We start from the raw sequence: 57,671 nt of genomic DNA, 5'->3' as shown, positions 1-57,671 counted from the left end.
TTACCCAGGAAACCACAAACACGGTGTGCCCCTGTTCCACCCAATAACGAATGAAGGATTTTTTCTCGCCAAGATCGAGGATGTAGTACTTGTTGATCCAGGGCGGTATCACCAGCAAAGGCCGGCGATGAACGGTCTCAGTGGTCGGCCGGTATTGGATGAGTTGCATCAGATCGTTCTGGAACACCACGTCGCCGGGTGTGTTGGCCAGATTATCGCCCACCTCAAAGGCGTCCGGGTCGGACATGCGGAAAGGCATCGGGCCTTTCCCCTCGTCCAGATCACGCAGCAGGTTCGCCAGGCCTCGCAGCAGGTTCTTGCCCCGTGTCTTGACGGTTGTGCGCAACACTTCCGGATTGCTCAGAATGAAGTTGCTCGGGGCGAGGGCGTCGGTCATCTGGCTGGTAAAAAAACGGACTTTGCGCTTATTTTGATCGTCCAGATCTCTGACATCGTCAATGGTGTCCATCACCCAGCGAGTTGACAGTAAATAGGCCTGCTTGACGGCGTTGAAGGCTATGACGTCGTTCCATGCCTGGTCCCGGAAGCGGCCATCACCAGGTTCCGGTTCGGCTACGGCCAGTGGTTTCTTGCCGATAGTGCTGGTCAACAGGCCAGACCAGAACCGCGTGGTGTCTCTGACCAGACGCATCTGCGCGAAAACAAGGGTGTCCGGCTGGGTGGCCAACTTGCTGGTCATCGTGACAAACGGTTTTGTCATGCTTGCAATGCTGGCGGGGTTTGGCGGGCCACCGCGTAAACGCCGCATGATAGAGCGCTTGAGCAGGTGCCCGCCATGCACGCTCGCTCGTACCAGTGAGCGGCTTACCACGTCGGGTTCGAAGTCAGGCGTTGATTGCTTTTTTATTGGTTTATCAGCCATTTTTCGCCTCTGCCTTTCGCGTGTTACATGTAAACGCCACCATTCACGTTGATCTGCTGGCCGGTGATGTAATCCCCTTCAGCTGCCAGGAAAACAACGGCGCGGGCAATTTCCTCCGGTTTGCCAAACCGGCCCATCGGCACCCGGGCAATGATCTGTTCGCGGATGTTCTCGGGGACCTGAGCCAGCATTTCGGTTTCGGTGAAGCCCGGGGCGATGGCATTGACTGTAATGTTGTGCTTGGCCATTTCCAGTGCCAGGGTCTTGGTAAACGCAATAATGCCGCCCTTGCTGGCCGCATAGTTGGCTTGCCCGAAGTTACCGGCCTGCCCGACGAAAGACGTAATGTTGATGATGCGGCCGTACTTCTGGTCCATCATGATCTTCAACACTTCCGAGCAGGTGGCGTAGACGCTGCCGAGGTTGGTATCCAGGACGTCGTTCCAATCGTCGTCGGTAAGCTTCTTCATGGACTTGTCTTTGGTGATGCCCGCGTTATTCACCAGGATATCTACGCGGCCCCACTTTTCTTGAACCTGACGGACCAGGCTCCGTGCTTCCGGCATCTTTGAGAGGTCTGCTTTGAAGGCAAGGGCCCGGACGCCGGTCGCCTCGATTTCCCTGGCAACTTCGTCGCCTTCAGGCTGACGGGAGCGGTAATTGATCGCGACATCGGCGCCGCGCTGGGCAAGTTGAAGTGCGATATGACGACCGATGCCCCGTGAGGCGCCGGTTACGAGGGCGACCTTGCCCTTGAGGTCTTGCATGACATGCTCCCTGGAGCGGTAGCTCGCTCTGAGTGTTATTCCTTATTATTGATAACCTCATTCAAGCTAGCAGAGCTCCTGAGATGCGACAAGAAAATGTGATGCCTGTCACGCTTCGCGGATGAATGTTTTTAGCCGGGGCGCAATGGATTCGCGCCATTGACTGCCGTTGAAGACACCGTAATGGCCAACACCCTTTTGCAGATGGTGCAGACGCCTCGCGTCCGGAATATTCACGCACAGGTCATGGGCGGCCCGGGTTTGCCCGGGGCTGGAGATATCGTCTTTCTCGCCCTCAATCGTCATCAGTGCGGTTGTCTCGATAGCGGCCGGATTCACTTTTCGGCCGCGATGCATGAAGCAACCCCGGGCAAGATGAAATTCCTGGAAGACACGCTGGATAGTGTCCAGGTAATAAGTGGCCGGCAGATCCATGACGGCAAGGTACTCGTCGTAGAACTCACGATGACGCCTGATCTTCTCGACTTCCTTGTCACGCATGGACTTGAAGAGCCCCCGGTAGGCGTCAACGTGTCGGTCGAAGTTCATGTTCACGAAGCCGGTCAGTTGCAGAAATCCGGGATACACTTTCCGCATGGCTCCCGGGTAAGGCGCCGGGACCGGGTGAACCAGGTTGCGCCGGAACCAGGCCAGATTGTGTTTGGTGGCCAGTTCACACGGCGCTGTGGGATCAATACGCCCGTCGATGGGGCCGCTCATGAGAGCCAGTGAGCGCGGCGTTGCCGGATTCTTATCCTCGGCCATGATGGCAGTAGCTGCCAGCACCGGCACGACGGGCTGGCACACTGCCAATACGTGGGTGTCTGGCCCGAGCTGTTCGATAAAATCGATAACGTAGTCGATGTAGTCGTCGAGCCCAAAATCGCCAGCGGACAGAGGGACCCGGCAGGCATCGCGCCAGTCGGTGATGTAGACATCATGGTCTGGCAACATTTCCTTTACGGTACCCCGCAGCAGCGAGGCAAAGTGCCCCGATAAGGGCGCAACGATCAGGAGCTTCGGGTCATCGGGCCGCGATACACTGCGCTGGAAATGCTTGAGCTGGGCAAAGGGTTTTCGCTGGATGATGACTTCACTAACGTCGACCTGCTCGCCATCGCACACTGTCGAGTGAAGATTGAAGGCGGGTTTCGGGTAGCGCCGGGTCAAGTCGCCAAATACGCCATAGGCGGACGCTATACTCCGGGCGCCCGGCAAGCGGGAGAGAGGGCTTAGGGGGTGCCGGAGCAGTTTACTCTGTGCGTCTGTCATCATGCGCAAGGGCATCAGCGCAGCGCGGCTCATTTCATGGGCAAAATACATCATGGCACTGTCCTGCTTGGGTTGTGGAGTCCGGAAGTCAACGCAAAGCTCAGTAGCCATCGATTTCCGCGCTCGATCTTTGATACCCGATGCTGATAGAGATCCGGGCGAAACAGGTACACTCTCCCGAAAAGGTTGAAAATGTTCTTCTCGCAGATGAACTCACCGCCTGCCTTGGGCTTGGCCAGAACACAATTGAGTTTGTAAAGCCGGCCCTCGGACACCATGTCCACGTGCGGCCCTACCTTATGGCCCTCTGGATACCGGACCAGGTATATATTCAGGCGTCTGGAGTGAAACAGGATCCGGGTTTTTACGTTTGCAGGCATCGTAGAAGTGCTCGCTCTCGCAGAGTCTCTGAATCCAGTGTGCGCGGTCTGCAGCGCACGGTCAATTGTGCTCGGTGCGCTTCGATGTGCAAAGATAGTAGTGAAGAGTCGACGCATCGTAATGGTATTGTCCAGCACCGTGGCCACTGAAACGTTTCCAAAGGATTTTAATCATGTCTCTTTTCCCCGACGACAACGGCGAGAACGATCTGTTCATGTCACGAACCGACCCGGAAAACCCGCTAGGCACCCATGCCCCCTACAGTTTTGAGCTGGAAGGCAAAGTCTGGCCAACCGTGGAACACTATTTCCAGGGCATGAAGTTCACCGACGACAACCGCCAGGAAAAGGTGCGTAACGCCGATACGCCCGGCAAGGCAGGAAAGCTTGGGCGCAAGCGCCACAAGAGCCTGCGGAGGGACTGGAAGCAGGTGCGCGAAACCGTTATGACACGGGGGATCTACGTGCGCTGCCGCACCCATCCCGAGCTGGCAGAGGCTCTGCTGGATACCGGCGATACGAAAATCGTTGAAAACAGCAATTTCGATTATTTCTGGGGCTGTGGTCGGGACCGGCGGGGCGAAAACCGTTATGGGAAAGTGTTGATGAACGTGCGGGCCAAGTTGCGGGAGGAGCAGGCAGCGCGGGATTGAACTTCAACCTGCGCGCCACCTGCCACACCCGTAGTGCAGGTTAATCGCTCTGCTTCAGGCCCATTTCCCAGAAATCGATTTCAAGCCGGGTGGCGTCGCTGAAAATCCGGGTTAGTTCCTTGAAGCGGGCAGGGGAGACATCGGCCAGTCGCTCGTTGAGCCAGCCAATCTCGGCTCGCATCGCCTCCTGGAACTCGTCGCTCTCGTACATGGCGATCCAGGCATCGTAGGGGTTGTTCTCACCCCGAATCGTTTCCGCCCGGCCGTTGAGCCAGTTGGCGATTTCCCCGTAGCCCACCATGCAAGGCGACAGGGCGACGTGCAGATCCAGCAGATCGCCCCGGTTGCCGGTGTCGAGAACGTAGCGGGTATAGGCGAGCGTGGCGCGGGCTTCCGGCAGGTTGGCCAGCTCCTGTTCGGAAATGCCCCATTCCTTGCAGTAGCTGATGTGCAGATCCAGCTCTACATCCACGATGGCCTGCAAACCTTCCTTGGCCTGGCGAAGGTCCGACAGCGTCGGGCTTTTGTAGGCGGCGAGGGCGAAGGCTCGGGCGAACTGGATCAGGAACAGGTAGTCCTGTTTGAGGTAGTGCTGAAACGCCTCGGGCGCCAATGACGCATTACCCAGTTGCTGTACAAAGCTGTGCTCGATGTAGGCCTGCCATTCCGTCTGGCAGCTCTTTTTCAGGTCTTCGAACTGATAAGGCATGCTTTCTCCTGGAGGGCGGTCGACTCAGTAACAGGAATTCGGTGACGAGTCCGGGTTGATTTCGCCGGAGACTTCCTCCGGATCGATACCGTGACTGATCAGTACTTCCCGCACAAAATTCACCTGAGCCAGAATTCTGTCAGCATCATCTCCGTATTCAAACCGGTTGATCTCGACCGGCTGGGGCATGAAGGTAAAGGCGGTTTTCAGGGCGGTGAGTGTATCTTCGTCGGCCATTGGGGTGGTCCTCTACGGCTGTTAAAGGTTGGTTCTGAGGAGTATACGTGAACGTTCGTGTTAGGCTAATTCATCTTCCTCAACCCGACGGGATTATCCATGCCACGAATCCATATCGACATCGTTTCAGATATTGCCTGCCCCTGGTGCGCGATTGGTTATGCCCGGCTGGAGCAGGCCATGGAACAACTGACACCTGAGTATGACTTTGGTCTCCAATGGCATGCCTTTGAACTGAACCCCGATCACGCTGGTGAGGGTGAGCCCATACTTCCCGCTCTGGCCCGAAAATACGGCCGCAGTGAGCAGGAAATGCGTGCCAGCCAGAACCAGATGATGGCCATCGCCAAAGATCTTGGCCTCAACTTCGAGAAAATGCAGGAACGCTTCACCTGCAATACCTTCGATGCTCACCGTCTGGTGAAGTGGGCCGGTGAGCAGGGCAAACAGACGGAGATGAAGCAGGCGCTCTTCGAGGCCTATTTCGGGAGGGCGGAGGATGTGTCTGACCACCAAGTGCTGCTGAGCTGTGTTGAACGGCTGGGGCTGGACCCTGAAAAGGCTCGAGACATTCTGGAATCCGATCAGTACGCCAGGGTGGTCCGGCAGGATGAAGCAACCTATCAACGGGCAGGCGTTTCTGCCGTCCCGGCGTTTATCATCAACGGGAAGTACCTTATCTCCGGCGCCCAGGAGCCCGATACGCTGGTGCAGGCGTTCGAGGAAATCGGCGCAAAGCCCGAGTGAAATCTCGAACTGGAGCGGACATGGCGAAACCTTCCGAGGCCCGACAGCGGGCCATTCTGGCGCGGCTGGACAAGTTCAGCCGCTTTACCGACAGCAGTATTGAGCTTCCGTTTACCAAGATCCGGATCGGAGCAGATGCGGTTATCGGCTTGTTGCCCGTGGTGGGGGACGCGGCTGGCCTGGTGCTATCCGGCTATGTGCTGATTGAGGCACAGCGGGCCGGCGCCAGTAAGGCCGTAAAGCTCCGTATGCTCCGCAATATGGGTGTCGACTTCCTGGGTGGCCTGTTGCCCGTTGTGGGTGATGCCTTTGATGCCGTCTACAAAGCCAACACCCGCAACACCCGCCTGCTCAGAAACTATCTGGAAAAAGAGTTGGCGATTGAGCCACCCCCACCACCGTTTCCCTGGATGACTGTTTTCTGGTTATCCGTGGTGCTCGCTGTTGTGACCGGTGGACTTACGCTTGTGTTCTGAATCGGCTAGACACTGGTGCTGGGTCGAGGAATCTGTTTAGATCTGGCTGGTACAGGGAATAAAGTGCGCCGTGAGCTCTACTTTTATGCCGACTCCTTCGGTTGAATCAAATACCGTATCCCCCCGCGACATGCTTATGCTGCGCCTCTCCATCGTGGTTGGCGGTATTCTGATCTCTCTGTTCATGATTGGTGACCTTCAGTTGATTCCGCCTGAACTGGCGGGTTCTTACATCACCAACAGAGCCCTCATTCAACTTCCGATTCTTGCTGGCTTGCTTGCTTTCACCTTCGTGTCGCAGTTTCTCCGCTTCGCACAAACGGCCTTCCTGGCGACCGTTCTCAGCATCACCTACGCCAATTACTACCTGATCCATGTGGCCTGGGAACAGGCGGCATTCAGTTTTCCCTATGAGGGGACGCTGCTGTATGCCTTCTTCGGTTTCTTTGTTTTCGGAATGAAGTTCTACTACGCGTTAACCGCGATGCTGATCAGTTCGCTCGGCTTTGTCGGTTTGATGGCGCTGGATTCGGTCTACGGTGAGCGAACATGGATGAATGCCGGGTTCGTGGTTGGCTCACTGTTTGTCGGTGTGATTGGCAGGCACAGGATTGATCGATTGCTGGGGAAGCTGGAGGATGCTAATGAGCAGTTGGTTGGCCTGAGCACCGTCGATGGACTGACGGATCTATTCAATCGCCGGGCTCTGATGAGTGAATCAGAGCGCCTGTTTGCCTTGCAGCGGCGTTCCAATCAGCCGCTCGCCGTATTCATGATGGATCTTGATAATTTCAAGCAGTTCAACGATCGCTATGGCCACCAGGAGGGCGATCGAGCTATTCGTTTGCAGGCGGACATCATGAGGCAGGTATTCAAGCGACAGACGGATATTCTCGGGCGCTACGGTGGCGAGGAATTCATGGCGGTGATTGAGAGCGAGCATGCTGACCGTTTAGAACGGCTTGCGGCAGAGATTCTTGAAGAATGGCAAGAGCGTGCTGTGCCAAACGAGGGTAGCCCCGACAGCAGGGTACTCAGTTGCTCGATCGGGATTTGCCAGGGACTTGCCAGCGAATTCGATTCAATCGACGACATGATCCGAAGGGCCGACGAAGCCCTGTACTGTGCGAAAAAACAGGGCAGGGCGCGCTACGTAATGGCTTAACCCTCAGGCATCTTCTTGAATAGGTGCCCAAGCCCGTCCCGAGGTTTCAGTTTCGCGCACAATCGCAGCGCCTCCCAGAAACTGGCCTGATTTGCGGTAAGCACTGGCTGCCCGATTGCCTTTTCCAGATCCTCGAGCCAAGCCGCAGAGTGGAGAGCTGTGTCTGGAATCAGCAGGGCATCGGCCTCTTTTCTGACGTTGGCCAGCGCGAATTCGATAACTGCGTCTTTTTCAAGCAAACCGACTTCCGCGGCTGTGATAATTCCGCGGCTGGCCAGATGCACGACTTCGATATCGAAATGATTGAGGAAAGCCCTGAAACGCTGCGCGACCTCCTCGGGGTAGGTGGCAGCAATGGCCACCCGCTTGGCATCGATGGCTTTTATCGCCCTGGCAAATGCCATTGCGGTTGTGGACGCTGGTACACCAAGCTCTTTCTCGAGCGTGTCGATCTGGTGGCGAATGCCGTCAAGGCCAAGAACAAAGCTCGCACTGGTGGATGTCCACATCACCGACTCAATCCCTGAATCAGCCAGTGCTTCGGCGCCTTTTGAAAGACGACCGATGCTGCCCATCTCACTGAGGGCTTCAACGGTGTGGGCGTCCTCCAGGAATTCGGTGTGGACGAGAGTTACCTGTGCCGGGGGCTCTATCATGGAACCCATCAGGGGGTAATCGTCTTCGGCTGCATGGCCCGGGTAGAGGAATCCGAGCCTTGCTGGAAGTGGGCTGTGGCTCATTGGTCGCTCCCTCACTGTCAGTGATTGACGTGCCTGTACAATAGCCCAAAACTGGCAACTCAGCAGTCTTTGGAGATTAGCGAGTCTTTGGAGAGTAGCGATGGACAGCCAATGGTTACTGATTTTTGCTGATGCGCTTCTGGTCCTGCATACGATGCTAGTGGTTTTTGTCATCGTTGGGCTGGTGGCGACCTTTGCGGGCTATTTCCTGCAGTGGCAGTGGGTTCGCAATTTCTGGTTCCGGCTGAGCCACCTGGCGGTTATTGCTATTGTCGTTCTGCAGTCCTGGCTGGGCGTGTTGTGCCCGCTTACGAGCTGGGAAATGGCGCTTCGGGCAAAGGCCGGAGAGGCGGGTTACGAAGGATCGTTCATCCAGCACTGGCTGCAGTCCATCCTGTACTACAGTGCGCCGGAGTGGGTGTTTATCGTGGCTTACACGGTTTTTGGAGCGCTGGTCCTGGCCAGCTGGATTCTGGTCAGGCCCCAGCGTTGAAAAAAGTGGTGAGGCTTATTTCTTGAAAAACAGAAGGAAGGCGCCCGCTGCCGCCGAGGCTGCCCCGCCAATCAGGTACCACATGGTCTGGTCTGTAAAACGCCCAGTGACGGTTTCGGTCAGCTGGTTCCCCAGAGACTGGGTTGATTGGCGCTGAAATACAGCTTGCCGTGGGTTCAGGGAAGCTTGCCATCCGCTTCTGGTTTTTCCAACAGTTCTTTCCTTTCGCGCTGATATTTATCAAAGGGTTTGTTCGTGCGTTCCAGGCATTCGAAGTAGGTCGATGGGGGTTCGTTGGCGCAGTCATTCCGTTGATTTATTTGAGCGTTCTCATAGACAGCTCTGTGGCTGCAGCCGGTGGTCAATGCGATGAGGGCGATTAGGGAAAGTGTTGTCTTCATTGGTCGACATTGCTCTTCTGATGATGACCTCAGTCCTATTCTGGTTTCCTGGCGATCAGGAAGTAAACGTCTTTTGAGGTTTCAGGCACCCAGCGATAATCAATCTGGAATCCGGCGCACTCCAGATGCCTCTCTAACTGACAACGGGACAAGAAATTTACATAAGGCGCGAGTCGCAGACCTCGGGCCAGGGAAGCGACTGGTTTCAAATAGGGGCAAGTATCTTGAAGGCAGGCGGTATTGCTGACGAACACACCGCAGGGTTTGAGCATGTTGAAAACCTGGTTTATGGCGCGCTCCGGGTCTCGGAGCAGGTGCAGGATGTTCAATCCCAGAATCGCGTCGAACGCTTGCTGCCGATGTTGCATGTCCTCAAGCGTGGCAACGACGAAACGAAGATTGTGGAGAGCATTTTCTGCCATCCTCTCCCGGGCAATGTCGATCATTCGGGAGGAGGCGTCGGTCGCAAGGTAGCTGCGGACTTTGGGGGCATGGATCAAAGCTGTGGACCCGGTGCCGCAGCCGAACTCCAGCACGTCCATTTCAGGGTGGAAGTACGTTTGGGTAAGGACGATCTTTCTCAGATAGGCGTTCTGGTCTGCAATAGGGCGCCGGGCGTAACGGGCAGCACTTCGGTTCCAGAAATTGACAGACGAGCTCATGAACTCTCCTTTCCAGCCTGGCGGCATAAATTCAGTGAACCTATTCTATCTGTGCAAATCTGTTGGTAGTATTGCCATAAATGTATTGCTGATATGCAATATTGAATGAATTGGCAATCTGTGAATTTCGATTGGAACCGGGCTCGAGCCTTTCTCGTGACTGCCGAGGAAGGATCTCTGTCTGCTGCCGCAAAAGCTCTGGGGGTATCTCAGCCAACCCTTGGCAGGCAGGTTGCTGCGTTGGAAGAAGAACTGTCCACCGCGCTTTTTGAGCGGGGTGGTCGGGGGTTGGAGCTAACGCAGGCGGGTCTCGATTTGCTGGCCTATGTTCGAGCAATGGGTGAGGCTGCCAGCAGCCTATCGCTCGCGGCAACCGGTCGGGCAACGTCCATTGAAGGCGAGATTGCGATTTCGGCATCGGAGATCACAGCGGCCTACATTCTGCCGCCGATTATCCACAGACTCCGACATCAGTATCCGGGCGTTCGCGTCAATCTTGTTGCCTCCAACGAGGCTAGCGATCTTCGACGCCGTGCAGCAGATATTGCCATACGTAATTTTCGACCTACCGAACCTGATCTGATTGCCCGCAAGGTAGGGGAATTCTCAGCGACTCTCTACGCCAGGCCGGAACTCCTTGCCACTGTGCCATCGCTTTGCAATGGAGACTTTTGTGAGGGGCCGTTCATAGGCTTTCTGTCGAACAACGCGGCTTACGTGGGCGCATTATCGACGCGTGGCATCAGGCTTCGGGAGGAGAACTTTGTCGCAAAGACGGACAGTCACCTGGTGCATTGGCAAATGACTCGGGCGGGTATCGGTATTGGCATGATGCCCGTTGAGTTGGGCGATGCAGAGCCTGATGTTGAGAGAGTCTTCGAGGATAAGGTGTTCGGCGGCGATGTCTGGCTCGTCTCGCATCGGGAACTCAGGATGAACCTTCGGGTTCGGACGGTCTTTGATTTTCTGGCTGCTGAACTTACCGAGTATTTTGAACCACAAAAATGATCGATTGGGGTGGTTGGCCCCCGGTGTAAGGTTCCCTGATCTCCCGCAACGTCAATCCCGTTTTCGTGAACAGGTTCAGCCAACCAGAGAGCGTTCGAAAGTACCAGGGAGCAGGCTCACCGAAATCGCCAGGAAGGCCAGCCCAGGTGCCAGGCTTCCACCCATCCGAGTATTCCCCCTCATGGAAAAAGGCGACAGGGTGCAGAGTCTGTATGACGCACACGCCACTCGGGTTGAGAAGCTCGGGCAGAGCTTTGAGAAACGCACAAGTTGAGGTGTTTCCCAGCAAGGCAAAGTTGTTCACGACAAGGTCAAACCTGCCCAATCCGGTTGTTTGGAGTTGTTCGTAGTCGAGGACCCTGAACGTTTCACTTCCCTGGCGCCGGGCATGGTCGATCAATTCTGGCACGGCATCTATTCCGGTACTCCGGTAGCCAAGGCGGGTCAGTTCCCTGACCAACCAGCCCTCGCCACACCCCGCGTCCAGAATGGAGCCGCCTGCAGGCGAATAATCTTCAATCACGCGTAAAACAGCGCTGGTGGTCAGAGTGCCCGGCGCACGAATGGCTGCTTGTTCCACGGCCCTGATCCAGGGACCGGCATTTGCATTCCATGCGGTAAGAATCTGTTTTTCGTGCTTTGATGTCATGGTTTGGCGAGCCCCGATCGCAGGCTGTTGACGCATTCTCTGATCTCGCGCTCATTGGCGCTGGCAAACCCCATAACCAGCCCGGTTCTGGCGGAATCTCCCAGGAAGTGCGCGCTCAGCGGTGTACTTCCAAATCCCCTGGTTTTCAGCCATTGGCTGACCGTCAGGTCGTCAAAATCTCCTTCAAGTACGAGGTGCATCCCGGCGCTTTCCGCCACTGGTTGAGCAAGACCGCCGAGCTTTTCCGTAACCTCACGCTGGAACAGTTGCCACTTGTCCCGGTATAGCTGGCGCATGCGCCGCAGATGGCGTGTGAACTGACCACTCTCAATGAATTCGGCGATGGTTGCCTGGGTAAGAAGGGGCGTTTCGCCGCCGCTGATCTGCTTCGCCCAGAGTAAGGGTTCGACCACTGGCTCTGGGACCACCAGATAGCCTACCCTTAATGCCGGCAGCAGCGTTTTGCTGAAACTGCCCATGTAGAGCACGGGCGCATGCTCGAACAGGCCCTGAATGGCAGCGAAGGGCTTGTTGTAGAAGTGGAATTCGCTGTCGTAGTCGTCCTCGATGATCCAGCACTCATTGCGGTGGGCCCATTGAACAAGCGCCATGCGCTGGGACAGGTCCAGAATGCCGCCCATGGGGTATTGGTGCGTGGGTGTGCAGAACAGGAGTCTGGCCCTGGCAGGCTCAAGGCCAGGCAACGCTTCCACATCCAGAACCTGGTTTCTAAGGGGTATTGGAATCAGTGGGTTGCCAAAACGGCCAAGTGCATTTCGGGCGCCACGGTATCCGGGGTTTTCACACAGGATGCTGTCATCCCGCTGCAAAAACACATCCGCAAGCAGCGAGAGTGCCTGTTGTGCGCCGTTGGTGATGATGACTTGATGCTCTTCGCAGCGAACACCGCGGGAGGTGCTCAGGTAGGCGGCGATGGCGCGTCTCAGGGGCTGATATCCCTGGATACTGTCATAACCCCGGAGTGACCGGCGGCTTTCCTGATGGTGCATGATCCGGTTCCAGGTCCGGATCGGAAACGCATCAAGGTCCGGCAGGCCCGGCTGGAACGGCAAACTTGCGTCCTCAGCAGGCTTCGACTTCCCCCGTGGAAGTGCAGGCAGTGGTGGCAGTTCCATGGAGACACCACCAGGTTTGCTAAGGCCCGGCCCTGATGGGTTCACGGCCGATTTGATATCTTCATGGACGAAAATACCCTTGCCAGCACGGCTTTGAAGAAAGCCCTCGGCCTTGAGCTGTTCGTAAACCGCGTTCACCGTGTTGCGGCTGATGCCCAGGTCCTGCGCCATCTGGCGGCTGGGCGGCAGTTGGCGCCCGGCTGGGTAACGCTGGTCGAGTATCCGTTCGGACAGTCGTTGATACAGTTGGTGTTGCAATGGATGCCTGCCATCCAGCCGGATATCGTCGATCACATCAACTGGTCCTATTAAAATTCATAATCTGGATCTTTTGATGGTATCAGAAGTGCCTTTCAATAGACGTACATTTTTGAGGCGCAGGACCAGAAAGGAGCTTCTGATGACGACGATTGAACAGGCGGGAACTATGGCATCACTTCTGACTTCCTGTCCTCGTAGCAGGGTTCAGAGGGCGGCAAAGCGGGCCAGCTATGACCGTGAAACGGCCTACAGGCTGATTGATCGGCTCAAAACGGCTCACGTGGGATTTGTTGAGGAAGGCGAGCCTCGAATCATTCCGATCACTGCCTGGCGACTTGGTGATGATCTTTATCTACACACCTTGAACGGGGGACGCTTGTCCCGGCGCCTGGGGTCTGGGGCATTGCTGTGTATTTCGTTTGCGGTGACGAATGAGTGGGTGATGACCAAATCCGCGTTCCATCACAGCGCTAACTACGAGTCACTGGTGCTGTTTGGGCGGGCTGAGCCGGTAAATGACGATGCCGCCTTTGACGCTGCGTTCCGTGCGATCATCAACCAGCTAGAGCCAGGGCGGTGGGAGCAGGTGAGGACACCGAATGACAAGGAGCGAAAGGCAACTGCGTTGTTCCGGATACCGATTGAAGAAGGGGCGTTCAAAAGCCGCACCGGCGGTCCGAATGACGATCCGGAGGATCTGGCACTGCCGGTCTGGCATGGGACTCTGCCTGCCGGGGGCTGATTCCGGATTATTCCCGGCTGAGCACCTCCGGCCAATCCGCTCTGGTGGTCGGTGGCGCTCAGCCTGGATATCACTTTGAGGTCAACGCTGTGTAGCTGTTCATCAGGTTCCGGTAATCCGGAATGTGGTTGGAGAACAGCTGGCCGAGGCCCTCAATGTCGTTTCTCCAGTCCCTGTGCAGTTCGCAGGCCACGCCAAACCAGGTAATCAGCTGGGCACCGGCTGCCGACATGCGATCCAACGCGGAATCCCGTGTCAGTTCATTGAATGTTCCGGAGGCGTCGGTTACAACAAACACATCGAAGTCTTCAGCAAGTGCCGACAGTGTCGGGAAGGCCACGCATACCTCGGTCACTACGCCTGCGATGATCAGTTGTTTCTTACCGGTTGCCTTGACGGCCTGCACGAAGTCTTCGTTATCCCAGGCGTTGATCTGGCCGGGACGGGCAATGTACGGGGCGTCCGGAAACGTCTCTTTCAGTTCTGGAACCAGTGGGCCGTTCGGGCCGTCTTCAAAGCTGGTAGTCAGGATTGTCGGCAATTGAAAGTACTTTGCCAGATCCGACAGAGCGAGAACGTTGTTCTTGAATTTGTCCGGGTCGATATCGCGCACCAGGGATAGCAGGCCGGTTTGGTGGTCTACGAGGAGCACCGCGGCATCGTTTTTGTCGAGGCGAACATAGGGCTTGCTCATGATTATCTCCTTTCAGATGTTGGGGCCAACCCGCTGGTAATAAGACCAACGGTGGTCACATTCAGGCTAAATCAGAGTTGAATTGGTGATAAGAGTGCTAAAATAGGCTTCAGTGTTCCATTTTTAGAACAGCGGTTAGGCCATGCAAGATCTGAACGATCTTTATTACTTCGTGAAAGTCGTCGAATCCGGTGGTTTTGCGCCGGCGGAGCGGGCCATTGGCATTCCAAAGTCAAAGCTCAGCCGACGCGTTGCTTCGCTTGAGGATCGGCTTGGCGTAAGACTCTTGCACCGATCGACCCGGCGGTTTTCAGTTACCGATATTGGGCAGCGGTATTACGAGCACTGCCAGGCGATGCTGGTCGAAGCGGAGGCGGCTGAAGAGGCGGTGGACCAGGTGCGGGGAGAGCCCTGTGGAACAATAAAAGTAACCTGCCCGGTGGGCCTGCTGCATTTTCATGTCGGCGAAATGGTGGGTGAATTCATGAGTCGCTACCCAAGGGTGTCGGTCGAGCTGGAAGCAACCAACCGCCGTGTTGATGTGCTTGCGGAGGGTGTGGACGTGGCACTTCGTGTTCGCCCTCTGCCACTGGAGGACAGTGATCTGATATTGCGTATTTTGTCGGACCGCGGGCAATGTCTTGTAGCCAGCCCGGCCCTTGTCGACCGAATGGGCGGGCTACCTGAGGATCCAGCAAGCCTTTCGCAGTGGCCGGCCCTGACTCGCTCCGGCTCGCTTGCAGAGCAGGTATGGACTCTGTATGACAAAACCGGCGAGCGAAAGGACGTCGCTTACACCCCTCGCTACGCAACCACGGATATGGAAGCTCTCAAGAAGGCGGCCCTTTCTGGAGCCGGCGTTGTCCAGCTCCCCTTGCTCATGCTTAACGAGGAACTGAGCAGCGGTGCACTTGTCTGGTTGCTGCGCGATTGGGAGCCGCGGCGGGAAGTCATCCATTTGGTGTTTCCCTCGCGCCGGGGGATGTTGCCAGCGGTGAGAGCCTTCATCGACTACCTGGCCGAGTGCTACTCTGAGATCAGTGAGAACTGAGCGTTTGTCTTTGCATAAGGATTCCGATGTCTGAAGATCCATTGAAAACCCTGTCCGACCTTGCCAGCGACGCCCATGCCCGCATCCAGGCAACCCACCAGCACATCAATCCGGTGGTGGAGGTTCGCCGTGGTATGCGCGACGCCGGTATACCGGCCGATGTGATGACCATTGACTGTCTGCGCACTCGCCGAAGGATTACGCTTATACTGCACGATGAACAGCCCGGCATTCTTCTTTACCAGTTCGTGACCATTGAGGACGAAGTGGGGAATGATTTCCAGCAGATGGCGCTTGGCGACATGACGGCGACCAAGCTGTTCGATTGGATTCAGGAGTATTTCGCCTGATCAATCCTTACACCCTGACGAGTACTCTATGAAATCTGTTGCACTTCTTGATGGCGGCCTGGGCCAGGAAATCTATCGCAGGGCTATGAATGTCACTTCACTGCTCTGGTCAGTGGCGGTAATGCGGGAGCAGCCGGACGTTGTTACCGATGTCCATGCCGATTTTATCAGGGCGGGCGCCCGGACCCTGACACTGAACACCTATGCCGCAACGCCCACGCGACTGGCCAGGGAAGGTCTTGGTGACGAGATTGGTGCAATCCATCAACGGGCCTTCGAGGTATTGGAGCGCGCCATCGCGCTAACGGGCGCCGACGTTGATATCGCCGGCTGCCTGCCGCCCCTGGTCGGAAGCTATCGGAGCCAGCCTGCCCGGACCTTTGAGGATTTGAAATCGGAGTTCGATATTCTCGTTAAACTTCAGGGTGGGGCGGACGTCTTTCTCATCGAAACCATGACGAACTCGCTGGAGGCAAGCGCCGCTTGTGCAGCCGCCAGTGAATCAGGCAAGCCCTTCGGGGTGGCATTCAGACTGGAAGCCAATGGCAAGCTTCGGTCCGGAGAAACCCTCGCAGAGGCTGTCGAAGCGGTTACGCCCTCAGCGCCAACGGCTATCCTGCTTAACTGTTGCGATCCGGAGGTGATTTCGCAGGCAATGCCTGAGCTGGCAGGCCTTTTCCCCTTGACGGGAGGCTACGCTAACGCGTTCAAAACCGTCGAGCCGATGGCCAGCGGAGCATTGGTGGATGAACTGGAAGCCAGGCCGGATATTTCCCCCGGTGCCTACGCGCTGCGGGTGAAACAGTGGCTGGACGATGGCGCGAGCGTGGTTGGCGGCTGCTGTGAGATTACGCCCGAGCACATCCGCCATCTGGCCGATGTGCTTGCAGGCGACGTTGATCTGGTGTCTTTCTCGCAGCTGGCTCGACATTAGCCAGCAAGCCGGGACTTCCTGTTGGCGGGGTTACAACCCGGTGAATCAAGCCCTTTTATCGTGTGTGATGGCTGCTTTTCAGAGTCTGAGCTGGAGGCTTTCGGGGATATCATCCGGGATTGTTCTATGCTGTTAGGCAGATGTATTGTCGGCGAAATGAGGGCGGTATGGCGTTCCGGAAAGCACTTGTCGTTTCTGGGCTGACGTTGGCCTGGCCGTGTTTCGGGGCGGAATTTTCCAGTGAGGAAGGTTGCGTTGCCAGCCAGATTCAGCCCGAATCCATTGACCTGGATAAGCCAAGGGATCAACTTGCCCGCCAGGATGATCTGGTGATTCCGGAGGGCGCGCGCATTGGCAGCATCCGTATTCTTCGCCGACCCATCTTTGATACCACCGATCCGGAGCAGGATAACGCGCTGTATCGAACTTTGAACGCACTCAATACGCCTACCTGGGAATCTGCCTTGCGTGCGCAGTTGGTATTCGAGGAAGGCGATGTCTACGAGGCCGAGCTTATTTCCGAGTCCGAGCGGGTGCTGCGCCAGCGGGAGTATTTGACGGCGGCATGGGTGGGCGTGACACGCGTTTGTGGGGACGAAATCGAGGTAAGTGTTCTGACGCGGGATACCTGGACACTTTTTCCCAGCGTTGGCGTGTCGCGATCAGGAGGTGAGAACACCACCAATTTCGGACTGTCTGATCCCAATTTTGCCGGGTCAGGCAAGAGCCTTGGTATAGGCTACGCGAAGGACCCGGACCGCACCGAAACCAGTCTGTATTTTGATGATCCGAACGTCTTGGGCTCCCACTGGCAGGCGGGCTTTTCCTTTGATGAGCGCAGTGACGGCCGGGGCCGAAGTGCCTATCTCGAACGGCCGTTCTTCAGCGAGACCACGTCGTGGCGGTTCGGCGTCAGCGGCCTGGACGATGTACGGGAAGAATCCCGATTTGTCGGGGCCGAGGCCATTGCGGATTACCGTCGCAGTCAGGAATTTTTCAGCATCGACGGCGGCTGGCGGCTGGCAGAGCGTGATGACAGGCAACTTCGCCTGCTGGCGGGTTACCGTTACGATGCCCTGGAGTTTGAGCGGGTGCCTGGCGAGCCCAACCTGGACGTCCTTCCCGATGACCGCACCCTCAGTTACCCATGGGTAGGATTTGATTATCGCCAGAACCGCTTCCGCGAGATGACCAATCTGACGCGTCTCCAACGGGTGGAGGATGTGCGGGATGGATTTGTCTGGCGAACCGAGTTTGGCTATTCCGGTAGCGGGCTGGGTGCCACCGAGGACCGTGTGGTGCTGAATATGGATTTCGAGGATGCCCTGCATGCATCGGAAACCAACTACGCCAGCTACGCCCTCAGCCAGAGTGGCACTTACCGGCTTGGTGACGACCGGGTGGAGAACCTGCAGGGGACAGTGAGCGTTCAGTATTTTCACGGCGGCTCCGAGCGCTGGAATAGCTGGTACACCAACCTGGCGTTCACGGCAGCGCACAATCTGACGGCCGACCAGCAACTGCTCATTGGCGGTGAGAACGGTTTGCGCGGCTACCCCAGTGAATACCAGCAGGGTAACCGTCGTGTGCTATGGACGCTCGAGCGCCGTTATTTCCCGGACTGGCATCCATTCAAGCTGTTTCGTGTGGGTGGTGTGCTGTTCACTGACGTAGGCCGAGCCTGGTTTACCGACGACCGGAACAGTGGGCCGGATGAAGGCGTGCTGAAAGATGTTGGCTTTGGTATGCGGCTGGCGTCCAGCCGTATCGAGGTGCAACGAATGCTGCACCTGGATTTTGCCTTCCCCCTGGATGGCGATGACAGTATTGATGATGTCCAGATTCTGCTGCGAGGGAGAAGTCAGTTCTGAGGTTGGCCATCACCAGGTATCGACAAACCGCCGCTCTCCGCCAGAGCCCGGATTTCCGGCGGATGTGGAATCGAGCCCCCTGACCAGCCACGCTCGTGTTTCCTTAGGGTCGATCACTGCATCAATCTCCAGATAGCTGGCCACGTTGATGGCCTTGCCCTGCTCGTAGGCCTTGGCGACAAACGCATCGAACATCTTCTTGCGGGATTCCTCGTCGGGCTGGGCGGCCAACTCTTTGGCAAACCCCAGCCGCACGGCGCCTTCCCAGCCCATGGGCCCGAACTCACCGCTGGGCCAGGCTGCGGTGAAAAAGGGTGTGACCATGCTTCCCGCTGCCATTGCCTGTGCGCCAAGACCATAAGCCTTGCGCAGAACCACGGTGAAGAAAGGCACGTTGAGCTTGGCTGCTGTCACGAACATGCGCGAGACATGGCGAATAGTGGCCTGCTTTTCGGCTTCAGGCCCGACCATGAAACCGGGTGTATCACAGAGGGACAGTATTGGCAGGTCGTGGGCATTGCACAGCTGCATAAAGCGGGCGGCTTTGTCACCTGCATTGGCGTCGACGGCACCACCCAGATGGGCGGGATTGTTGGCGATCAGGCCCATGGGACGGCCTTCAATACGCACCAGAGCGGTTATTAGCCCTGGCGCAAATTGCTGGCGAAGTTCCAGAACACTGTCCTGATCGGCCAAGGTTTCGATGACCTGGCGGATATCGTAAACCCGCATGCGATTTTCCGGGATCAGGTGGCGGAGCAGGCGTTGATCTTCACACTGCCAGCCCTCCAACGTGCCCTGAAAGTAAGACAGGTATTGCTTCGCCGCGCGGACTGCCTCGGCTTCGTTCTCAACCGGGATATCAATCACTCCGTTGGGGCCCATAACCGAGACTGGCCCGATGTCTTCCGGGCTGAACCGCCCAAGGCCGCCGCCCTCGATCATCGCGGGCCCTGCCATGCCCAGGTTGGCATCTTCGGTGGCGATGATGGTGTCGCAACAGCCCAACAGGGCTGCATTGCCGGCGTAGCATCGGCCGGAGACAATTCCGAGCGTGGGCACTACGCCGGAGAGTCGTGCCATGCTGACAAAGGTATGGCAGTCCAGAAAGGACACGCCGTTGGTGTCGGTGTCGGATGGGCGACCACCCCCGCCTTCCGCAAATAGAACCAGTGGAATTCGCCATTGCTCGGCCAGAGCCAGGATGCGGTCTGCCTTGCGGTGATTGGCCAGCCCCTGGGTGCCGGCGAACACGGTGTAGTCGTAGGCCATGGTGGCGCAACGGCCAGCCTCGGGGCCAAACTCCGGCGCGTTCACGGTGCCGATAGCGGTAATCAGGCCATCCGCCGGGCTCAATTCAACCAGCTTGTCCACGGAACGTCGGCGACGCTGTGCCGCCAGTGCCAGGGCCCCGTATTCGTTGAAACTGCCCGGATCGAGCAGGTCTTCAACGTTTTCACGAGCGGTTCGTTGTGCGGATTTACGGCGTTTTGCGACGGCTTCCGGGCGGCGGTCATCAGTCAGCCGGTTATGGCGCTCCAGAACCTCTGTTAAATCGGCCCGGATGTACTCCAGATCAACTGTCTCTTCGCTCTGAATACTACTGGCGTCCACGTCGGCTGGTTCCAGAAAGGCCAGCGCCTGCCCTTCGTTCACCGTTGTCCCTGGTTCTGCGGCAAGTGTATGGATGATGCCGGATCGCGTTGCCTTGACCACGAATTCCATTTTCATGGCTTCAAGCACCGCGATCGGGTCGCCGATGGCGACTGAATCTCCCGGTGTAACATCAATACTGACAACAGTGCCTGAACTGGGTGCTTCGATGCCTATGGTGCCGGCCGGTGCGGGTGTGGTGCCCGGGCTGTCGGTGTCCTCCGCGGCAAATGTGTTGCCAAAGTGCAGGTGCGGATGGCTTGTACTGGTCTCTTGCGGGATCAGGGCTTCCAGGTTGTCTTCGACAAAACGGGTAGTAACCGCCCAGGTTTCAACGCTCGAGTGGCGGACCAGGTTCTGGAGCAGGCCAATATTGCTGCTGACACCGGTCAGCCGGAACTCGCAAAGGGCCCGATACAGCCGTCGGAGTGTTGATGGATAATCGCTGCCATGAGCAACCAGCTTGGCGAGCAGGGAGTCAAACGACGGGCTGACGGTATAGCCGACGTAACCATAACCATCGACTCGTAAACCCGGGCCCGACGGTGGCTCGTAGGTGCTCAGTGTGCCGGTCGCGGCGGTGGCACGACCATCAGGGCGCAGCGTTTCGCTGTTGACCCGTGCCTGGATCGCGAATCCCCGAACCGTTGGTGCAGACTCAAGGGCCAGATCCGCGAGGCTGTGGCCCGCAAGTAACTGCAGCTGGGTTTGCACAAGATCAACACCCGTGATCTCCTCGGTGACGGTGTGCTCAACCTGAATGCGGGGATTGGCCTCCATGAAATAGAAGCGGCCGGGCTGGTCCTGGTCCACCAGAAACTCAAAGGTACCGAGGCCACGGTAGTTAACGGATCTGGCCAATTTCAGGGCGCAGTCGATCATGGCGTCCCGGATCGAGGCGTCCAGTGAAGGACTCGGCGCAATCTCGATCAGCTTCTGGTTGCGCCGCTGGAGGCTGCAGTCGCGCTCCCAAAGGTGGCTGACAGCCCCGGTACCGTCGCCAACTATCTGGATTTCAATATGTCTCGCTCTATCAATCAGCTGCTCAAGGTAAAGTGATCCACTGCCGAACGCTGCCTCAGCCTCGGACTGGCAGCGCTGGAAAGCCTGCTCGAGCTCTGTTTCGGAATAGACCGCCCGCATACCTCGGCCGCCACCACCGGCAATAGCCTTGAGCATAATAGGGCCATGCTCCCTCAGGAAAGTCCGGGCTTCGCCAAGGCTCACCGGTTTGTTGATTCCCTTGATCAGAGGAACGTCGCAGCGCTCTGCCAGAGCCCGGGCTGCCGACTTGTCGCCAAACCCCTCCAGCACGTCCGGCGACGGGCCAATAAAGACCAGTCCGGCCTGCTCGCATTCGCGGGCAAAACCGGCGTTCTCCGCCAGAAAGCCGTAGCCTGGATGGACCGCCTCGCAGCCATGGGCCTTTGCAGCGTTTATCAGTTGCGCCCCATCAAGGTACGCCTTAACGCCACGGCCCGTGAGAGCCACTGCCTCATCGGCCATACGGGTATGCAGACTGCCGGCATCGTCTTCAGAGAATACGGAGACTGCCCGCAAACCGAGTTCGTTGCAGGCTCGGGCAATACGGATCGCGATTTCGCCGCGATTGGCAATCAGTACGGAGCGGAAAGTCATGGTGCCTGGTTCCCCGGGGTGTGATTCTTATTATGGGTGACAGAAGTCACCATCCTAGGAATGGTACCCGGATGAGGCAAATGAATTTGTTTGAGTGCTGGTTATGAATCTGGTTGATGATTTCAGGTTGCGGTGGTTTGCGCGGTCTTCCTGTTGCTGATCCTGAGCCCAAGGATCACGAGGAAGGCTCCCAGCCAGATGGTTAACGAGTAGTTTTCCTTGAACCAGATAATCCCGATCAGCAACCCGAATACGGCCGCTACGGCACCGAGCTGACTGTAGAAAACCGGGTTGGAGCGACGCTGAAGTTCAAAGGCGCAAAGGTAGGTCAGCGCGGTTAGCAGGCCCTGAAGCATGACAATGCCCGGAAGATGAAATCCTGTGCTTTCCGGAAAAAGGGAGGTCCCTGTCAGACCTGCGAACAGGCTAAGCGTGAAAGCCGACGCCAGCAGTGTACCCGATGCAAGGATCATCGGTTTCACATCATCAGGCCAGGCGACTGAGCGATAGACGTTACCGATGGATAGCATGGCCGGGATAATCAGGCCCATGGCAAACCAGAGTATGTTCGGGCTGCTGATCTCAGAATGACGTTGCAGCACAATCCAGGCGCAGGCGACGACCGCCATGGATAGCCCGGTCAGTTTGATCCAGCTACGCTTTTCCAGGCCGATGCTGGTGGCGAGCAGGAACGTAAATATGGGTGGCAGGGCATACATGATCCCCGTGAAACCGGCTCCGAGTTTGGTGACCAGATAAAACCCGATGGCATTCGGGACCGCGATACCAGTCAAGCCGCTGATGAGAAAATAGCGGGTCAGGCGACGTTCCAACAAAGAACGGCGTTTTTGGGTGCACAGCACCAGAACGGCTCCTGCTATAAGTGTTTGCCAGAATGCGTACGTGATGGCCGGCATGCCCTGGGATGTTGCCGCTTTTGCCAGCGCCAGCATCAGCGCGATCAGAAATCCGTTGGCCAGCAGAAGTCCCCAGACTGCGGCCTGGGGCGGGAGAATTACACGCTGCATTGAGGCTATCATCACCAAGTGCTCCGGGTTGTGGAGGGATATCACCAGGAGCCAGTTTGCCGCAATTGATTCAGTTGATAACTGGGCGCATTCGAACAATACTCCTTCCAGATCAGAAATAATCGGGAGATTTCAGTGGCCACCGACAAGCTGGTAGCGATGACTATCTTCAGGCGCGTTGCGGAGCTGGGTAGCTTTACCCGGGCTGCCGATGACCTCGAGATCACCGCGGCAACGGTCAGCAAGCACATTGCCTTTCTGGAGCGGGATCTGGACACGAGACTGATCAACCGGACCACCCGTCGCATGAACCTGACCGATGCCGGGCTGGCCTTTCTGAAACGCACCCAATCCCTGTTGGATGAGCTCGAAGACGCAGAGCTGGAGGCGAGAGGGTTTCAGGCGGAGCCGCGAGGGACGATAAGGCTGAATGTGCCCATGTCGTTCGGTTTGACCCACATAACAGAGGCGATTGACAGTTTTCTCCGGGACTACCCTGAAATCGATATCGACCTTCAGCTCAGTGATCGAATGGTTGATCTGGTGGAGCAGGGCGTTGATATCGCTATTCGGGTTCGAAGCTCCCTGGCCGATTCGAGCCTGATGGCCAGGCCACTGAGGACGTCCAGAAATATTGTTTGCGCATCGCCGGGGTATCTGGAAGGTGCCCCGGAGATCCACGATCCGGAAGACCTGACACAGCACAACTGTCTGACGTTTTCACTGCATGACAGACCGAGAGTCTGGGAGCTGGGCGATCGGGAGGTACGGGTCAGCGGCAACTATCGAACGGACAGCAGTCTGGCGATCCGCCAGAGTTTGTTGAGAGGGACTGGCGTCGGCCTCGTACCACGCTTTCTGGTGCAGGGCGATATTGAGAAAGGCGCACTGATTCCCCTGCTGCCTGACTTCCCGCCCAAACCCTACACTGTATTTGCCCTGTTCCCGCCGGGGCGCAAGCAACCCACCAAGGTCCGCCTGCTGCTTGACCACCTGGACCAACATCTGGGCGAGAAACCCTATTGGGAATAGCTCTGGTCTCGTGGCTTTTCCTCTGTCTCTTTCCATTATGGAAACTATGTAGTTCTATTTTGCCCATTTTTTAGGGTCTCGTAATTCCATAGAGTTGCTACCTCAACGCGAAGGAGACAACTCTATGAACATACATGAAGCCCTGGACTGGCGTTACGCCGTCCGTGAATTTTCACCAGAGAAGCTCAGTGCCCACACGGTGGAAACGCTGGTCGATGCGGCCCGCAAGAGTGCCTCTTCTTACGGGCTCCAACCCTATAAGATTCTGGTTATCGAGAGCAAAGCGGTTCGGCAGGACCTGTTGGCTTACTCTTTTGGCCAACAGAAGGTGTTGGACTGCTCGCACCTGATTGTGTTTGCGGCACAGACAGACATTGGCGATCATACCGTCGACAGGTACGTCACACAGTTTGTGAAGACCCGAGGCGTGCCTGTTGAAGATATCTCTGGCTATGTTAGACACATGAAACAGGCCCTTGAGGCCAAGTCCCGGTTGGAAAAGCAGGCGTGGGCTCACCAGCAGGCCTACATTGCTCTGGGTACCCTCCTTACCGCAGCAGCCTCAATGAGAATCGATAGCTGCCCCATGACCGGTTTTGATCACAGGGCCTACGATGAGGTACTCGGATTGGCAGAGTTGGGTCTGGAGAGTTCGGCCATTGTTGCCCTGGGCTATCGCAGCGCCCGTGACAAAAGTTCCGGCTTACCGAAAGTGCGTTTTGATTATGATGATCTTGTGATCAGGATGTAGGTGTGATCTGGACCGATTGATTTATCCGGCTGGTGTTCCTCTGCTATAGGGTATAGGTTCGTGGGAGCGGCAATTCATTTTCAGGCACACTGCCGTTCAAAAGGAGCACCAGCTCTATGAAGGTTTTTTCCAACCCGGTTGGTCCCGGAAATCTATGGTTTGACAATTTAACCAATGCTGAGGGAACACCGGTCGCTTACGACCCACAGGCCAGGGCGTTCGTCCCCATGCCTCCCTTTTGTGTGAACCGGGATATTATCGGCTGCAACTGGATTGCGCCCGAGCAGGGGGCTTTCTGTCGGTCCTGCGCAATGACCGCTCTGGCGCCAGATCCCAATATTCCGAATGCCATGCCGAACTGGGCTGCGACCGAGGCTGCCAAGCGCTGGGTACTGGATAATCTCGGCCGATGGCACTGGTTCCGGCCGGAAGATCCAGGCACACGCCCGGTGTTCCATATGCTGGCCGAAGGGCTGACCCCGGTTGCCATGGGGCACGCTTACGGTGTGGTGACAATCAGTGTCGCCGAGGCTGACCCCGTGGTTCGTGCGACCCGGAGGCAGGCCCTGGACGAACCCTATCGAACCATGGTCGGCCATATGCGCCATGAGATCGCCCATATGCTCTGGTGGCGTCTGAGCTTGCGGGACGACTTTCTGGATGCGTTTCGGGAGATGTTTGGTGATGAACGCGCTGATTATGCGGCGGCGCTTCAGCATCACTACCATAACGGTCCGCCGAAAGACTGGCGACTGTTTTACCTGACCAGCTACGCCTCGGCACACCCTCACGAAGACTGGGCCGAGACCGCCGCGCATCTGTTGCACCTGACCGACATTACCGACAGTTTTGTGTCATCTGGCCTGACATCGCCGGAGGTGCCGCGACATGGCTGGGATCCATACTCAGAAGCGGATACGGCAATGCTTATCAACGTCGCCGCGTCGCTGGCTATTCGGGTTAACCACGTGAACCGCTCTATGGGTCTTTCCGACCTTTATCCTTTTGTCCTTTCGGAAACGGCGCAACGCAAGCTTGCGTTCGTGCATGACTGGTTGCGCCGGGGAGCCCAGGGCCTTTAATCCGTTCGAGCGCCGGGTTTTCAGGCAGGCGCCACGCCAAAGAGCCACTGGTGGGCCCAAACTACCATGACCACATACACCGCAAGGCCACCGATGACGGCAATTGCGTCATTGGCTTTGGTCGCTGGCAGGGTGGGAATGGCCCGCTGGGTTCGGCGCTTCATGGAGATCCGGTCGGCCACGGCCCAGGCCAGGAAGGCGCCGAACAGCAGAAGATCGTGGAGCATCCCGTTGGCCAGCAGGTGTGCCAGCGCCCAGAGTTTGACGGCCGCCAGCATGGGGTGTCCCACCTTCGCCTTGATCTTCCCCGGGAAGTAAGTGGCGAACAGCAGCGGGAATACAGGTACCAGAAGCAGGAAGGACACATGTTTGAGCCAGCCAGGTGGCGTGTAAATCACGGTTGGATCCATCCGCGCGGCGCCGTAGCCCCAGACGATCAGAATCAGGCCTGCCAGGGATACCACGGAGTAGAGTCCTTTGAAGGCTCCCTCGCCCATGGACGCGTTCAATCGGTTACGTAGTGGCTCGTTCACGATGGAGAGCGAATGCACGCCGAGAAACAGAATCAGACCAACAATCAGTATGGTCATTTGCAGAACTCCTTGAGGCTTTTGAGAATGGTGCGTAACTGGCAGGCCCGTTGTCCGTGGCGAGCCCTAATGTATTGAATCCCCGATAGTATAGGAAACCGGGACAGAAGATGCCTGAGCGTTTATCATCGGCGACCTTAGTCACCGGATTGAAAAGGCGCCCATGAAGTTTCCCAAGGTCACTGTTGCACTGGTATCTGCCGCCCTGCTGTTTGTTCTATGGGACCAGACCCGAGAACAATCCGAACCAGTTGATGCCAGCCGACTGAACAATCTGCGTGCCAATCCGGTAGAGCTGAGTGCTGCAGTTGACTGGATCTTTACCCAGATTCCGGCCTTCTGCTCAGACGTCACGGACGAGGCCATTGAAACCAAAGCCCATGCCGATTGCGTCGAAAAAGCCGAGGCACGAACCTCCACGTGCCGACGGATGCTTTACGATCGATTCCCGAGTGTCGTTGCCTCGGAGGTGGTATTCCGGGACGTTTCGCTCACGGCGATGGGGTGTCTTGTGCCAAGATCGGGCTTGATTGAATGACCGGTCGGTTCTCAATTATTTCTTGAAAAATCTCGGATTTCGTTCAATGAAAGCGTCAATCCAGCGCTCCAGAAAGGAGCGTTGATCAGGGTTCTTCAGATAGCGCCAGCCCAATATGGAAATGACCAGTGCCCCGGTCGCATCGACGATCAGGTCCCACATGGTATCCGTCAGCCCGGAAGGGTCGCCCAGCATGGGCTTTTGCATATTCATGCCGAAGACCGAGTCCATGGTGAACTCGAAAATTTCCCATAGCGCGCCCACGCCCAGAGCAAACATGAACGCGAAAAAGGCGACGAAGCCGGGTTTCATGTGCACGTGAATCTTTTCCGTTTCGTTCATTATGTGCACCAGCAGAAACCCGAGAATACCCAGCAGGAAACCCGACGTGGTGTGGAGCGCCATGTCCCACCACCAAAAGCGCGTGTAGTAATCGCGGATCTCTCCGAGAAACAGGGACGCAAAAACAAACCCTATGGCGGCCAGCTGCAGTTCCGGTGGAATGTGGATGCGGAAACGGCGTTCAAACAGCAGCGGGAAGAACGTGATGGCGATAATCATTGCTGTCAAAAAAGCGGTGAACCATCTTTGCCCGAGGACGGCAAGTACAGCCTCACCGAGCAGTATCAATTGCAGAACAAGAGTTATCCTTTGATGCGTTACGCGAATGCGCATAGGTCTCCGAAGTCAGTGGTTAAAGTGCGCTTCTGCACGGTAGGCCGATGGGGTAGTTCCGAATCTTGATTTGAACGCCCGGCTGAATTGACTGGAATCATTGAATCCACACATCAGTGCAATGGCAGTGATTTTGTCTCTGTCATTACGAAGTAGGTCTCGGGCCCGGATTAATCGCTGTTCCTGGACATATTGATACGGCGCGCAACCGAACGTGGCCCTGAAAAGCCTGGCAAAATGATAGGGGCTCAGGTTGACCCAGCTGGCCATGTTGGCGAGCGTCAATGATTGGTCCAGTTCTGCGTTGATGCGTTCCTGCAGAAGCCGGCGGCATCGAAGTGATAGCTGCCCTGTGACTTCCGGAAGGGGCTGACGAATGCCAGAGTGGCGGCTGACGACCTGGAGCAGAAGCCATTGTGCGAGGTGATCCATTGCCTTGGTCTGGCCAGGTGCTTGCCAGTCGCTGAGCGCAAGAAGCTTGCCGGCCTGGGCGAGAACCGGGTCCTCGGCGTGGTACAGCTCGGAAAGCTGGCGCTTGTCCGGATCCGCATCCCATGTCTGTTCGGCGCACCGGGCGACGTCCAGATCATTGAAATAGAGATGAAAAAACTCGAACTGTCCGCTGATTTGCCAACTTGAGCGGCTGCCTGCCGGGAACAGGCATACGGCACCCGGAAAGCCCTGACTGACAACCTTACCGTTCAATACCCTTCGGGCCTGCTCGCCCTTGTCTATGTAAATGCTCAATGCATGGTGACGGGGCCGTTCGTAACGCACTTCGCCCTGACGATTCTGCCATTGCGCCAGAGCCCGCCCCTGATCCAGTTCAAGCATTCTCTGGGGGGCGACGCCAGCGGTTCTCAGGGTATCGACAATGTCGCGGTTTGCCGGGCGCGATTGCGTTGGGCATTTGGGCATGGATTCAGAATCGGTCTGCATAGGGAGCCTCCGCAAGAATCATCCATGGTTCAGCAGGATCTGACAAGTTTTGGTGTTGTTTGAGTCATATGATGAGCCCTGCTCAACGATTGTTCCCGATAGCAACAGGAATCACTGCCATGCCTATCTCTGTTCACTATGGTTTGACGGTACTGATCTGGGGGCTCACCTGGACAGCGATTCGTTTGCAGGTTGAAGCGGCGCCGGTCGATATATCCGTTTTCTACCGATTCGTCATGGCTTCTGTTGTGACATTGGTGGTTCTTGCCCTGGTGCGCAGACTTGAGAAACTGACCCTGAAACAGCATGGCTGGCTAGTGCTGCAGGGGGCAACCCTGTATAGCCTTAACTTTTTGCTGATTTATCGTGCGGCAGAATCGATGACAAGCGGCCTGCTGGCGGTAGTATTTTCGCTGGCCGCCCTGTTCAACGCCCTCAATGGCTGGCTTTGGTTGCGGTTGAAGCCTACCGCTCGGCTTTATCCGGCAATTTCTCTGGGTATTACCGGTGTGGCCCTGTTGTTCTGGCACGATCTGCAACTGGGTAACGCCACAGCCACCAGCATTCTGTTTGCCATTGGCGGTACCTTCTGGTTTTCCATGGGTAACCTGGTCAGCATCAAGGTGCGGATGTCTCAGGTGCCGCTGTTACTGGCCAATGCCTGGGCCATGGTTTACGGTGCTGTGATTCTTGGCATCTGGTGCCTTTTGCAGGGTGTTGAGTGGGTAGTCCCCACCTCAGCGACTTTCTGGGGCGCAACTGTCTTTCTGGCCGTTCCCGGCTCAATCATCGCGTTCTATTGTTACATCACGGTGATTCAGACGCTCGGCGCCGACAAGGCCGGCTATGCGACGGTGCTTTTTCCCGTGGTTGCCCTCAGCGTTTCGACCTGGCTCGAGGGTTTTGAGTGGACAACAACGGCGGTACTGGGTGCCACGCTGGCGCTGCTGGGAAATTACGTTTTGTTCCGACCGGCCAAAGCATAGCGCTTGTGAAGTTCGCGCAGGGCATCTGAAAGCGCAGGGAAAGGACCCTCAGTGGGGATACCCGGAACGACCTGGTTGATCGGAAGCGTTGCCACGGGTGGTGGCGTCACGTGCAGCTCGTCCAGCCAGCTTGAAAGCTGTTCTGACGAGCTTGCATAAACGATGCGCCCAAGGCCGACCCAGCCATGGGCTGCCGCGCACATCGGGCAGTGTTCGCCTGAGGTATACACCGTTGAGGCGGCTCGCTCATCCGGGGTCATGTTGGCGGCAGCCCAACGGGCTATTTCGAACTCGGGGTGCCGGGTTTCATCGCCACCGGCAGTTTCATTATGCCCTTCGTATCTGACCGCGCCGGTTTCATCCACCAGCACAGAACCAAAAGGCGGATTTCCGCTATCAACCGCCATTGAAGCCAACTCAACACAGCGGGCAAGATGTTTCATCTCGGTTTCGTAGATCACAATTCCTCCTTCACTGACCTCGGGCGTCCAGATAATGCATCCAAAGCATGCGGGCTGCTACCGCTCGCCACGGCGCCCATTGTTTGGCAAAGCCCAGTTGCTCATCGTTTGTCGGTCGGGCATCCAGATTTTTGATGTCCTGTATTGCGGATGCCAGTGCCAGGTCTCCCTGAGGCCAGGCATCCGGCCGCCCTAGCGCCATCATGTAATAGACGTCGACGGTCCAGGGGCCCAAACCGGGTACTTCTAAAAGGTGACTGCGGCCCTGCGCATCGTCAAGTGCTTCGAGCTGGGAGAGATCCAGCGCACCGCTGGCTATCCGATTGGCCAGCTCAACACAATACCGGGATTTCTGCCGTGTGAGCCCGACACTCCTGAGTCCAGACTCGCCGGCTCTCTTTACTGAATCAGGAGCGACACACGAGTCTTATTTCCATAAGGATATGGTCATAGAGTCGCAAGGGATCCTGGTGTGGTCAGGATGCGAAGCTCCGGACGCGGAATTGCGTCGTATGAAAAAGATCGTTCAAGTGCCGTCGAGAGGTATTTTCGTGCGAACTGATCCTGGCTATCCCGACCGTGTCACCAGCGCGTTAAAAACGCAATTCATTGCCGATGCCCTGGCCATGCCGGTGCACTGGTATTACAACCCCATGGATATCGAAAAGGCTTTCCCGGGTGGGATCCAGGGATTCGAGGCTGCACCTGAATTTCACCCGTCGTCGATCATGTCCTTGCACTCGACCCGCAGTGGTGGTCGGCGCTCAGGTCATAATCGTGGAGACGAGCCGCAGATTGTCGGGGACGTCATCCTCAAGGGCAGGGCTCAGTTTTGGAATGTACCGAATGTTCACTACCATCATGGTATGAAGCCGGGCGAGAACACACTGAATGCGCTCTGTAGCCGCATTCTGATGCGTTGCCTGGCCGAGGATAACGGGCAATACGATTCTCAGGCGTTTCTTTCAGCCTACATCGGGTTTATGACCGCCGATCCCCCGGCGCATTCTGACACCTATGCTGAATCCTACCACCGCGGATTTTTCGCCAATTACGCGAAGGGATTGCCGGCGGAACGGTGTGCCATGACGACCCATGACACGCCCTCTATCGGTGGCTTGGCGACGATTGCCGCGCTGGTGTTTGCAGAGCGCCTCCGTGGCATGGACCTGCCTGACATCCAGGCGCATTGTCGGGATCATCTGGCGCTGACTCATCCGGATGAGAGTCTGATGAGGGTGTGCGACCGCTACGTGACACTTCTCTGCGGTCTGCTCGAAGGCCCGGATGAAGAGGGGATCAAGGTGCTACTTTCAGAGGCTGGCAAGGGAACCGGCGGGTTGGATGTTGCGGATCTGGTCAAGCGAAACCTGCCCGACCACCAGGTCGTGGGCCGGATGTATTCGCCGGCGTGTTATATCTCCGACTCCTGGCCTGTTGTTCTCTATCTGGCTTACAAGTATCGCAACGATCCATGGTTGGCGCTGCGTGTGAACACCAACCTGGGGGGCGATAATGTTCACCGGGGCATTGTGCTCGGAACCCTGTTGGGCCTGACGAGCAAGGAAGTGGCCACCAACTGGTTCGATCAGTTGGTGGACCATAAGGCGATCAGCCAAGAGATTGCCGCGCTGATCAGCGCGGCAACCGCTCCCAGATAGTCACTTCCGAGAGGGTATGTTGGAACTTGTGCTGGGTTTCGCGGATTACGAAAGGCACCTTTCTCGGCTCACTGACTAACCGGAAATGCTTTGAGAGGTGTTCTTTCAGGCCATCGAGGGTGGTGTGGTTCTCACCATCCTTTTTGAAACCGCCAATCCACTCTTCTTTCGGCGTGTGTTCCTCCAGCCAGGTGTAAGGAGAGGCAATCACCAATAAGCCGCCGTCGTTGATCCTTTCGTGAATGCTGTCCAGGAAACGCCTTGGGCGGTAGAGGCGGTCTATCAGGTTGGCCGCCAGAACAAGGTCGTAGCCCGAGTACTGCGGTTTCAGATTACAGGCATCGCCCTGATAGAAGCTTACTCTTTCTGAGCACTCCTCAAGTCCCAGCTCTTTGAGGGTCCGGGTGTGATAGCTGACCAGTTCGCCTTCCTCTGCAAGCGCATAGCGAATGGAGCCTTGCTCGGCCATTTCCACGCCCAGCCTGATAAAGTTGGCCGAGAAATCGACGCCTTCGACCTCGTCAAAGCGCCTTGCCAGCTCGAAACTGGATCGGCCACAGGCACAGCCAAGATCCAGTGCTTTGCCGGTGGGCTTGCCATTCATGGCATCCAGGGCCAGATCCGCCAGGGCCTTCGGAAAGTTTTCCACACCAAACCAGGTATCGCCGAAGTGGAACTCCGCGTATTCAGTCAGCAACCGGTCGCTTTCATAGTAGGCATTGGGTTGCACCGCTTCGCTTTCCGAGGCGATGTAGCGGAAGCCGGCATGCTGGAAGAAATGCCTCCGGAAAGCGTAACGAGCCGATAATCGGGCCTCGTTGCCGCAGGAAATCCACGAACCGCCTTTGATCAGGTTGTGCTGCCCATCGAAAGTGGGTGTTGTGAAATCGTCGTAAAGCGGGTGAACTTTAAAATTATCGAACGGGTAGGTGGGCGTTTCCATCCATTGCCAGACATTGCCCACCACATCGAACCATTGGCCATGCTTGAACCGGGTGACCGGACAGGAAGAGGCTCCATGGTCCAGGTGCAGGTTGGCGTTGGCGGGGTCGTTGTCCACCTCTTTGATTCCGGCTTCCGAACACAACCGATACCACTCGTCCTCCGTGGGCAGGCGGATGGGTTGGCCGGTTTCCTCCCGTTTCCACTCGCAAAAGGCTTTCGCTTCGTGGTAATTGACTTCCACCGGCCAGTCCCACGGCATCTCCACTTCTTCGGTCATCAGTCGCAGGTGCCACCCGTTCTGCCAGCGCCAGAACGTTGGATGCCTGGCCTTGGCGAATTGGCGCCAGGCGCGGCCTTCCTCGCTCCAGAACCGGTCTTCCTGGTAACCGCCGGCTTCAACAAACGCCAGGAATTCCTGATTGCTGACCAGATACTGACTGGCCCTGAACTCATCGACCTCCGCCTCATGCTCGCCGTATTCATTGTCCCAGCCGTAGTAGGCGTCATCGTAGGCTTTGCCGATTGAAACTGTGCCGGCAGGCACGGTAACCAGTTCGTTTTCCGGCGCTTCACCGGTTTCACGAATCGGGGCCCACTCCGGCTGCGGGCGGACCCTGGCCAGATCATGCTGGCGGATCAGCACAGACGAGGTCTCCAGATGGATACGCTCGTGCTCGACGCCCATGACGATGGGCCACCAGGGGCTCTCCCAATTGATTGGCAGGCTGAGCGGGAGTGTTTCGATCAACTCGAGAACGGTGGCCCGGACTTTGGCCCGGTAATCCATGACTTCGGCTACCGTGGGCCAGTCGTAATGGTCTTCGTCCAGATCGTCCCAACTCATCTCATCGACACCCACTGCAAAAATCGATTCCATGTGCGGATCGATGCGCTCGGGTAGCAGCTTGGCCAGTACCAGCTTGTTCACGAAGAATGTTGCGGTATGGCCAAGATAAAAAATGAGGGGATGTCTCAGGGGGATCGACTTCTGGAAGTATCCGGCGTCATCGGCGAGACAATTGAAGAGACGGGTGTAGGTGTCAAAGGTGTTGATGAAATAGGCAGCGATCTCGGCGCGTTTGTCCTCCGCGGACCCGACGCTCAAATCCGGCGTTCTCAGGAGGCCGGCTCTTTGTGTGATTGCTCGGGTGCGGGACTGCGCTTCCGGTATTGGCATCGTCATTTCTGGACACATCCTTTGTTGTGTTTGCTAACAGCAATACGTCTTCTGTGTGGGGGATGGTTCAATTTCCCCCGAAAATGGTTCAGACGATCCCTGTGCTGAAATTGTTACAAACCGGATTCTTTCGCCAAAGCCACCGCCCTGGGTGCGCCCAGGGCTAGAAGAACGGCACCCGATGAACAGGCAAGCATTGAGACGGCGATGGTCAGGAGAGTCTGGTCTCCATAGACAGAGGACAGGGTGCTGACAGCCCCGGCAATAGTGAACTGTGATGCGCCCAGCAGGGCCGCTGCAGTGCCGCTGAGATTCGGGAAGAACTCCATGGCGTTGGCCATGTTGTTGGGCACGATGCCGCCCTGGCAGCCGATGGCAACAATGATGCAGCCCGCCACCAGCCAGAGGGGCCCCTGGAACTGAACGCTGGCAACCAGAGCAACCAGAGCCAGGCATTGGGCGATGACCTGGGCGCGCACCAGCTGCACCGAGGAGAAGCGCCTCAGTAGCGGGCGGTTAATCAGGTTCAGGGCAGCCATGAACACAATGTTGGCGGCGAACAGCATGGCAAACGTGCTGTTGGAGAGGCCGTACCATTCCTGGTAGATGAACGAGGAATGGGTGATGAACAACAGCATGGTGCTGAAGCAGAGCACCTGTATCCCGATAAAGCGCATGGTGGTCTTATGTCTGAGCACCAGCAGGTAGTTGGTCACCAGGGACCGAATCGGTGTGGTGGTCGGTGCTCGAGGCCGAAGCCTCGGGAACAGCGCAAGCTGCAGCGTCAGGACAAGAAACGCGGCGTAGCCCGCCAGCATAAGAAATATCCACTGCCACTCACCAAACGCAAGCATCACTGACCCCAGGGAGGGTGCTGCAGCGGGCGCTATGAACATGATCAGACCAATGAGGCCGAACAGCCGGGCAGCGTCCTGACCACTGACTTCGTCCCGGACAATGGCGGGAACCGATACCGCACAGAATGCCCCGCCGATCCCTTGGGCAATTCGCCAGAACACCATGTCAGACAGAGTCTCTGCCAGCGACACCATGACGGCACCTGCCATGAAGATGACCAGCCCGCCAAAGAGCACCGGCTTGCGACCGTATCGATCGGACAGGGGGCCGCCGACCAGTTGTGCCAGTCCCAGCGTCGTGACATAGGCGCTGAGCGTTAACCCCACGTGCCCATGATTGACGCCAAGGCCGTCAGCAATGTCCGGGAAAGCCGGCAGATAGGCATCAAGCGCCAATGGCCCGAGTGCCACGGTCATGCCCAGCAGTATAGCCAGGTGCAGATGCGACAAGAGTGATCTCCTCGAAAGATAGAATCCTAACAATACGGTGGCATATTTCATCGGACCATGCGTATTTTCAGAAACCCTGATGCGTGACTGGTCCGCTTCTTTCCCGGTTCATTCCTTGGCCTGAATGGGGTGAAAGCCGCCAAACTGATGGCACTGGGGCAGCGGCTAGTCTAGGCTATTTTTGAAATAGGGCGGGCCACAACGGTGTTTCCGCGCTGGCGACTTTTTGAAAACTCTCGGAGGGCTGATGCTGGAATCGTTTGAAGCGGGTTTCACGGCGTGGTTGTGGCCGGGCTCCTCGGCGATTTTTGCGGTGGCGGCCACTTACGTCATTTATCGGCTGGCTCTCGCGATCTTCCGTCATTTTTCAGAATCAAGAACGGTTCTGAGACTGTTTCTGGACGCTTCTGCCCGCGCTCTTGGGGTGGTTTTCTGTCTACTAACCCTGGCAGCTGCGCTGGCGGCCGCCCCACCGGATCTGCCCTTGATGGCGGTGGTTCAGCAAATCACCACCCTGTTACTGGTTCTGGCGATCACATGGGCAGCCGTTCGACTGACCTCGGCCATAGGCGAGGTCATTGTCGCGCTCAATCCGGTGCTGGAAGGCCAGTGGAAGCGCGCGCGCAAGGTCGAAACCCAGACCCGTTTTCTGGTCCGCGCACTTAACATTCTCATCGTGATCATCGGTCTGGGCGCAGCATTGATGACCTTTGAGTCTGTCCAACATATGGGGGCCAGCCTGCTGGCCTCCGCAGGTGTTGGCGGCCTGATTCTCGGGTTCGCGGCCCGCCCCGTCCTGAGCAACCTTCTGGCGGGCATGCAGATTGCCCTGACTCAGCCCTTCCGTATAGACGATGTCCTGCACGTGCAGGGCGAGTGGTGCTGGGTGGAGGAAGTGACAGCGACCTACGTGGTCTTGCGGGTCTGGGATCTGCGCCGTCTGGTTGTTCCACTGCAATGGTTCATCGAGAACCCGTTCCAGAACTGGTCGAGAAATACCTCAGAATTGCTGGGAGCAGTTTTTATCTGGGTGGACTACACCATGCCGGTTGAACCGCTCAGGCAGGAGTTCACGCGTTTGCTGAATGAGTCAGGCTTGTGGGACGGTGAGTTTTCCTCGGTTCAGGTCACTGACTCCAGTGACCAGGCCATCCAGGTGCGTTTTTTGATGAGCGCTGCCGATTCCAGCAAGAACTGGGACCTGAGATGTGCCATTCGGGAGGGCGTGGTGACCTTCATCCAGGAATATTACCCGGCCCAGCTGCCGAGGCTCAGGGCTCGGGTAGTGGAGAACTGAGCCCTGGTGTGGCGCTTGAAGGCCATGCCGGATCAGAACTTGTAATTCAGTCCTACTGCGAACAGGTACGAGGATTCATCGTAAAAGGTCAGGTTGGATTGGGTGTCGCCAAAGCCGGCAAACGAAATAAACGACCAATCCTTCCAGCCCATGAATTGCGGGTACTCGTAGGCCGCAAACAGGCCGAGCTCATCATCCGAGCGCTTTTTGTTGAATAGTGTGCTGGCTCTGTCGTAGTCCCTCTGTGTGAAACCTGCGGTCAGTACCAGGTTGTGCCTGCCCAGAATATTGAACCAGCTGACTTCGGCGCCATAGGCATCGAAGCTGCTGGCACTGCCGTCGGCGTCATGTTGAATGTAAACGACAGAGGGTGAGACGAAGCTGGTCGGCGAGAGGGTGAAACGGTAACTGCCCTTGGCGTAGTAACTGTCGGCATCGCGAGCCAGATCGGTTCCTGCGGTCAGATCGTCCTCGACATCCGCCGTCGCAAAGGCAAGGTCCAGGCTAAAGTTCGAGCCGGAAATGCTGTTCAACTGCAGGCGGTAGGCGTTGCCCGAGACGTCTGTTTCTTTCCTCGGCGTGTTGAGCTGATAAGGGTTCTGCCAGGTTTCTCCGGAAATCACCGTGGGCAAAAAGGAAACATCTACCACCGTGCCTGAACTGAGTTTGTGTTTATACCCCAGCTGCACGGCCAGGGTGCCGACGGCAATATCTTCCCGTGTGGTACCAAAGTAAATCTGCTGTTTCAGCCCTTCGCCAAAGGTGTAGGCAACGTTGCCAAGTGGAGCGATCAGGCCCTCTGACTCACTGTCTGCCTTGCTCTCCAGGGAACTGATGGTTGCATCGCCATCGACGTTGAAGTTGGACGTTGAAGAGATGATCCCCGCATTTAGCGAGACTTCACCACTGAATCCCTTTTGAGGCCCCGGTTGCGCGAAGCCGGGCAATGCGATTAGCAGGGTTGGAAGCGCGAGGTACTTTTTCATTTGTAAACCCTGATAATGGAGAAGTGAACCTGTTCGCTATCCTACAGCGACACTTTAAGGTTTTATGTACGCGCAAGCACGGCCCTGCGGTTCAGTCAGGCTTGCCCGTTATACACGAGAGGACAGAATAGTTGGCTAGGCGACCGTTAATAGCGTTCCCCCTGGTTTACCTGGGGTGGGCGTATCTCTTCTGGATGCCGGTGCTGCTTTCAGAATCGTCGGTTTGGGCATTTCCAAACCTGATCTGGTTCTTGATCGGCGGGGCCAGCCCTGTCGTTGCCGGTCTTGGTCTGGCCGCTGTGAACGGTGGAAAAGAGCAGTTGGGAGACTTGTGGCGGCGCCTGACGGACTGGCGTCGAATTCCCGGGCGCTGGTGGTTGATCATCCTGTTTTTCTGGCTCGCTTACGATCTTGCCATGGCCGGCCTGGCCGTGCTTCTGGGCGTTGCTGGCGAGCCCCTTGATACCAACTGGCAGTTGTTTGTTAATCCCGGGCCCTTGCTGTTTTTGTTGGTTCTTTCCTTTGTGTTTCCGGCAGTAGAAGAGGTGGGGTTGCGCGGTTTTTACCTGGAGGCCCTGCAACAGCGTTTCAGTCCGGTCGTGGCTGGCTTGGTGAACGGTGCGGTCTGGGCGCTCTGGCACGCAGCTTTCGTCTTTTTCCCTGGGTATTACGCCAACACCACGTTTCACCCCGAGCTTTACTGGTGGATGCCGATGATCATCTGCCATACATTGTTGATTGTGCTCGTTTATAACCGCACCGGTCGAAGCATTCTGGCGGTGCTGATTTTCCACGCCATGATGAACTTCACCGGTGAGTGGTTGCGAATCTCCCCGGAAATGTATCCCTTCATGCTCTTCGGCAACCTGGCCCTTGCAGCGCTGCTGGTGATGTTTTGGAAAAGCGGCCGCCAGTCTCCGCCGAATACGTGTTAGTCTCGGTCGAATACCCAAAAGCAAGCGACTGGAGTGGCGTACCTGACATGAGCAGTGAAGACCTCAATCAAGTAATCGAAATGGATGGTGAAGAGCGGTACGACTACTTCCTGAGCCAGGTGGCCGAGGAACGGGAAATCTGGATTCTGGTTAACAGCGAGAGCCGGTTCCTCAAGATCGCCTCGGATGATGGCGACGTGGAGTACCTGCCTGTTTGGCCGGCTTCGGCGTTTGCCTCCGAATATGCCAACGGCGGCGATGAACTGACGCCCCGCAGCATTTCATTGCCAGATTTCTTCCGCAAGTGGGTGCCGGGTCTGACCAGAGACGGGCTAGATGTCGGCGTGTTTCCTGGCCTTGATCAAACTGTGTGGATAACCGAGCCGGAAGAGCTCAAACGGGATCTCCAGGACGTAATGTCCGATTTCTAGCGGCGGCTTTTATCGTCGGGTCGGTCTGGCGATAAGGGCGTGACAAGCGCCGCTTGATTTCTCTCCGTCCGCCCTGATCATTTCTACCAGTACTCACACTGAGGGAAATCAATCATGACTGACATCCGACACCTGGTCTGTCCCCACTGTCACAAGGTCAATCGCGTACCTGTTGATAAACTGTCATCCGGTGGAAATTGCGGCGCCTGCAAACAGCCGCTGTGGCCGGATCAGGTGCTGGAACTTACAGATCAGAGTTTCGCTGCCCATACCGGGCGCAGTGATCTGCCGGTGCTGGTGGACTTCTGGGCAAGCTGGTGTGGCCCCTGCAAAATGATGGCGCCCCAGTTTGAGCAGGCCGCGAAAGACTGGCAGGGCAAAGTGCGCTTTGCCAAGCTCAATACCGAACAGGCCCAGGGCCCGGCCAGCCAGTTTGGTATTCGCAGTATCCCTACCATGATCCTGTTCCAGAACGGCCGGGAAGTGGCCCGCCAGAGCGGCGCCATGAATCAGGCACAGATCAGTCAGTGGCTGCAGTCGAAGGGTATTCGCTAGCCTGACAAGGCTGTTTATTCGCTGGCCGGTCATTAAAACGCCACAATTGCTGAGGCCCTGCCATTGCAGGGCTGAAGGCACCTATCCGAGCTGTTCCCACAAAGTTATCCACAGTTTTTGTGGGTAAAGCTGACTTTGCAGCGACATCGACTTTCTCATGGTATGTAGCCAGAATTCGAGCCAAACTGTCTTTAACCAGCAAGGCAGAGTCGGGCAAGCGACGGCCTTGCCCGACTGATCATTTCAGCGAGGACCGAATGAGAATAGGCCTGTTTATCATCATGGCATTCTGGTTCCTTCCAGTTTCTTCCCAAACACTCAAGATTATGGGTTCGGACGAGAGCTTTCTCCCGTTTTATTACGGCAACAGCCTCAACGAGGGCATTTTGGTCGAGGTGATCAATGAGTTCACCATACAGACCGGTATCGCAGCTGATTTCCTCCCGATGGCGCGTAAACGCCAAGCCTGGGCGCTGAAACGAGGACTGGCCAACGCGGTTTTCGCCAACCCGCTATGGATGCCTTTGCCGGACCAAATGCATGCCGTAGGGCCGCTGTTAACCTGGCGTGACCGCGTGTTTGCACAACCTGGCCGACAACCGGACGCCTTCGATGACCTCAAGGGAGGCATCTGTCTTCGCAGATGGTTTGTCTACAGTGATCGACTCGAGCGGCGGATCGGGAGCGATCTGGTTCGCCATGACGCCTACAACGCCCAGCAGATGCTGCTCATGTTTCTGCGCAAAAGGTGCGATTACATCGTCATGAACGAAATGGAGTTCCGTTTTCTGGCACAGTTGGGGGATGTCGATCCGGAGCGTTACAGCACGGAACTGATCGACGGCGAGTGGCCGGTTTATCTTGGAATACTCAAAACCGAGGCGGCTCTGATTGAAGCGGCGGAAGCTTTTTTCGCTACCTACACGATTGACATGGAGGCCATGCTACCCAAGTTGCCGCGGCCGGATCGTTGAAGAGATTGACGGTCGGTTTGCCCATACGCCAGGCATGCAAGCGGTTTTCCAGGCGTCGGACCAGAATGTCCGCTTTGTGATCGAGCTGCATCCAGGGCAGTAACTAAAAAAAAGTGAACACTCGGATCTTTGGATTGTTCGGGCTAGTTTCTGACACCTTTGACCACTACAGCTTAGGATAAAGGCATTATCTAACCCCGCATTAAATGCCCAGATGATGCTTCAGGACATCCCGATAACGTCGCCCCACCGGCAACGGCTCGGGCAGGCCCTTCAGGTACAGCGTCCAGTGTCCGCCAGAGCGACTCAGGCGATCGATTTCACGCAGGTTCACCAGTACCCCGCGATGCACTCGGCAGAATAGCTCCCGAGGCAGACCGGACTCCCAGTACTTGAGGCTGCGGAGCTCCACGGCCTCATGGCCATCGCGGAACCTCAAATAAGAATAGTCTCCGGAGACACGGACGACGAGAAGATCCTCCAGCGCTCTCGCTTCATGAGCCAGGAACCTGCGCAAAACTGCCCGAGGCTCTGTGGGCACGCAAGGCGGGAAATCCATTGAGTCCTCAGCAGTCTGCCCCCGATTTCCATAAAGAGCAACGGTGAGAACCTGCGTGACAGCGCTCAGCAACTCGATATCCGCAGGTGCCCAAGCGCGCTGCTCATGTACGCAATCGAAACCGACCTGTAGCACCAGCCTGCCCTCCCATAGCCCCGGCGCGGCCAGAAGGCTCCGAATACCCTGTCGCTCCCACTCCTTGCGCAGCACACTGGCCGAACGAGGCATTTCCCGCAGATCGTTGATGACGCAGGTGCGCCCTTGCTGCAAATTCTGGTGGAGCCAGTGGCCTAGACTGACCGGTATGCCCTGCAGATCGTGGACAAACTGCGGCACGCCGGGGCGCACCCATTCTTGGACATTCCAGAAATGTGTGAAGGCGTCGTTATAGCGGATGATCCAGACCCGATCCACACAACAAGCTCGACCCAAACGCTCTAGGATCTGATCCACGGCCTGCCGGCGAGGCTTGCTCAGCAGCGCTTCAGTGACCGCGGCCCAGTCAGAATGATGAAAGGTAGAGGGCATGCGCATACCCAAATGATGTTGTTTATCGAGCCGGAATTGTCGTTCATCGAATTAAGATTGTCGACAGGTATCTCTCAAGGTGTAATTCAAACCGACCAGATGGTCGCTTTATCGTTTTAATAATGTGAAAAGTCATCTATTCGATGATGACAGGGGCGTTGGCTGTAATTTTGTTGTGCTGACACGCAGTACCCAAACCTGCCGCCGGGACGCCAGACAGGGTTAACCCAGTAAAGGACTTGCGCCATGAATGTACGCTCCAGGCACCTCCCCGTTCGTCAACAAAAACGGGAGGGCCGGCGGTTTGGCAGGCTTGATTTCCCTTCAGTCAAGCATCCCCTGGCGTCCGCCATTGTGGCGGCGCTTGGCATTGCGCCCGGGGTAAAGGTAGCGGCCAATACCATCGAAATCAGTGGCCGCACGGACACGACTGTGGATGTAAGTGGATCCTTTACGGACATTCGCACAAACACTATCCGGGGTAACAGCGGCTTCAATAGCTTTAACCACTTTCAGGTTGCAGCCGGCAATACCGTCAACCTTCATCTCCCCGCAGAAACGCGCAACCTGATTAACCTGGTTCACGACACCCAGGCGGTGATCGACGGCACACTTAATGGTTTGATGGATGGGAAGATTGGTGGCCACATTGTGTTTGCCGATCCCCACGGAATTGTTGTTGGTGGTCAGGGCGTTCTGAATGTAGGCAGTGTGCTGTTTGCCACCCCGACCCAGGGCTTCATGGATGAACTGATCAATCCCGATGGTGTCATCGGTGATGAGGCAGTCTCTGATTTGCTGGGCGGCAATGCACCGCAATCCGACACCGGCATAATATCGATTGAAGGTACCATCAACAGCGCCTCCACGATTGCCATTTATGGCACGGACGTTGCCGTTAGCGGGTCTCTGCGGGCGGCAACGGACGATGCCAGAGCAGCCCTGTTTGAGGCGACCGTGAATACAGAAGGCCTGAAGGTGGGCACCGACATTGATGTCAGGGATGGCAGCATTGCCATTCTGGGTTCCGGAGATGTTTCGGTAACCGGGCTGGCGGATGCGTCTTCGGCCGAATCCCGTGGCCGGGGTGGCCAGGTTGCCATTGCGGCGGAAGGTAGCGTGACGGTCGGCGCTGACGGAGAGGTACGTGCCGACGGCGCGGTGGACGGCGGCAACGGCGGTCAGATTGATCTTGCCGCCGCTGGCAACATTAACCTGGACGGTGATCTGTCCGCCTCTGGCCGTGGCGCTTTAGGCAATGGCGGTAACGTTACCCTGACCTCACGGCAGGAGATCAACATTACCGCCTCTGCGTCGGTTCGTGCAGCAGGCGCAGATAATGGCGGTGATGGTGGAAACATTGCCATGGAAGCGTTGGGAACCAACACGGTGGACGGCACTGCGCTGCTGGATGCCTCGGCAGGTGCAACAGGAGACGGCGGACGGCTGGAAACTTCCGGCAACAATCTGTCCCTGACCGGCCTGAATGCCGACCTGTCCGGAGAGACCGTCGGGGAATTCATTGTTGGCAACGCCAACGTTGCCCTGGCATCCACCGCCTACTACACCAACGGCGGCGATGTGTTGATTAACGCCGGCGATCAGGTAACCATCGAGGCAGGCGCCACCATTAATACCCGGCGCATCGACAGCACGAAAGAGGCCGTTTCGATAAACCCGGCCAGCGACCTTTCGGACAATCCGGCAGGGTTGGGTGACGCAGCAGCAGCGGATTTGTACACCACCGCATCACAGGGCGATTCCGGCAACGTCACCCTGCAGGCGCCGAACATCACGGTGAAAGGGGAGGCGAAGATCCTGACCTTTGCCACCGATGGCTTTACCGCGGGTGATATCAACCTGCTCTCCGGTGACAACTTCACCTGCAACATCTGTGAATCCCAGAACCCCGGTGAATACTTTACCAGCGCCGGCAATGTTACCAACACGGTGAGGTTTGCCCAGACTGCGGATGTCTCCATCAACGTGGAAGCCGGGGCTGTGCTCGATGCCCGCTATGTTGACCGCGACGGATACAGTGGTCCGGTGGGCGAAGCCGGTGATATCACTCTGGAGGCACGGGCCTCGGATGTGAAATTTGCGGGCGTATCAACCGCCAATGCCGATGTCACAGTGAACGGTGCCCTGCGGGGCGGCAACATTGATGTTTCAGCCATTGCCATCGGTGAAGTGGATTTCGGCTGGTTGTCATCCCTGGACCCTGCGGATCCGACCAGCGCGCTGACGGTTGCCGAGGAAATAGCAGACATTGAGTCTGAAGACATTCAGGGCAATGCCCTCGAGAGTTTTGATGATCCCTGGGATATCACAAACCTGCTGGCGCTGGGTTTCCCGATCACAACGGCGATCGTCAACAGCAATGCGGTGGTCGAGATTGGTGACGGTGCGCTGCTCGACGCCAGCGGCAATGTGAACGTGACGGCGGACGCACAACGCAAGTCGATCGGCGGTACCGGCGGCTTGGCGACCGCTTCGCTGCCTCCGTTCGGGGTTGGTGTCATTTACGGCGAAGTGTCTGGTACCAGCGCCGCGCGGATTTCGGGCAATGCCGAGGTGAACGCGGCCGATCTGGCAGTTGTTGCCGAAAGCCGGAATACCCTTGAGTTAGCCTCCGAGGCGGAGATTGAGCGGGCAAAGCGGGGCAATGCCGGCAACACTGTTGGTGCGTTTTCGCTGGCCATTGGTGTCGCCGCCACCGATACCGAGGCAACGGTAGGCAACAACGTGCAGCTGGCGGCGGAGAACGTTGAAGTGCGCGCCAGCAATCTCGACACGTTTGTCACTGAAGCCAGCAGCTCGGCAGGCAGCACAGCGGCGAACGCGCCGTCTCAGGGTGCGCTTACGCTGGCCATCTCGGCCTGGAACACCAATGCCCATGCTGCGTTCAATGCCAGTATGGCGGACGACGCCGGCCTTAACTCGCTGGATGTGGTTGCAGACAACCTGAGCGATGCCCGGGTCACCAAGGCCGAGGTCCAGAATGGTTTCAATGCCATCGACTACCTGGTCGGCAGTAAGCGCCAGCGGAGCCAGGGCATTAATGCGTTTGTGCAGGGCCAGGTCAGCAGGACTGGCCAGCCGGCCGATCTGAGAATCGCCGCCGCCACCAGCCTGACGTTCAGCCAGCAGAATGCCCGTGCAGAGATCGGCGAGGGTGTGTCTCTGAACGCTGACGGCAACGTGTCGGTGCGCTCCCGGGTGGTCAATCAGGGTGTTCGCAGCATCGCCGATAGCCGTGCGAATTCGCTGTCCGAGAAAGACGGTGCCCGAGTGGCTGGGAGCGTTGCTTTCACCTATGGCGACTATCTCCACTCCAGCCAGGCGATCATTGGCGACGGTGCGGATATCACCGCCCGTAACATCGGCGTAGGCGCGCGCAGTGCCTTACCGATCGACAACGACTACGATGAGATTTTGTCGACCTTCAATCCGGAGGACTGGGACGGCCCTCAGGATTTCTTCGCGGCTATCAATGAGATCGCGCAGCTTTACCTAGACCCAGACGTGGCGGCGCTCGAGAACTTTGGCCTCGCTGATAACCTGCTGACCAGCTACGCCAACGCCTATGCCAACAGCGTCGCACAAACCGGCGACACCTCTACCGCTGCCTATGGCAGCTTCAATGGCACCTTCGCCAGCCACGACACTAAAGCCTGGGTCGGCGAAGGCGCGAAGCTCACCACCACCGGTGTCGATGAAGACTGGTCCAGCGAGTTTGCGGTTCCGTTTGACCCGCCCGAGGGCGAGGATGACCACGACCTGAGTTTTGTTGACGACTGGAACTGGGGCGGTGGCGTGGACATTGATGCCCGTTCTTTCTCTGAAACGGCGGGTGTCACGGGTAACGTATCGTTCCTGACCTGGATTACCGCCCGCAACTCGCCCTCTGGCAACTCCCTCGGTGGTTCAGTTGGCTGGACAGAATTTGCCAGCAGTACCATCGCGGGTATTGGCGATGGTGCGCTCATAACTACTACGGATCTGAATGTTAACGCGAGCACCACGGAGCTGATGTACGTGGTGGCACCGTCTGCGGGTCAGGGTGAAAGCATTGCTGGCAACGGTATTGTCAGTTACGCCAACGTGGATGCGAGCACCCGGGCGAGCATCCACCACGGCGCCAGAGTTGAGGCCAGAGAGGTCAATCTGGGTGCTGATTACAGCGTGAATCTGTGGACCATCGGCGGAGCCGTGGCCATTGCGCCGCCAAGCACCGATGGCTCCAGTTCGTCGAAAACGGCCGTTGGCATCGCTTTCGCCTACAACGATGTTCACAGCGATACTCGCGCTTATATCGGTGACAACAGCGACGACCGGGCGCTGGACGAAGGCGAGGAAGCCGGCTCAACCCCGGCTGATGTGCCGGTTGCAGGCGGTGAAACTGCCGGCCTGGTGGTAGACGACCTGAACGTGGATGCCACCAGCCAGGGCACAGTGGGCGTTATCGCCGCTGCAGGCGCCGTTGCCGTTAACTCGCCAGCCAGCGGTACGCCGCAACCACCGACACCCTCTCCGTCAGCCACCGCGACCAGAGCCCAGAATGGCAGCTTCACGGCAGCGCTTTCCGAGGCTGGCAGAGCGTTCGGTGCAGCCGCAGGTGGTCAGCCCGGCAGTAGCATTGCCGGGGCCGGGTCCGTCACCCTGAACATGGCGCAGATGGACACCATAGCCGAGGTACGGGATACCTCGCTGATCAGCGGCCGTGATAATGCCGCCAGCAACGTTAACGTACGGGCGATTGGTGATGTAGATCAGATCAGCGCAGCCGGTGCCGCGGCCATTGCAATTGCCGGTGGTAACGGCAGTGCTGCTGCCGTGGCAGCATCAGCTGCTTTTAACGATATAGATAATGAAGTCCGTGCCGGGCTTTACGGTGTGGATGGTCAGGTCAACCTGCTGGATATTCTGGCTGCGGGTTCCGGCGACATTCTGTCGATCGGGCTGGCCATGTCCGCCAGTTCCTCATCGAGTGGCGGCGTCAGCGGCGCGGGTTCGTTGTCGGTGGCTTCTGTTTCATCCGATTTCGATGCGGAGATCGAGGGCAGTGATCTGCAAGGCCAGGGTGATGACAGCAACGCCACTGTCACCGGTTATGACCGTTCCAGAATCCTAACCGGCGGGGGCTCGCTGGCTCTGAACCTGGGTTCAGGCTCTGGTGGCAGCGTTGGCCTGGCCGCCACTTACGGCAGGATTGATAACGACGTCAGTGCCATGATCCGCGGCAGCAGCCTGACCGGGTTTGATGAGGTAGGCGTGAGCGCCCTGGGCGCCGCACGCATCCTGGGTGGCGCCTTTGGCGGCAGCGTTGCGACGGGCAGCGCTGCTTCCGGGGCCGGTTCGGTCTACATTCTCACCGTCGACAGCGACCTGGAAGCCGGAATCACGGGGATGTATGGCACGGAAGACCACGACGGTGATTCTGAAACGCCGGAAGTGGTGGATTATGACGAGTTGCTTGCAACGTCTACGGTCGACGCCTCAGGTGACGTGACGGTCACTGCTCGCAGCGACTCCGGAACTGCGGTACCGGAAAACCTTTTCCGCATGGATACCGCCGGTTCGGCGGACGATTTCAATGGCAGCGCGCTGTTGGGGCTTGATGAGAATCAGACCGGCTTGAGCCTGGACGCCGAGGGCCTGGCATCCGGCGAAGTAGTCCTGGGTTTCGCCGGTTCGTTCAGCGTCAGTGGCGGCAATGCGGCGGCCGGTGCCTCGATTGGTTTCACCGACCTGCGCGGCAGTTATGTGGCGGAAATTCGCGATGCGGACGTGACGGCCACCGACGGCGACGTGGACGTGTCGGCCCGCAATTCACGGCAGGCCATTGGTGTGGCGGCCGGTGCCAGCGTCTCTGGCGGCAACGGCGTGTCGGCCATGGGCTCTGGCGCGATCACGCTTAGCAGCACGGAGGTCGCCGCCCGGGTGCTGGGGCAGAGCTCCCTGGAGGCTGATAACGTGTCCGTGAGTGCGGCGGGCGATGGCAACTTCTTCTCTTTGGCGGGCAACGTGGCCGTGAGTGCGGGCGGTCAGGCGGCGGTTGGCGCTTCGGCCAGTTACAACGAAATTGGCGGCACCGTTTCTGCCGAACTGGGCGGCAACACCGTCGTCACCGACGGCGGCGTGCTCAGTGATAAAGGCAGAGTGTCTGTCACGGCTGATCAAGACGCGGACATTGCCTCTATCGCGGTAGCGGGTTCGGTCGCGGCAGACCAGGAAGGTGTCGCGCTTGCCGGTTCCGCAAGTGTCAACATCATGACCCTGGGCACAAGTGCTCTGATCAATACCGGCCAGGTGACGGCTGGCGATGTGGCAGCAATGGTGCGCACGGGTACCGAAGACAACCGTGCGAGTATTTGGTCGCTGGCCGGTGCTGTAACGGCCAGTGGTGCCGCGGGTGTCGGGTTGGCATCGGCCACCAATACCATCACCGGCGCCTACGATGCAGGGGTTGAGGGCACAGAGTTTCTTCAAACTGATACGCTGGCGGTTAACACCAGTGGTCACTCGGAGATCAAAACGCTGGGTGCGTCTGCCGGTGGTGCTGCTGGGCTTTCGCTAGGTATTTCAAATGCCAACAGTTTTATCAATAACTCGGTCAGTGCGCGAGTTGAAGACGCCCGGCTGACTAATGAAGCTGCAGGCGTTTTTGTCACATCGGCCGATAACAGCACGATTGACAGCCTTGCAGGCGCCATCCAGGGCGGCGCGTCAGCCGTTGGCGCAGCCGTGGCAGTCAACCGGATTGGTAATGATATCGAAGCGTCTGTTCAGGGCGGGCAGCTCAACGTTGCTGATCTGCGGGTTCAGGCGCAATCAGATGCCCGGATTGGCACGGTTTCGGCGGGCCTCTCGGTAGGCAGTACGGATGGATTGAGCGGCTCTGTGTCGGTGAACCTGCTCAACACCAACACTCTGGCTGAGATTGCCGGTGGCGCCCAGGTGGTGGCCCAGAATAATGTGGGTGTGCTGGCGGGCAACAATGACGTTCTGGAAGTGTTTGCCGGTGCCGCTGGGGTAAGTTCTGGCAACTTTGGCGGCGGCGCGTCGCTGGTTGTGAATCATATGCTGGCCAACACTGAGGCGTTGATCGCCGGGCCGGACACGTCGGTCAGTGCCCTGGCGCTGGGTGACCCGAACGGTCTTGAGGTGGCCGACGGCCGCCTGGCCGAGAAGCCAGAACTGCTGGCCCTGGAGGAGCTTGCCGATCTGACCGCCACTGACCTCAATGGCAGTTCCCATAAGGTCCGCGGTGTTGCGGTCAATGCCCAGTCTTTACAGAGCGTGTCTACGCTGGCGGTAACCGCTGGGTTCAGTTCCGGCACCGGTGCCGGCGCGGCCACGGGTACCACCAATATCGTCGGTGGTAGTACACGAGCCGGCGTCTCCAGTGCAGCAATTAATGCCGAAACCGGTGCCGATGCCGCCCAGAAACTGGATGTGCGCGCATCCAGCCATGCCTATACCAGCAACATGGGACTGGGTATCGCCGGCAGTGGTGGCGGTGCCGGTACTGGCGTGCTGGTGGCGGATATTGTGAACCGCCAGACCGAAGCGTTCCTGAGTGATGCTGACGCAAGTGCAGCCGGTGATGTCACCGTCGACGCCTATACCGGCATCGGTTCAACGGTGCTGTCTGCCGGCGCAGCTGGCGGTGCGGGTGGGGTTGCCGCCGGCAGCGGTACCTTCGCACTTCACGATGCCACCACGCTCGCTTACTTGGATAGCGGTGTTTCGGTGGCCGCTGGCGGGCTGAGTGTAAACGCAGAGTCTGACAACCAACTGCTGCTGGCAGCCGGTGCTGTCAGCGGTGCCGGTACGGTTGCTGTCGCGGGGGCTATGAACCTGGCGATCAGCTCTTTGACCACCGAAGCGTCTATTGATGGCGGTACGCGGGGCAGCAGCGGTGCCGGCGAGCGCAGCGCGATTGACGTCAGCGGTGAAACTACAGTTGAGGCCCGTACCGGCAGCAAGATCGATACGGTTGCAGTGGGCGCCTCAGGCGCTGGCGCCGTGGGTGTGGCCGGCAGTGTGGCGGCCACCGTCGGAGAGAACAGAACCATTGCCCGTGTCAGGGATGCCGATGTGGGTAATGCGGGTACCACCGGAGCAATCCGGGTGGCCGCCGAAGACAATATCGATGTGAACAGCCTGGCCGGTGCTCTGGGTATCGGCGCTTCTGCTGCCGGGATTGGCGTGGGTGCAGGTGGTAACGTGTCTGTTGTGCATTCCACCGTTGCCGCTTCCGTCGAGAACAGCCGTCTCGAAACAACGGGCGATGTTGCAGTCGATGCGCTGAGCAACACCACCGTCGACTCCGTCAGCGTGGCTGCGGGGGCTGGTGGCACCGTCGGTATTTCCGGTGCGCTTTCGGTCACCTTTATTGGTAATGGCGACCGGGGTGATGCCAACCAGGAATTGAACAAAGACGACGCGGGTACCCTGAATGAGCTGAACGTTCTTGCCAATGCAGATCGCGATGCCGCGGCGTCAGAGTTCCTGGCGGCTGGCGAGTCTGAGGCGATCTCGGCCAATGCAATCTATGACGTTTATGCCGGCACTGATGCCGCACTGGCGGATACCACAACCGCAAGGGTTGACGACTCGGCGATTCGGGCTCGGGATGTTTCGGTAACCGCAACGGATAAAACCGGCATTCTGACGACTGCAGGAGCCGCCGGTGCCGGCGGGATTGGCGCTGGCGGTGCCGTTGTTATTGATCGGGCGTTCAACACGGTTATCGCCGAAGTGACCGGCGCTTCGACCCTTGATCTGCGGGGTAATCTTGCGGTCGAGGCTCACGCGCTGGCCAGTGACGACTACGACCATGCCCTGTGGTCCACGGCGGTCGCCGGTGGCGCGGGGCTGGTGGGCCTTGGGGCCTCGGTGGTTGACAGCCGTATCGACAACCTGGTGCACGCAAGGGTTTCTGGAACGGTTTCCCGCAGTGCGGGTGGCGCTACGAATTCAACCGTGGCGGTCAAAGCCGAAGACGCCACATCCGTCGAGGTGGATGCCGTTGGCGCGACAGCCGGCGCGGCGGCTGTCGGGGTGGTGGTGGCGACCGGCAGCAAGGAAAGTGATGTCGACGCCAGGATCGAAAACGGCACATACGATGACCGCTTTGGTACCCGGGTAGAGGCGCTGTCTTCCGGGGCGGTGGATGTCCATGCCATCGCAGCGGCCGGCGGCCTTGCAGCCGCCGGTTCGGGCGTGAATTCAACCGCTCTGGACAGCACCAGCGTTCACGCCGGAGTTTACAACAGCAAGCTGCAGGTTCAGGGCGCCGGGCTGGAGGTGATTGCCGGCGCCACCACCGATACCACCGCGTATTCACAGGGCGTCAACTTTGCCGGCGGCCTGTCTATCGGGGCGTCCATTGCCAACGCGCAGACCAGCGCGGATGTGGGCTCCACCGTGGATGGTGACAGCGTTGTTGACGGTATCGGCGGCGTGTCGGTCAACGCCAGTGTTGATAAAACCAGTAGCAGTGCCAACAGCGCGGAAGCCATTGCCGAGGGCTCGTCCGGCGGTATTGGTGTTGGCAACAGCGCCACTGAAGCCAACGCCATTGGCTCGTCCGATGTGGCGGCGGTTCTGGATGCGACGGTGTCTGTGTTTGGCAACGTTGAGGTCAGCGCGGCCAATACCAGTGGGCAGTACGCCAAAGCCGATGGCTTCGCGGTGGGGCTTGCCGGGTCTATCGGCACCAACAAAGCCAGTGCGACGGCCGATGGCACCACCACAGCACGTTTTGGCGGTGCTCTTGATTTTCCCGTCCGCAATAACCTGACGATCCTGGCTGACAGCGAAACTCGCAACCGTATTGATGCCGAAGCCGGAAGCGGCGGTCTGATTGCGGGTGCGTCCACCACAGCCAATACCAGCGACACCAGCACAACGACGGCTGAGTTGGCTAACCGTGGTCTTGCCATACTGAACCGGCTGGCCATCAATGCCAGCCACACGTCTGACTTCAACGCCCAGGTCAGTACGGTTCAGGCATCAGCCCTGGGCGCCAGTGGCGGAACCTCCTTCCACGATTTGGAAGCGACAGCGGAGGCAATTGTTGCCGATGGTGCCCGGGTAGACGCTCGGAACATCGATATCGACAGCCGGGCTGAGGCAAAGAAAACCGGTGATGGCTACAACCTCACAACCGGGTCTGGCGGCATAGCCAACGCAGCAGCAGCCACGGTTACCACCAACGTAACACTGAACAGTCTGGTCAACATTGGCACCAACGCCGCCCTGGATGTCACAGGCGACTGGCGCGCGCCCGGTGAATTCCAGGTTGATGCTGAAACGGCCTTTGACATCGATGACCGACTGTTGATCGATGCCGGCGCGGTGTTGCCCAATGGTCGCGGTGAAGCCTATGCCACGCTGATTTCTGTGGCCGATGTGTCAGTTGGTGAAGGTGCCCATCTGACCTCCGTAGGTGAGCTGGCCATGGGTGCGCGTACCGACGCGCGGGCCGACATTGGTGTCAGCGTCAAGACCTACGGCTTCTCGGGCGCTGCATCAGGCCTTACTGATCTTGATATGACAGCGGATAACACGGTCACCATCGGTTCGGGTTCATTCCTGAAGGGGTACGGCGACGTCACGCTCAACGCCGGTATGAGTTCCGAGGGCGTAGACGGGCGTTATGAGCTCACCGGCCGCACCGACCTGTGGAACAACACCGCGCTTGCGATGAATAATCCTCCGGTCGCGAGTACTGAACTGGAAAACCGTTCCCGGGTAACCATTGAAAGCGGCAGTGTGGTAGAAGGCGTTCGCGACATCATCCTGAATGCGCGCCCAGGGCGCCAGGATCTGGTTGGCCGGGGCACCGGCACCGATCTGGCAACTCAGGCCGTCGAGGGTATCATCAACGGTATCAGTGATCTGGTGGGCGGTGAGGAGATTTCCCTCCAGACGGTGACCGGGGTGAGTGAAGCAACCTCGGATGAAGTGGTTACGGTCAACGGTACCCTCAGGGCGGGCGTTCACAACCGCGAGCGCCTTGATCTGGGCTACACCATCGAAGACGACAAAATTGTCATCGTTGAAAACGAGCGCACTAATGGCATCAATTACCGCATCGTGGAGGGCTCTTACAACCAGACTATCCAGGACCGGATTGACGAACTCGCCGCCATGCAGGCGGAGTACGCAGCCTCACCCACCGAAAGGGCAGCCTTTCAGTCTGAGATCAATCTGCTGAGGGAAGCCCTGGCGGACTTCTATGTGGAAGAGCTCGGTTACGACCGGGAGAAAATCTTCAATAATGGCCGGTTGATCGCGCCGCAAGACCTGCCCATCCAGATTGTCGAGGTTGACCCGGTGATTGCCCGCGGCGGCAACATCAAGGTGACGGGTGACGCGCTGGTTGGTTCGGGCTCACTGAACGCCCCCGGCGATGCCACGATTGAGATCCAGAACAGCAGCCCGGCCTTCCTGCGCCTCAATGGTCTGGAAATCCCGAACGACTCCACCGGTGACATCACATTCAACGACTCGCTGGTCGAAACCAACGCGGACCTTGCCTCGCTGAATACCGGCGACCATGGCAGCGCGGCGTTCGGCCAGTTCATCAGTGGCGCGAATTCGGATGCGCCGTCGATTACGGTGAATAACACCTTCAACCCGTCAGATGTGGATCTGCCAAACACCTCGGAAACCGGGGATGCTCTGTTCAATGGCCTTCTTCCCACCGATATTTTTGTGCAAGGGGACATCCTGAATCTCGGAGGCAGCATTGAGCTGGAGAGCACTCAGGGCAGTCTGTATATCCAGGGTGATATCAGGGGTGATTCCCTCGACATCGGCGCTGGCGCCAACATTCTGTTGAGCTATGTGGACAGTTTCCGGCACGTGGGCAACGACCCTCGCGGTGCCGATTTTAATGCGGCCGGCTATGACCCAGGGACCTTCATTGCGGGGAATAATCTGGTAGCCAGCGCGCGTTACCTGAACATCAATGGCACCATCCAGTCGGGCATCGCAGACTGGTCGGTGGTGATTGATGAGGCTGCGTTGGGCTTGATTGACAGTAATCGCCCGGCCAACCCCGTTGCGGGTGAATGGGTACGCATTACCGATTCCGACCCGAGCGAAGGCATCATCGGCTTCCGCTACGACTACGCCAACGAACGCATCGTACTGGACGAAGTGGATGTGGCGGGCGGTTACATGGAACTCACTGGTGAGATCATGAGCACCGGTGGCGGTGAGATCCGGGTGATGGATGGTTATGGCCGGGTGAATATCCAGAACACCACCGGCCGGGACCTGCGCCTGGCAGACATCAGCCTGGGTAACGACATCGAGGGTGTGCTGCGGATCAATGACACCGATGCTGAGGGCGGCGAGACCGTCGTCAACAGCACCATCTACACCCGCCTGGGCGACGATGTTCAGATCTACAAAGGTAAGTATGACCAGATAGCCCGGACAGAGGCGTTCCTCAATGAGACGCTCAGCAATACCCGGCAGGCAAGCTACTCGCCGTCTGAAGGACTGGATTACGTCTGGCTTGAGGGTCAGAAGACCTCACAAAAGCGAGTCATAACCAAGTACTGGGACACCATCATTGGATTCATTGATGGCGGCGAAGCGACCAGCACTACCATCGGGGATTGGGTAGATCAGGGCAGCGCCACGCCGATGGATGGCGCCGAATACGTTGACTTCAATGTGGCGGAACTTGACGGTGAACCGTTTGAAACCGGCGAAAACCCGATCACTGGCGACCGTAGCACCTGGACAGAGTGTGTTACCCGGGTTCTGATCTGCATAACGGAACGTTATTACGAGGAGTACACCGAAACCAAGGGCGGGTTCAGTATTTCGAGGAACGTGGTCGATGCGGACCACGACATTGCCATCACCTTCAGTGGTTACGACAGCGGCAGTCTTTCTGTTAGCACCAATTCGGATCTGACCCTGGCCGGTGAGCTCAACAACGCCGACGGCGTTACTCGCCTGGCTGCCAGCAATGGCAGCATCAACGCGGTCAGCTCGGACGTGGTCATAGATGCCGACCGTCTCGAGCTTGATGCGTTCACCGGGATTGGAAACGAGGGCACGCTGGCGATTGATGTCGGGGCAGGCGGCCTTAACGCCATCACCGCCATCGGGGATGTCAACCTGGATGCCATCCGTGGTGATCTCCTGGTGGACAGGGTCGACAGCAATAACGATGTGTTGCTCTCAGCTCAGGGCAACCTGGTCGGTCTTGGGCCTGACTCTCTGGTGCGGGGCAACAACCTGACGTTCACCGCACGGGCGGGTTCGATTGGCGCCGTCGGCAGTGCATTTAACATTAACAGTAACCGGACCCGGTTCCGCGACGGCACTGTGACGGCTGCGGCACAGGGCGACATTACGCTGAACGAGACGATTGGCGATCTCCGCGTGGTTGAGATTGCAGCGGGTGGAGATGTCAGCATCTCCGTTGCCGACGGTGATCTCGTTGATGCCAACACCAATGATGTCCGCGACGAGCGCCGGGCTGATGAATTGCTGGACGTCTGGAACAACGCCAACCTTCTGGGTGCAGGCGCGGAGGCGTCGCTCGAGCAGCAAAAAGAAGCGCTGCAGAACGCCGGCCAGGCTCGCTATGAGCGTTACTGGCAGTTGCGCCTGAGCCGGGATGAGGCGGGCAATCTGGTGGTCGCGGATTATGATCCGGACTATCGGTACACCCTGGACAGCTCTGAGCGTGCCTTCCTGGTGAACGACAGTGGCTGGACAGACACTCAGTTGGCCGATTACGAGGCGGGTCAGAGCCAGGCCTACCACGACCTTCACGAAGAGTTCGGTGGCGCGGCCTACGATGAAACCTTTGTTTACGAAGTCGATGCGGATGTGTTGACGGAAGTCGCCGATGGCGCCATCTGGACCGAAAGTCAGCTTCGCAACAGCGTATCCCGGGCCCTGATTGAAAAAGACGCCGGTGGATCGGTGGTCAACGAAGACGCCAACATTATCGGCCAGAACGTGACCCTGAGTGCCGCTAACATCGGCCGGACCCTGGCGGACGATGTGGTCATTGATGTGACCGATGGCCTCGACGGTATCAGCGAAGACGATTTGCTGGCGCTGGCGTCGGCGGAGTTCGATGACGTCATCTTTGATTTGGACAACCCCAAGCTGATTCGTGTGATTCAGCGCGAAGACCTGGATATTCAGGCCAGCGGAACCATCACGGCCACCGCGGATGAGGACATCTTCCTCGGCGGCGAAACCGACTTTAACCTGTATAACGTTGATGGCGGCTCCGTCCGGATTGCCACCGATGGCGCCATTACCACCGCTCGGCCGGGCCAGACCGTGGTCAGCGGCCGCGATGTCGTCCTGGAGTCCGCCACCGGTAATGTTGGTTCTGCGGCCGCACCCATCCAGACCGCGATCACCGGTGACCTCAGTGCCCGGGCGGCGAAGGCTCTGCACCTGGACCAACAGGGCAACCTGAGCCTGGGACGGGCCTTTGCCGGAGATAGCATCTGGTTGTCCGTTGCGGACGGCAACCTGGTCGGTGCCTTCGATGACACGGGTATCAATGTGATCCAGGGCGGGGCAGTGAACCTGAACGTGGATGGCAACATTGGTTCCTACACGCGCAGCCTGAATGTCTTGACCGGCGCGGGAGAGACTCTGAACCTGCAGGCCGGGGGCGACGTTTGGCTGGGGGTCGAGGCCAACGACCTGTTGATTGGGCAGGCGGAATCGGCTGGGGCCATGGCATTAACCGCCACCACCATCCAGGGTGATGGACCGGACCATCGGTTCACCAGCGGTGGCCAGCTGAGGCTGACCGCGGTTGGTGATATCGGCAGTATTGATGAGCGCCTGAATATTGCATCCGCTGAGCCTTATGTGCTTAGCGAGACTGGCTCGCTGTATTTGTCTTTCCTGAACACGGTGACCGGCGGTGGATTGGCCTCGCGGGAGGGTATCATCCGTTTCGACAGTCTGACGGACGTGACGCTCGACCTTGTGTTGGCAACCGACGGTGATATTGCCGGCACCTTTGGCGGCAATGGGGCCCTCGGCATTGTCGAGACCCGGACCTTCCTTGATCTGGCAGGTGGCGGCAACCTGGCCGTGAGCAATGCGAACGCCGGTACGGTGATCAACCTGGCTGCCAATGGCAATGTCACGGTGAGGGAGGCTACCTCCGAAAACGATCTGGTGGTGAATGCCGGCCAGAACGCTGAATTGCATCGGGTTGAGTCTGTCAGCGGCAATGTCATTGTGGATGCCGCAGATGCGGCGGTGGAATTTGCCAACGCCGATAGCGCTGACGCCGAGATTCGCATCCGCACCAGAGGTACCCAGACACATGGCCAGAAGGATCCTGCGGCCGAGGGTTACCTTAGCGCGGACGGCCGGGTGGAGCTTGTCTCCGACGGCGACATCAGTTTCCGGCAGGCCCTAGTCGGAAAGGACAGCAACACGGTTGACCTGGGTGGTGACATATTCCTTGAATCCGCGAACGGTAATATCACCGGCAATCTGGTTCGGGCCAGCCGTGACGTGATTACCCGGGCTTTGCGCGGCGAACTGTTCCTGGATCGCATTGACGCCGGCCGGGGTTACACAATCAGCGCGGGACGGGACATCAATATCGCCCTTGGGGGAAGTTTTGATTCCCGCCAGGGGTCTATCGAGGCAGGGAGGAGTATTTCCCTGGCGACGCTCGGGGTCGATGGCTCGGGCGGCGACATTCTGCTTGGTGGTCTGCTCGCCAGAGAGGGAACCGTCAACCTGGATGCCGCGGGCGATATCCGTGTTGAGGTATATGACGGCGGATCCGGAGCCACGTCAGGACGCATCGATGCAGGCCAGGACATCATTGCCAAAGCGGGTGGGAGTATCACGCTCGGCAATGGCCTGAATGCCGGTGCTGATATTGTTCTGGATACTGCGGATGAACTGGACATCGGCGGTGCCATCACGGCAGGGAATGACCTTGACGCTGCCGCCGGTAGAGGCCTCTCAATAGCTGACGGCATGGCTGTGGGCGGCTCCGCCACCCTGACGGCCGGTGAATCCCTGGAGGTGGCAGGCGGCGTAACCGTTGGTGGGCAGATGAACGCCACTGCGGGTCGCAATATCACTCTTGAGAGCACCCTGGACGCCGGTGGGGCGGTTCAGGCAAGAGCCGGTGAGAGTATTGCGATGCTGGATCTGGTGTCTGCTGGGACAGGAGTCAATCTCGATGCCGCGGAAAGTGTCCGGGTCAATGTCATCCAGTCTGGCGGTGATCAGAACGTGAGTGCTGGTGTCGACATTGAGTTCGAGCGATTGGCTGCTGGTGAACAGCTGCTGTTATCTGCCGGAGGCAATATCACGGGCGGACGACTGGAATCGGCTGAGGATGCGGATGCTACTGCGGACGCTGGAATAGCGATCACTGACGGCATGGCTGTGGGCGGCTCCGCCGCTCTGACGGCCGGCGAATCCCTGGAGGTGGCAGGCGGCGTAACCGTTGGTGGGCAGATGAACGCCACTGCGGGTCGCAATATCACGCTTGAGAGCACCCTCGACGCGGGTGGGGCGGTTCAGGCAAGAGCCGGTGAGAGTATTGCGATGCTGGATCTGGTGTCTGCTGGGACAGGAGTCAATCTCGATGCCGCGGAAAGTGTCCGG

The 57,671-nt window shown here is 57.9% G+C and carries 47 protein-coding genes (1 of these 47 running past the window's edge); 23 read left to right on the top strand and 24 right to left on the bottom strand.

What is annotated here, in order from left to right:
• The 4 genes from ACESMK_RS07100 to ACESMK_RS07085 form a co-directional block, all read right to left on the bottom strand.
• Nucleotides 1–883 carry the beginning of a PHA/PHB synthase family protein gene (locus ACESMK_RS07100; protein WP_372996663.1) on the bottom strand. 1,016 nt of this gene lie to the left of the window's left edge, so 883 of the gene's 1,899 nt are visible here — the first part of the coding sequence; the start codon lies at nucleotides 881–883; its stop codon lies beyond the left edge, outside the window.
• Nucleotides 884–906: 23 nt separating this feature from the next.
• Nucleotides 907–1,650 carry a 3-oxoacyl-[acyl-carrier-protein] reductase gene (gene fabG / locus ACESMK_RS07095; protein ID WP_372996661.1) on the bottom strand — a complete coding sequence of 248 codons (744 nt, stop codon included), beginning with the start codon at nucleotides 1,648–1,650 and terminating at the stop codon, nucleotides 907–909.
• A gap of 108 nt (nucleotides 1,651–1,758) precedes the next feature.
• Nucleotides 1,759–3,033 (bottom strand): polyhydroxyalkanoate depolymerase, encoded by a 1,275-nt coding sequence (locus ACESMK_RS07090; protein ID WP_372996659.1) that lies wholly within the window; start codon nucleotides 3,031–3,033, stop codon nucleotides 1,759–1,761.
• The gene (locus tag ACESMK_RS07085) at nucleotides 2,973–3,302 is read right to left on the bottom strand and encodes a 2OG-Fe(II) oxygenase (protein WP_372996657.1); all 330 of its coding nucleotides are present in this window, start codon (nucleotides 3,300–3,302) and stop codon (nucleotides 2,973–2,975) included. The genes ACESMK_RS07090 and ACESMK_RS07085 overlap by 61 nt, the downstream gene beginning before the upstream one ends.
• A gap of 173 nt (nucleotides 3,303–3,475) precedes the next feature.
• On the opposite strand from ACESMK_RS07085, the gene ACESMK_RS07080 reads away from it, so the two are divergent.
• A complete protein-coding gene (locus tag ACESMK_RS07080) occupies nucleotides 3,476–3,955 on the top strand; it encodes an NADAR family protein (RefSeq protein WP_372996655.1) in 480 nt (159 codons plus the stop codon).
• A 40-nt stretch (nucleotides 3,956–3,995) separates the two neighbouring features.
• Here the strand turns inward: ACESMK_RS07080 and tenA are convergent, their stop codons facing one another.
• Together tenA and ACESMK_RS07070 are read right to left on the bottom strand one after the other, a co-directional pair.
• Nucleotides 3,996–4,664, bottom strand: coding sequence for a thiaminase II (tenA, locus tag ACESMK_RS07075; protein ID WP_372996653.1), 669 nt, complete (start codon nucleotides 4,662–4,664; stop codon nucleotides 3,996–3,998).
• A 24-nt stretch (nucleotides 4,665–4,688) separates the two neighbouring features.
• Nucleotides 4,689–4,901 (bottom strand): hypothetical protein, encoded by a 213-nt coding sequence (locus ACESMK_RS07070; RefSeq protein ID WP_053112840.1) that lies wholly within the window; start codon nucleotides 4,899–4,901, stop codon nucleotides 4,689–4,691.
• A gap of 99 nt (nucleotides 4,902–5,000) precedes the next feature.
• Here ACESMK_RS07070 and ACESMK_RS07065 point away from each other — a divergent pair, with 99 nt between their 5' ends.
• The 3 genes from ACESMK_RS07065 (at nucleotide 5,001) to ACESMK_RS07055 (ending at nucleotide 7,289) form a co-directional block, all read left to right on the top strand.
• A complete protein-coding gene (locus ACESMK_RS07065) occupies nucleotides 5,001–5,648 on the top strand; it encodes a DsbA family oxidoreductase (protein ID WP_372996651.1) in 648 nt (215 codons plus the stop codon).
• A gap of 20 nt (nucleotides 5,649–5,668) precedes the next feature.
• Nucleotides 5,669–6,124, top strand: coding sequence for a DUF4112 domain-containing protein (locus ACESMK_RS07060; protein WP_372996649.1), 456 nt, complete (start codon nucleotides 5,669–5,671; stop codon nucleotides 6,122–6,124).
• Nucleotides 6,125–6,194: 70 nt separating this feature from the next.
• A complete protein-coding gene (locus ACESMK_RS07055; protein WP_372996647.1) occupies nucleotides 6,195–7,289 on the top strand; it encodes a GGDEF domain-containing protein in 1,095 nt (364 codons plus the stop codon).
• On the opposite strand, the gene ACESMK_RS07050 is transcribed toward ACESMK_RS07055, so the two are convergent.
• Nucleotides 7,286–8,029, bottom strand: a complete 744-nt coding sequence (locus tag ACESMK_RS07050) for a maleate cis-trans isomerase (protein WP_372996645.1) — start codon at nucleotides 8,027–8,029, stop codon at nucleotides 7,286–7,288. The two genes, ACESMK_RS07055 and ACESMK_RS07050, sit on opposite strands and share 4 nt — an antisense overlap.
• Nucleotides 8,030–8,129: 100 nt before the next feature.
• Between ACESMK_RS07050 and ACESMK_RS07045 the strand changes: the two genes are divergently transcribed.
• Nucleotides 8,130–8,522 carry a DUF2784 domain-containing protein gene (locus ACESMK_RS07045; RefSeq protein ID WP_372996643.1) on the top strand — a complete coding sequence of 131 codons (393 nt, stop codon included), beginning with the start codon at nucleotides 8,130–8,132 and terminating at the stop codon, nucleotides 8,520–8,522.
• A gap of 15 nt (nucleotides 8,523–8,537) precedes the next feature.
• Here the strand turns inward: ACESMK_RS07045 and ACESMK_RS07040 are convergent, their stop codons facing one another.
• The 3 genes from ACESMK_RS07040 to ACESMK_RS07030 are packed head-to-tail and all read right to left on the bottom strand — an operon-like array spanning nucleotide 8,538 to nucleotide 9,585.
• Complete coding sequence (locus tag ACESMK_RS07040; RefSeq protein WP_372996721.1) at nucleotides 8,538–8,702, bottom strand: DUF3185 family protein; 165 nt, start codon at nucleotides 8,700–8,702, stop codon at nucleotides 8,538–8,540.
• A complete protein-coding gene (locus ACESMK_RS07035; RefSeq protein ID WP_372996641.1) occupies nucleotides 8,699–8,923 on the bottom strand; it encodes a hypothetical protein in 225 nt (74 codons plus the stop codon). The genes ACESMK_RS07040 and ACESMK_RS07035 overlap by 4 nt, the downstream gene beginning before the upstream one ends.
• Before the next feature lie 35 nt (nucleotides 8,924–8,958).
• A complete protein-coding gene (locus ACESMK_RS07030) occupies nucleotides 8,959–9,585 on the bottom strand; it encodes a class I SAM-dependent methyltransferase (RefSeq protein ID WP_372996639.1) in 627 nt (208 codons plus the stop codon).
• Between the two features lie 105 nt (nucleotides 9,586–9,690).
• Here ACESMK_RS07030 and ACESMK_RS07025 point away from each other — a divergent pair, with 105 nt between their 5' ends.
• Nucleotides 9,691–10,593: a LysR family transcriptional regulator gene (locus ACESMK_RS07025; protein ID WP_372996637.1), complete on the top strand. Its 903-nt coding sequence runs from the start codon at nucleotides 9,691–9,693 to the stop codon at nucleotides 10,591–10,593.
• On the opposite strand, the gene ACESMK_RS07020 is transcribed toward ACESMK_RS07025, so the two are convergent.
• Together ACESMK_RS07020 and ACESMK_RS07015 are read right to left on the bottom strand one after the other, a co-directional pair.
• Nucleotides 10,565–11,242, bottom strand: a complete 678-nt coding sequence (locus ACESMK_RS07020; protein ID WP_372996635.1) for a class I SAM-dependent methyltransferase — start codon at nucleotides 11,240–11,242, stop codon at nucleotides 10,565–10,567. The two genes, ACESMK_RS07025 and ACESMK_RS07020, sit on opposite strands and share 29 nt — an antisense overlap.
• The gene (locus ACESMK_RS07015; RefSeq protein ID WP_372996633.1) at nucleotides 11,239–12,672 is read right to left on the bottom strand and encodes a PLP-dependent aminotransferase family protein; all 1,434 of its coding nucleotides are present in this window, start codon (nucleotides 12,670–12,672) and stop codon (nucleotides 11,239–11,241) included. Before ACESMK_RS07015 ends, ACESMK_RS07020 begins: the two co-directional genes overlap by 4 nt.
• A gap of 106 nt (nucleotides 12,673–12,778) precedes the next feature.
• On the opposite strand from ACESMK_RS07015, the gene ACESMK_RS07010 reads away from it, so the two are divergent.
• Nucleotides 12,779–13,381 carry a pyridoxamine 5'-phosphate oxidase family protein gene (locus ACESMK_RS07010; protein WP_372996631.1) on the top strand — a complete coding sequence of 201 codons (603 nt, stop codon included), beginning with the start codon at nucleotides 12,779–12,781 and terminating at the stop codon, nucleotides 13,379–13,381.
• Between the two features lie 70 nt (nucleotides 13,382–13,451).
• Here the strand turns inward: ACESMK_RS07010 and ycaC are convergent, their stop codons facing one another.
• A complete protein-coding gene (gene ycaC / locus ACESMK_RS07005; RefSeq protein WP_372996629.1) occupies nucleotides 13,452–14,075 on the bottom strand; it encodes an isochorismate family cysteine hydrolase YcaC in 624 nt (207 codons plus the stop codon).
• A gap of 142 nt (nucleotides 14,076–14,217) precedes the next feature.
• On the opposite strand from ycaC, the gene ACESMK_RS07000 reads away from it, so the two are divergent.
• The 4 genes from ACESMK_RS07000 to ACESMK_RS06985 all read left to right on the top strand — a co-directional run bounded on the left by ACESMK_RS07000 (nucleotide 14,218) and on the right by ACESMK_RS06985 (nucleotide 18,281).
• Nucleotides 14,218–15,126, top strand: coding sequence for a LysR family transcriptional regulator (locus tag ACESMK_RS07000; protein WP_372996627.1), 909 nt, complete (start codon nucleotides 14,218–14,220; stop codon nucleotides 15,124–15,126).
• A 26-nt stretch (nucleotides 15,127–15,152) separates the two neighbouring features.
• Nucleotides 15,153–15,476, top strand: a complete 324-nt coding sequence (locus ACESMK_RS06995; protein WP_372996625.1) for a hypothetical protein — start codon at nucleotides 15,153–15,155, stop codon at nucleotides 15,474–15,476.
• 28 nt (nucleotides 15,477–15,504) lie between these two features.
• Nucleotides 15,505–16,410 carry a homocysteine S-methyltransferase family protein gene (locus ACESMK_RS06990; protein WP_372996623.1) on the top strand — a complete coding sequence of 302 codons (906 nt, stop codon included), beginning with the start codon at nucleotides 15,505–15,507 and terminating at the stop codon, nucleotides 16,408–16,410.
• 167 nt (nucleotides 16,411–16,577) lie between these two features.
• Entirely contained in the window at nucleotides 16,578–18,281 is a 1,704-nt protein-coding gene (locus tag ACESMK_RS06985; protein WP_372996621.1) for a BamA/TamA family outer membrane protein, read from the top strand.
• 9 nt (nucleotides 18,282–18,290) lie between these two features.
• Here ACESMK_RS06985 and ACESMK_RS06980 read toward each other — a convergent pair whose 3' ends face one another.
• Both ACESMK_RS06980 and ACESMK_RS06975 read right to left on the bottom strand, forming a co-directional pair.
• Nucleotides 18,291–21,572: a carboxyl transferase domain-containing protein gene (locus ACESMK_RS06980; protein ID WP_372996619.1), complete on the bottom strand. Its 3,282-nt coding sequence runs from the start codon at nucleotides 21,570–21,572 to the stop codon at nucleotides 18,291–18,293.
• A gap of 122 nt (nucleotides 21,573–21,694) precedes the next feature.
• A complete protein-coding gene (locus ACESMK_RS06975; RefSeq protein ID WP_372996617.1) occupies nucleotides 21,695–22,600 on the bottom strand; it encodes a DMT family transporter in 906 nt (301 codons plus the stop codon).
• A gap of 135 nt (nucleotides 22,601–22,735) precedes the next feature.
• Here ACESMK_RS06975 and ACESMK_RS06970 point away from each other — a divergent pair, with 135 nt between their 5' ends.
• The 3 genes from ACESMK_RS06970 (at nucleotide 22,736) to ACESMK_RS06960 (ending at nucleotide 25,465) form a co-directional block, all read left to right on the top strand.
• On the top strand, nucleotides 22,736–23,632 hold the full coding sequence (locus ACESMK_RS06970) for a LysR family transcriptional regulator (RefSeq protein WP_372996615.1): 897 nt from the start codon (nucleotides 22,736–22,738) through the stop codon (nucleotides 23,630–23,632).
• A gap of 124 nt (nucleotides 23,633–23,756) precedes the next feature.
• On the top strand, nucleotides 23,757–24,383 hold the full coding sequence (locus ACESMK_RS06965) for an NAD(P)H-dependent oxidoreductase (protein ID WP_372996613.1): 627 nt from the start codon (nucleotides 23,757–23,759) through the stop codon (nucleotides 24,381–24,383).
• 116 nt (nucleotides 24,384–24,499) lie between these two features.
• Complete coding sequence (locus ACESMK_RS06960) at nucleotides 24,500–25,465, top strand: putative zinc-binding metallopeptidase (protein ID WP_372996611.1); 966 nt, start codon at nucleotides 24,500–24,502, stop codon at nucleotides 25,463–25,465.
• A 20-nt stretch (nucleotides 25,466–25,485) separates the two neighbouring features.
• On the opposite strand, the gene ACESMK_RS06955 is transcribed toward ACESMK_RS06960, so the two are convergent.
• Nucleotides 25,486–26,055, bottom strand: a complete 570-nt coding sequence (locus tag ACESMK_RS06955) for an NnrU family protein (RefSeq protein WP_372996609.1) — start codon at nucleotides 26,053–26,055, stop codon at nucleotides 25,486–25,488.
• Between the two features lie 163 nt (nucleotides 26,056–26,218).
• On the opposite strand from ACESMK_RS06955, the gene ACESMK_RS06950 reads away from it, so the two are divergent.
• A complete protein-coding gene (locus ACESMK_RS06950) occupies nucleotides 26,219–26,593 on the top strand; it encodes a hypothetical protein (RefSeq protein WP_372996607.1) in 375 nt (124 codons plus the stop codon).
• 15 nt (nucleotides 26,594–26,608) lie between these two features.
• On the opposite strand, the gene ACESMK_RS06945 is transcribed toward ACESMK_RS06950, so the two are convergent.
• Nucleotides 26,609–27,268: a hypothetical protein gene (locus ACESMK_RS06945; protein ID WP_372996605.1), complete on the bottom strand. Its 660-nt coding sequence runs from the start codon at nucleotides 27,266–27,268 to the stop codon at nucleotides 26,609–26,611.
• 12 nt (nucleotides 27,269–27,280) lie between these two features.
• Complete coding sequence (locus ACESMK_RS06940) at nucleotides 27,281–28,207, bottom strand: helix-turn-helix domain-containing protein (protein WP_372996603.1); 927 nt, start codon at nucleotides 28,205–28,207, stop codon at nucleotides 27,281–27,283.
• A 119-nt stretch (nucleotides 28,208–28,326) separates the two neighbouring features.
• On the opposite strand from ACESMK_RS06940, the gene ACESMK_RS06935 reads away from it, so the two are divergent.
• Nucleotides 28,327–29,193 carry a DMT family transporter gene (locus ACESMK_RS06935; protein WP_372996601.1) on the top strand — a complete coding sequence of 289 codons (867 nt, stop codon included), beginning with the start codon at nucleotides 28,327–28,329 and terminating at the stop codon, nucleotides 29,191–29,193.
• On the opposite strand, the gene ACESMK_RS06930 is transcribed toward ACESMK_RS06935, so the two are convergent.
• Together ACESMK_RS06930 and ACESMK_RS06925 are read right to left on the bottom strand one after the other, a co-directional pair.
• Entirely contained in the window at nucleotides 29,163–29,654 is a 492-nt protein-coding gene (locus ACESMK_RS06930) for a nucleoside deaminase (RefSeq protein ID WP_241956532.1), read from the bottom strand. The genes ACESMK_RS06935 and ACESMK_RS06930 overlap by 31 nt on opposite strands.
• A 10-nt stretch (nucleotides 29,655–29,664) precedes the next feature.
• Nucleotides 29,665–29,889, bottom strand: a complete 225-nt coding sequence (locus tag ACESMK_RS06925) for a hypothetical protein (RefSeq protein ID WP_372996599.1) — start codon at nucleotides 29,887–29,889, stop codon at nucleotides 29,665–29,667.
• Nucleotides 29,890–30,205: 316 nt separating this feature from the next.
• Between ACESMK_RS06925 and ACESMK_RS06920 the strand changes: the two genes are divergently transcribed.
• Nucleotides 30,206–31,315 carry an ADP-ribosylglycohydrolase family protein gene (locus ACESMK_RS06920; RefSeq protein ID WP_372996597.1) on the top strand — a complete coding sequence of 370 codons (1,110 nt, stop codon included), beginning with the start codon at nucleotides 30,206–30,208 and terminating at the stop codon, nucleotides 31,313–31,315.
• Here ACESMK_RS06920 and ovoA read toward each other — a convergent pair.
• Together ovoA and ACESMK_RS06910 are read right to left on the bottom strand one after the other, a co-directional pair.
• Complete coding sequence (gene ovoA / locus ACESMK_RS06915; protein WP_372996595.1) at nucleotides 31,290–33,443, bottom strand: 5-histidylcysteine sulfoxide synthase; 2,154 nt, start codon at nucleotides 33,441–33,443, stop codon at nucleotides 31,290–31,292. The two genes, ACESMK_RS06920 and ovoA, sit on opposite strands and share 26 nt — an antisense overlap.
• A 107-nt stretch (nucleotides 33,444–33,550) precedes the next feature.
• The gene (locus ACESMK_RS06910) at nucleotides 33,551–34,744 is read right to left on the bottom strand and encodes a multidrug effflux MFS transporter (RefSeq protein ID WP_372996593.1); all 1,194 of its coding nucleotides are present in this window, start codon (nucleotides 34,742–34,744) and stop codon (nucleotides 33,551–33,553) included.
• A gap of 247 nt (nucleotides 34,745–34,991) precedes the next feature.
• Here ACESMK_RS06910 and ACESMK_RS06905 point away from each other — a divergent pair, with 247 nt between their 5' ends.
• Nucleotides 34,992–36,041 (top strand): mechanosensitive ion channel family protein, encoded by a 1,050-nt coding sequence (locus ACESMK_RS06905; protein WP_372996591.1) that lies wholly within the window; start codon nucleotides 34,992–34,994, stop codon nucleotides 36,039–36,041.
• 32 nt (nucleotides 36,042–36,073) lie between these two features.
• On the opposite strand, the gene ACESMK_RS06900 is transcribed toward ACESMK_RS06905, so the two are convergent.
• Nucleotides 36,074–37,027, bottom strand: a complete 954-nt coding sequence (locus tag ACESMK_RS06900) for a DUF2860 domain-containing protein (protein ID WP_372996589.1) — start codon at nucleotides 37,025–37,027, stop codon at nucleotides 36,074–36,076.
• A gap of 131 nt (nucleotides 37,028–37,158) precedes the next feature.
• On the opposite strand from ACESMK_RS06900, the gene ACESMK_RS06895 reads away from it, so the two are divergent.
• The 4 genes from ACESMK_RS06895 (at nucleotide 37,159) to ACESMK_RS06880 (ending at nucleotide 39,922) form a co-directional block, all read left to right on the top strand.
• Nucleotides 37,159–37,962 carry a type II CAAX prenyl endopeptidase Rce1 family protein gene (locus ACESMK_RS06895; RefSeq protein WP_372996587.1) on the top strand — a complete coding sequence of 268 codons (804 nt, stop codon included), beginning with the start codon at nucleotides 37,159–37,161 and terminating at the stop codon, nucleotides 37,960–37,962.
• Between the two features lie 47 nt (nucleotides 37,963–38,009).
• Nucleotides 38,010–38,393 (top strand): DUF2750 domain-containing protein, encoded by a 384-nt coding sequence (locus tag ACESMK_RS06890; RefSeq protein WP_372996585.1) that lies wholly within the window; start codon nucleotides 38,010–38,012, stop codon nucleotides 38,391–38,393.
• 114 nt (nucleotides 38,394–38,507) lie between these two features.
• The gene (trxC, locus tag ACESMK_RS06885; protein WP_372996583.1) at nucleotides 38,508–38,948 is read left to right on the top strand and encodes a thioredoxin TrxC; all 441 of its coding nucleotides are present in this window, start codon (nucleotides 38,508–38,510) and stop codon (nucleotides 38,946–38,948) included.
• A gap of 257 nt (nucleotides 38,949–39,205) precedes the next feature.
• Nucleotides 39,206–39,922: a polar amino acid ABC transporter substrate-binding protein gene (locus tag ACESMK_RS06880; RefSeq protein ID WP_372996581.1), complete on the top strand. Its 717-nt coding sequence runs from the start codon at nucleotides 39,206–39,208 to the stop codon at nucleotides 39,920–39,922.
• Between the two features lie 202 nt (nucleotides 39,923–40,124).
• Here the strand turns inward: ACESMK_RS06880 and ACESMK_RS06875 are convergent, their stop codons facing one another.
• Complete coding sequence (locus ACESMK_RS06875) at nucleotides 40,125–41,009, bottom strand: LytTR family transcriptional regulator DNA-binding domain-containing protein (protein WP_372996579.1); 885 nt, start codon at nucleotides 41,007–41,009, stop codon at nucleotides 40,125–40,127.
• Nucleotides 41,010–41,255: 246 nt separating this feature from the next.
• Between ACESMK_RS06875 and ACESMK_RS06870 the strand changes: the two genes are divergently transcribed.
• Nucleotides 41,256–57,671: leukotoxin LktA family filamentous adhesin (locus ACESMK_RS06870; RefSeq protein WP_372996578.1), on the top strand; the 16,416-nt coding region annotated here is incomplete at its 3' end.

The sequence above is a fragment of the Marinobacter sp. genome (assembly GCF_041687235.1).
Taxonomy (GTDB): domain Bacteria; phylum Pseudomonadota; class Gammaproteobacteria; order Pseudomonadales; family Oleiphilaceae; genus Marinobacter.
Note: the sequence above shows the minus strand (reverse complement) of the source record. Positions and strands in the feature narration are given on the sequence as shown.

Excerpts from the sequence above, each read along its gene's own strand:
- fabG (WP_372996661.1), bottom strand. The coding sequence starts at position 1,650 with ATGCAAGACCTCAAGGGCAAGGTCGCCCTCGTAACCGGCGCCTCACGG.
- ACESMK_RS07090 (WP_372996659.1), bottom strand. The coding sequence starts at position 3,033 with ATGGCTACTGAGCTTTGCGTTGACTTCCGGACTCCACAACCCAAGCAG.
- ACESMK_RS07085 (WP_372996657.1), bottom strand. The coding sequence starts at position 3,302 with ATGCCTGCAAACGTAAAAACCCGGATCCTGTTTCACTCCAGACGCCTG.
- ACESMK_RS07080 (WP_372996655.1), top strand. The coding sequence starts at position 3,476 with ATGTCTCTTTTCCCCGACGACAACGGCGAGAACGATCTGTTCATGTCA.
- tenA (WP_372996653.1), bottom strand. The coding sequence starts at position 4,664 with ATGCCTTATCAGTTCGAAGACCTGAAAAAGAGCTGCCAGACGGAATGG.
- ACESMK_RS07070 (WP_053112840.1), bottom strand. The coding sequence starts at position 4,901 with ATGGCCGACGAAGATACACTCACCGCCCTGAAAACCGCCTTTACCTTC.
- ACESMK_RS07065 (WP_372996651.1), top strand. The coding sequence starts at position 5,001 with ATGCCACGAATCCATATCGACATCGTTTCAGATATTGCCTGCCCCTGG.
- ACESMK_RS07060 (WP_372996649.1), top strand. The coding sequence starts at position 5,669 with ATGGCGAAACCTTCCGAGGCCCGACAGCGGGCCATTCTGGCGCGGCTG.
- ACESMK_RS07050 (WP_372996645.1), bottom strand. The coding sequence starts at position 8,029 with ATGAGCCACAGCCCACTTCCAGCAAGGCTCGGATTCCTCTACCCGGGC.
- ACESMK_RS07045 (WP_372996643.1), top strand. The coding sequence starts at position 8,130 with ATGGACAGCCAATGGTTACTGATTTTTGCTGATGCGCTTCTGGTCCTG.
- ACESMK_RS07035 (WP_372996641.1), bottom strand. The coding sequence starts at position 8,923 with ATGAAGACAACACTTTCCCTAATCGCCCTCATCGCATTGACCACCGGC.
- ACESMK_RS07030 (WP_372996639.1), bottom strand. The coding sequence starts at position 9,585 with ATGAGCTCGTCTGTCAATTTCTGGAACCGAAGTGCTGCCCGTTACGCC.
- ACESMK_RS07025 (WP_372996637.1), top strand. The coding sequence starts at position 9,691 with ATGAATTGGCAATCTGTGAATTTCGATTGGAACCGGGCTCGAGCCTTT.
- ACESMK_RS07020 (WP_372996635.1), bottom strand. The coding sequence starts at position 11,242 with ATGACATCAAAGCACGAAAAACAGATTCTTACCGCATGGAATGCAAAT.
- ACESMK_RS07010 (WP_372996631.1), top strand. The coding sequence starts at position 12,779 with ATGACGACGATTGAACAGGCGGGAACTATGGCATCACTTCTGACTTCC.
- ycaC (WP_372996629.1), bottom strand. The coding sequence starts at position 14,075 with ATGAGCAAGCCCTATGTTCGCCTCGACAAAAACGATGCCGCGGTGCTC.
- ACESMK_RS07000 (WP_372996627.1), top strand. The coding sequence starts at position 14,218 with ATGCAAGATCTGAACGATCTTTATTACTTCGTGAAAGTCGTCGAATCC.
- ACESMK_RS06995 (WP_372996625.1), top strand. The coding sequence starts at position 15,153 with ATGTCTGAAGATCCATTGAAAACCCTGTCCGACCTTGCCAGCGACGCC.
- ACESMK_RS06990 (WP_372996623.1), top strand. The coding sequence starts at position 15,505 with ATGAAATCTGTTGCACTTCTTGATGGCGGCCTGGGCCAGGAAATCTAT.
- ACESMK_RS06985 (WP_372996621.1), top strand. The coding sequence starts at position 16,578 with ATGGCGTTCCGGAAAGCACTTGTCGTTTCTGGGCTGACGTTGGCCTGG.
- ACESMK_RS06980 (WP_372996619.1), bottom strand. The coding sequence starts at position 21,572 with ATGACTTTCCGCTCCGTACTGATTGCCAATCGCGGCGAAATCGCGATC.
- ACESMK_RS06975 (WP_372996617.1), bottom strand. The coding sequence starts at position 22,600 with ATGCAGCGTGTAATTCTCCCGCCCCAGGCCGCAGTCTGGGGACTTCTG.
- ACESMK_RS06965 (WP_372996613.1), top strand. The coding sequence starts at position 23,757 with ATGAACATACATGAAGCCCTGGACTGGCGTTACGCCGTCCGTGAATTT.
- ACESMK_RS06960 (WP_372996611.1), top strand. The coding sequence starts at position 24,500 with ATGAAGGTTTTTTCCAACCCGGTTGGTCCCGGAAATCTATGGTTTGAC.
- ACESMK_RS06955 (WP_372996609.1), bottom strand. The coding sequence starts at position 26,055 with ATGACCATACTGATTGTTGGTCTGATTCTGTTTCTCGGCGTGCATTCG.
- ACESMK_RS06950 (WP_372996607.1), top strand. The coding sequence starts at position 26,219 with ATGAAGTTTCCCAAGGTCACTGTTGCACTGGTATCTGCCGCCCTGCTG.
- ACESMK_RS06945 (WP_372996605.1), bottom strand. The coding sequence starts at position 27,268 with ATGCGCATTCGCGTAACGCATCAAAGGATAACTCTTGTTCTGCAATTG.
- ACESMK_RS06940 (WP_372996603.1), bottom strand. The coding sequence starts at position 28,207 with ATGCAGACCGATTCTGAATCCATGCCCAAATGCCCAACGCAATCGCGC.
- ACESMK_RS06935 (WP_372996601.1), top strand. The coding sequence starts at position 28,327 with ATGCCTATCTCTGTTCACTATGGTTTGACGGTACTGATCTGGGGGCTC.
- ovoA (WP_372996595.1), bottom strand. The coding sequence starts at position 33,443 with ATGACGATGCCAATACCGGAAGCGCAGTCCCGCACCCGAGCAATCACA.
- ACESMK_RS06905 (WP_372996591.1), top strand. The coding sequence starts at position 34,992 with ATGCTGGAATCGTTTGAAGCGGGTTTCACGGCGTGGTTGTGGCCGGGC.
- ACESMK_RS06900 (WP_372996589.1), bottom strand. The coding sequence starts at position 37,027 with ATGAAAAAGTACCTCGCGCTTCCAACCCTGCTAATCGCATTGCCCGGC.
- ACESMK_RS06890 (WP_372996585.1), top strand. The coding sequence starts at position 38,010 with ATGAGCAGTGAAGACCTCAATCAAGTAATCGAAATGGATGGTGAAGAG.
- trxC (WP_372996583.1), top strand. The coding sequence starts at position 38,508 with ATGACTGACATCCGACACCTGGTCTGTCCCCACTGTCACAAGGTCAAT.
- ACESMK_RS06880 (WP_372996581.1), top strand. The coding sequence starts at position 39,206 with ATGAGAATAGGCCTGTTTATCATCATGGCATTCTGGTTCCTTCCAGTT.
- ACESMK_RS06875 (WP_372996579.1), bottom strand. The coding sequence starts at position 41,009 with ATGCCCTCTACCTTTCATCATTCTGACTGGGCCGCGGTCACTGAAGCG.